The following is a 57671-nucleotide window of genomic DNA, read 5'->3' as shown; positions in this document are numbered from 1 at the left end:
CGTAGAGGTCGGCGGGTTGCAGCAGCAGCGGGACCTCGTTGGAGATCACGTCGCGCAGGACGCCGCCACCGATCGCGGTGAGGAGTCCGACGGTCGCGGCGGCGAAGGAACTGACGCCCACCTCGACGGCCAGACTCGCGCTCGACGCCGCGAACAGGCCCATGCCGAAGGCGTCGAGAACGAGGATCGAACGGCGCAGTTTGGTGAACGCCGGATGGAACTGGAAGACGAGCAGGCTCGCGATCGCCGCGGTCAGGGCGTTGCCGTAGCCCTGCACCGAGGTGGGCGGCGTGATCCCGAGCAGGACGTCGCGCAGCACACCGCCGCCGACGCCGGTCAGCACGCCGACGGTGATGATGCCCCACATGTCGAAGTCCTTGCGGACACCCACCATCGCGCCGGACGCGGCGAACACCGCGATGCCCGCGAAGTTCAGGACGTCGAGCAGCACGTCACAGCCTCCTCACGACGACCCGACCACAGCAATACGACAGACAAGCACATGCAGGGCACACGAACGGCCGCCCCCGGGTCATCCGAGGGCGGCCGTCGTAGAACGATCGCTGTGCCGTTTCCGGCAGCGAGAGAAGACTAGCGGCGATCCAGGTCGATGATGCCTGCGCGAGCAGCCTTCACGAGACGACGCGGGATCCGCACGGGGACGCCGTTGATCTTCTCTTCCTGCAGTGCGGGGTTGTCCGCCTTCCACTGCGAACGACGGCTACGGGTGTTCGCCCGCGACATCCGGCGCTTCGGTACAGCCATGGTTGAGCCCTTCTCCTACTGTGGTCTGCGTGGTCGTCGGCACGTTCGCGCGTCACCGGGTCGACCCGAGTCAGTGCGCCTGACAGCCACGCGGGCGCGGCACACAACCCGATCAGACTACCTGTTGGCGGCGCCCAACTCCAAAATGGAGGCCTGCGGGCCGCCCCGGGGTGGCCGTCGAGAGCCTACGAACTGGAGAAATCGACGTCCACGGCGCCGGTGCCGATCACCACCAGCCAGAACAGCGCCCAGACGACGACGATCGCGCCGATGATGATCGCGGCCAGCGCGAGCCCGCCGCCGGTCTCCCGACCGTTCGAGGCGTCGATCTGCCGGCGCGCGAAGATGCCCATGATCAGACCGGCCAGGCCGCCGACACCGCAGAAGAGCCCCAGCAACGACGCCACCAGCGCGAAGATGGCGAGCGAGTTGGTCTTCGGCGCCGACGCCCCGGCGTAGGGGTCGCCGAAGCCCGCCGGGTCGACGGGCGGCGCGGGCTGCACCCCCGCAGGGTAGGGCTGTCCGTACCCATGCTGGGCAGACCCGGGTCCGCCCTGACCGAACTGTCCTGGTCCTTGCGGAGAGCCCGCCTGGCCCGAGGCGTCCGGACCGGGCGCCCCCGCGTGGCCGTGGCCGGCGGCGCCGTACCCCTGCGGGCCGGCGCCCGGCGCGCCGTATCCCTGAGGTGCCCCGTACCCGGGTGCCCCCTGCGGCGGCTGCCCCTGAGACTGCGGCGCCCCACCCGGCCCCGCGGGCGGCGTGGAGATCACTCGCGTCGAGTCGTACCCGGAGGGGGCAGGCCCACCCGGGGCAGGAGGCTCTCCGGCGGCACCGAACGGCTCGGGCGAAGCCTCGCCCGACCCACCGACGGTGGGACCGGTCTTGATGATCCGGGTGGTCGCGTCGGCCGGACTGTGGGATTCGGCGACCTCGGTGCCCTCGGGCCCGGCGCCGGGCGTCGACGTCATCGGGGCCGGACGGGCCGCGTCACCGGCTTCGGCGGGAGACGACTGGCCGGAGGCGGATTCCGGCGGTGACTGAGGTGCGGAGGTCGGCTCGTGCGACTCCCCATCTCCGGGCGGGTTCGACATCTTCGGTGCCTTTCACGTGCTGGCGTCGTCGCGGCGCGACGACTGTGGGCGCGGCGTCATCGGCGGCGCTCGTCACAGACTAATGAGAACTGCCCCCGACCGGGCGGAGAATCTCCCGGTCAGGGGCAGGATCGGCGTGAAATCGTTCAGAAGGTGGAAGTGCTGCTGTCGTCGAGGATCGCCGCGCCGATACCCACCGCGTAGAGGACGATGAACACCAGCGACCAGACGATCGCGATCGTTCCCGTGATGATCCCGCCGAGCGCGAGGCCGTCCCCGGTCTCCCGACCGGACGAATCCCTCACCTCACGACGGGCCATCACACCGAGGACCACGGCGACGATCCCGGTGATCAACCCACAGCACACCAGGCCGGCGATCCCGCAGACCAACGACGCGATCGCCTTTCCGTTCGTGGAGGGCGGCGCGGCATAACCGGGGTAGGCGCCTGCCTGGTAGGGATTCGCGCCGCCGTACGCCGCCGATCCGTAGGCGGGTCCCGGCTGGTAGGGATCGCCGTAGGCCGAGCCCGGCGCCGCCCCGTACGGGCTCTGACCGTACGGATTCTGCGCGTAGGGATCCGGCGACGGCTGCCCATACGGATTCTGCTCGTAGGCGTTCTGTCCGTATGGACTCTGGCCGTACGGGTCCTGGCCCTGCGGATCGGCGTGCGGCTGGTACGCCTGGCCGAACTGGGTCGGGGCGTACTCCGGGGACGTGGGGTCCGGCGGGGTCTGGCCGCCCTTGCTCAGATTCACACCGTGATCGCCGCTCGAAGACCCCGAGCTCGGAACCGTGCCCCAATCGTCCTGGTCGTTGCCCGATCCCTGCTCCGGTGGTTGTGACACCCGTTACCCCTTCTTAGGTCCGACAATTCCGTGGTTCACCCTGATGAATAGACTCGAGCAGTGTCTGGCGTCATCTCCGGCTTCACGGTGATCTTCATAGTAGTCGGGGTGGGTTACGTCCTCGGCCGGACACGGGTCATCGGAGACCGCGCCCACGAGGTCCTCTCGCGTCTGGTGTTCTTCGTCTTCACCCCGGCGCTGTTGTTCCACTCCCTGGTGACGTCCGATCTCTCGGTCGTCTTCTCCTCGACGCTGGTCATCGCCGGCGGCGGCGCCCTGATCATCGCGACCGCCTATCTCGTCATCGCGAAACTGACGCTCCGACGCGGGATTCCCGAGCTGGTCATCGGCGCGTTGTCGTCGTCGTATGTCAACAGCGTCAACCTGGGGCTGCCGATCGCCATCTTCGTGCTCGACGACGCGTCGTTCGTGGCGCCGCTGCTGCTGTTCCAGATCCTGATCCTGTCGCCGATGGCGCTGCTGGCGCTCGACCTCACCGCCCTCGAACGGGAGTCCGGCCGCTCGGTCGTCAAGGACTCGCTGATTGCGCCGCTCACCAATCCGATCGTCGTCGGGGGCATCGCCGGACTCGTCGTATCGCTGCTCGGCCTGATGCCGCCGGCTGCCGTGATGTCACCGCTGAAGATGCTCGGCGACGCATCGGTGCCGACCGCGCTGCTCGCGTTCGGCATGTCGCTGACCGGTGTGCAGATCTTCAAGAAGGGCGAGAGCCCGCGCCGCGACATCCTCCTCGCCTCGGTGCTGAAGATGGTCGCGATGCCGCTGGCCGTGTACGCGATCGCGCGCTGGGGATTCGGTCAGACCGGCCACGATCTGTTCGCACAGGTGGTGATCGCGGCCCTGCCGACCGCCCAGAACGTGTTCGTCTACGCCACCCGCTACCGGCGGGGTCAGATCCTGGCCCGCGACACCGGGCTGATCACCACGATCGCGTCCATCCCGGTGATCGCGGCCATCGCCCTGTTGCTGGCCTGAGGCCGCCGGCTCTCGGCCCCGTCCGGCGCTCGTGGCGGCGAGGTCTCGGCCGTCGCAACCCTCAGTCGTGGTCGTCGAGGGCCTTGCGCTTGGGGATCTTCAGCTCGACGCCGCCCATGATCGCGAGGCCCGTCACCCGGATCACCGGCGCCCCCGGCCGGGTGGAGCGCTGCGACCTGCCGCCGAAACCGCCCATGATCCCGAGGCCCCCGATCTCCACGGTCACGTCCTCGGGCGCGAGGATCTCGACGCCGCCCATGATCGCGACGGCGCGGATGGTGAGCACCGGGCTGGCGAACTCGACCTCGCGCAGGTCGAGCTTCACCCCGCCCATGATCGCGGTCGCGGTCAACTCGTCGGCGACCACCGCCGTCCCCGTCAGATCGCTCTCGGACATGATCGCCAGCCGGTGGCGCACGGCATCCGCCCCGACGGCACCGGTGACCCGTGGCCCGGGCGCAAGCGACGGCGCCGGGATGGCGACACCCAGTTGCGCGATGGGCAGGTCGTCGGTGAGGGCGTCGAGATCGGCGAACGTCTTTGCCACGACGGCCTTTCCGGCCCGCTCTTCGTACTCGGCCGGCGTCAGGCTGCCGTGGGCCATGGCCGCGGAGAGGATTTCGTGTACCAGTTCCCGATCCACGTCGGCCGCACGCAACCGTGCTCGACGATCGTCGGGAGCGGGGAGATCGCCGGAGGTGTCCACGTACACCGACCCTAGTGGCGTATGCGCGGCGGGACCACCCTGATCTCGGCTGCCGAATCGCCGCGCCGACCCTGAGGAATCCCCCGGTCGCACCCCGAGATGCCCGCCGCGGAGGCATAATCCGACCTGTCGGGGAACGACGACCACGCACAGAGAACCGGAGGCGATCGTGGGCCAACCGTTTGATCCCGGACAGCCGTACCAGCCCGGACCCCCGTCCCCCGGCCGGTACCCGCAGGGCGCCTACCCGCAAGGCGCTTACCCCCAGGGCGGATATCCCCAGGGCGGGTATCCTCAGGGCGGGTATCCCCAGGGCGGCTACCCACCGGGCGGCCACCCACCTCCCCCGACCCAGCCGAAGGACCGCTCCGGGATGCGGCGCTGGGGCAAGGGCCTCACCTTCGTCGGCCTCGCGATCCTGGTGGTCTCGGTCGTCGTCGGCGGCATCCTGGCCGCGACCGGGGCCGGGAACATCGTGAACGACTCGTTCGTCGTCGAACCGACCGCCCGGCACGCCTACGACGCCGGCGACACCTTCACGCTCTTCACCGAAGACGGCCGCGCCCCGTCGTGCAACATCGACGGCCCGGCCGAGCCCGTCCGAAACGGCAGCCTGACCGCCGAATTCGACCATGACGGCAACCACGTGGAGTCGTTCGCGTCCTTCGAGGTGGTCCAGGGCGGCACGTACACGTTCGAATGCACCGACCGCGTCGTCGTCGCCTCGGTCGACGTCGGCGGGATCCTGAGTCTCGGCGGCGGAATCGCGCTCGCCTTCCTCGGCGGCGGCCTCGGTGGGCTGCTCTTCCTGATCGGCGTCGTGCTGTGGATCATCGCCGGCCGCAAGCCGCGCACCGCCTGAGGGTCGGCGCGGCGCCCGGCGCCGGTCACCCGCGTCGGCGCCGACCCCGCGATCGCAGGTAGTCCCCGACCACCGCGGCGCCGAGGCCGTCGAGGTCGGGCGCGACCACCCGACCGCCGATCCGCCGCGCGATCTGGTCCATGAAGTGGGCCAGGCCCGGGTCGTCGCCGAGCCGGAAGAACGTGACCTGCGCGCCGATCCGCGAGATGTGGTCGAGTTCGCGCACGGTCAGGGCGATGGTCTGCGGGTGCGGCGGATAGAAGAAGAACGGCTCGCCGCTCGGGTCCAGATGCGCGGTCGGCTCGCCGTCGGTGACGATGAGCACGACCGGTTGCGCGTTCGGGAACCGGCGAAGATGCCGCTGCGCCAGCAGGAGTGCGTGGTGCAGGTTGGTGCCCTGCTCCATGCGCGGCTGCAGCCCGGTCAGCTCGGCGATGTCGATCGACCGGGCGTACCGGCCGAAGGCGATCAGGTGCAGCTCGTCGGTGCGAAACCTCGTCGAGATCAGGTGGTTCAGCGCGATCGCGGTGCGCTTCATCGGCGTCCAGCGACCCTCCATCTCCATGGAGAACGACGTGTCGACGAGGAGCACGACCGCCGCCTGCGTGCGGCTCTCGGTCTCGGCGACCTCGACGTCGCGCACGTCGATCCGCACGCCCGACCGCGCCATCTCCGACGTCGCGAGCGCCGGCTCGGTGGTCTCGGAGACGGTGCGCAGCACCGCGTTCGACACCGTACGCGTCACGTCCCAGGGATCGGTGTCGCCGAACTGCCATTCGCGGCTCGCGCCGGTGGGTTCGCCGAGCAGCCCGCTCTGTCGCGTCTGCCGGTCGCCGCGACGCCCCGACAGCTGCTGGGCGATGTCGCGGAAGATGGACTGCCCGAGCTGACGCATCGCCTTCGGGCTCAACCGGAGCTGCCCGTCGGCGGTGCGATCGAAGAACCCCTGTTCGGAGAGCGCCTTCTCGAGCTCGGCGAGCATCCGCGCGTCGACGGCGGCCTCCTCCCCCAGCTGCCGGGCGAGCGCGTCGAGGTCGATGTCCTCCATCTGCGCGCCGGCGTACTGCTGCGACAGCTGCTCGCTCAGCGCCTCGAGTTCGGCGATGTCGCGCAGCGCCGCAGCGCCCTCGCCGAGCCCCATCGGCTGATCCCCGGAGAAGGACTGCGCGTTGTCCCAGTCCAGGCCGGGCCGCGCCATCCGCAGCTGCGAATCCATCTGTGCCAGTTGGTTCATCAGCTCGGGGGAGCCGAACGCCTGCTGCGCGAGCTGGTCGAGTTCGGCTCGCTGTTCGGGGGTGAGCGAGTTGTAGAACTGCTGGGCGGCCGCGGCCCGCTGCGCCAGCGAGTCGACGAGTTCGTCGGTGTTGCGGGGATTCTCCGGGAAGAACTCCCCGTGCTTGTCCATGAACTCCTCGAACTTCTCCGAGGTGTCCTCGCCGCGGTTGTGGGCCTCGAGAAGCTCGTTGAGGTCTGTGAGCATGTCCGAGATCCGTTGCCGGTCGGCCTCGGTCGCGCCCTCGAGGGCCTGCTTCATCCCGGCGAACCGCTGGTCGAGCAGTTCGCGGCCGAGGAGATCCTTGATCTTCTCGTAGTCGGCGCGGGCCTGCGGGCTGCGCCAGTCGTAGTTCGCCAGCTCCTCGACGGCCTGCGCGGTCGACGGCGGGAGGTTGCCGATCTGCATCTCCGCGAACCGCGCGTCGTCGTCGAGGTCGCGGGCGAGTTGCTTGCGCTCCTCGAGCACAGCCCGGTCGAGCAGCTCGCGGATCTCGGCGAAGGTGCCGTCGAGATTGCGATTCTTCAGCAGCTCCTGCCGCCGGCGGTTGACCTGCTCGCGCAGCTTGTCGAGCCCGCGCATGGTCGGCGTGCCGCGCCGGAGCAGCTCCCGCAGGGCACGCTGCGGCGACGCACCGGCCATGACGTCGTCGCCGATTCGCTCCAGCGCCTCGCGCAGGTCCACCGGTGGCGCCAACGGGTCCGGCCCGCCGGTGTACCGCTGATAGCGCGAGCGATGGAAGGTCTTGCGCGCCATGTGTTCTCCCCTGATCGGTGCCGGCTCAGCCGTAGATCGTCTGGCCGGACTCGTCGGCCTCCTTGCCGATCCGGCGGGCGAGGTACAGACCCTCGAGCGCCAGTTCGACGGCGCTGGCCCGCTCCCCCTCGGAGTCGGCCTCGAGTCGCTCGGCGATCTCGTCGAGGACCGCCGAGGTGGTCTCCGGCGACGGGATCGACGAGAGGAACTCCGCGGCGGTGACGCGGTCGCCGGTCACGACCGGTTCGCCGTTCTCCAGCGCGTGGACGAGCGGCGCCATGTCGATGCCGCCCAGATGGGCGCGCACGGTGTCGGCGATCGACTTGCGCATGAGGTGTTCGAGGATCTCCAGTTCGCGCCCTTCTTCTCCGGACTCGAACTCGACCTTGCCCCGCAACACCTCGACCACCGATTCGAGGTCGACGACGCGGGCCACCGGTTGCTCCTCCCCCGTCACCGCGGAACGGTGCAGCGCGGCGGCGGCGACGGTCTCGGCGGCGGCGATCGAGAACCGAGCGGACACGCCGGAGCGCTGGTCGATCGACGGGTGGTCGCGGGTGTAGCGGGTGAAGCGGGCCAGGATCTCGAGGATGAAAGACGGAACCGTCGCGGTGAGGTCGGCCTCCTGCTCGATGACGGCGACCTCGTCGTCGAGTTCGAGCGGGTAGTGCGTGCGGATCTCGGCGCCGAACCGGTCCTTGAGCGGGGTGATGATGCGGCCGCGGTTGGTGTAGTCCTCGGGGTTGGCGCTGGCCATCACCAGGACGTCGAGCGGCAGGCGCAGCGTGTAGCCGCGGACCTGGATGTCACGCTCCTCCATCACGTTGAGCATCGCGACCTGGATGCGCTCGGCGAGGTCGGGCAGCTCGTTGATCGCGACGATGCCGCGGTGCGCCCGCGGGATGAGACCGAAGTGGATGGTCTCCGGGTCGCCGAGGCTGCGGCCCTCGGCCACCTTCATCGGGTCGATGTCGCCGACGAGGTCGGCCACCGAGGTGTCGGGGGTGGCGAGTTTCTCGCTGTAGCGCTGCGAGCGGTGACGCCACTCGATGGGCAGGTCGTCGAGCAGGTTGGCGGCCTTGCGGATCGACGCCGGGGTGATCGGCTCGTACGGGTGCTCGCCGAGTTCGGACCCGGCGATGACCGGGGTCCACTCGTCGAGCAGGTTCACGAGGGTGCGCAGGATGCGGGTCTTGCCCTGGCCGCGCTCACCGAGCATCACGACGTCGTGGCCGGCGATGAGTGCGCGTTCGAGTTGGGGGATGACGGTGGACTCGAAACCGACGATCCCCGGCCAGGGGTCGCGCCCCTCCCGGAGCGCGGTCAGCAGGTTGTTGCGGATCTCGTCTCGCACACTGCGGAAGACGTGGCCGCTGGCACGCAGCTCACCCAGGGTGCGGGGCGAGGGATGGCGGGTTTCGGTCGTCTGAGAACCATGCGTGGTGAAGTTGTCCTCTGGCACGTGATCCACGCTACTCCGAAACGTGACCTGCGTGCGTGGCGTGGGGCTCATGCCCACCGCCCGAGACGACCCAGGAAGGACCTCGCCGCGGGGCCGGGTTCTGCCGGGGCCCATCGGCCGGCGCGGGTCCCGACGCTCAGACCCGCGGCGCCCACGCCGGATCACGTCCGATGAATCCCATGAGCCGGGTGACGGCGTCGGCGCCGGCGGGCACCTCGACCGCGGGTCCATACTGGCCGGACCGTCGCATCATGTCCTCGATCGGGACCATCCCGTCGAGCATCAGCTGCGCGTGGGCGGCGTCGAGTTCGGGTGTGATGCCCTGCGATCGGGCCAGGTCCCAGGTGTGCATGAACACGTCGGCGGTGTAGAACCGGTCGATCGCGTCGGCGAGCCGGTGTTCGCCGGTCATCGGGTGGGTGATCGTCTCGTCGGCCCTCGGCCCGCCCAGCAGGCCCTGGATCGATGCGGCGTGAGCCGACCACGCACCCGCCGGGTCGTCGGCGACGGACGGCCCGCCGGGCAGGGAGATCCCGACGGCCTCGAGGAAGCCGGTGGACCAGTCGACGAGGTGGGCGACGACGTCACGCGCCACCCATCCGTCGACCGGCGTCGGGGCCTCCCAATCGGCGACGACTGCGACGATGCCGGAGAAGCCCGTCGCGACCTCGCGGTGCCGGGCGGCGGCGTCGAGTTCCGACAGCGACATCGCTCTACAGCTCGCCGGCCTCGAGCAGGCGGTCGAGCGCCTTGTAGCCCTCGTTGACGCCGACCTCCATACCCGACGACAGCCAGGCGTCGCGATCGGCGAAGCTGTCGCACAGCGACTGCGCGTGGAGCCGGGTGGTGCCGTCGCCGAGGTCCTCGAACCACATCGTCTCCAACGAGACCTGGTCAGGCATGCCCATCCACGTGAAGGTCTGCACGATCTTGTCCTCGCCGACTGTGTGGAAGCAGCCGCGGAACTCGTGGTCCTGCCCCTCGTGGGTCGAGATGTAGCGCCAGCTGCCGCCGTCGCGGACGTCCCATTCGACGATGCGGCTGGAGACCGTCTCGGGCCCGTTCCAGCGGACGAACAGTTCCGGGTCGGTGTGCGCCTTCATCAGCTGGGCCGGCGTGGCGCGGAAGTCGCGGGTGATCCGGATGATCGGGACCTCCTTGTCGGCCTCGATCGCGGCTTCGAGGTAGCGGGTTGCGGTGGTGCTCATGACGCCTTTCCTTCCTGGGGTGTCTCGATGTCGTCCCCGGGCTCGGATGCCGCGGGTCCGTCGTTCATCTCGGCGAGCAGTGCGTCGAGGCGCTGGTAGCGCTCTTCCGCCCGCTTGCGGTACCGCTCGATCCACTTGGTCATGAGGTCGAACACCTCTGCTTCCAGATGGACCGGACGTTTCTGGGCCTCCCGGGTTCGGCTCACCAGGCCGGCGTCCTCGAGCACCTTCAGGTGCTTGGACACCGCCTGGATGCTGACGTCGTAGGGCGCGGCGAGCTCGCTCACCGTCGCATCGGAGACCGCCAGACGGGCGACAATGTCGCGCCGGGTGGGGTCCGCCAGTGCGGCGAAGACCTTCGAGAGCTCGTCTGCCATCCGATCTCCTCCTCAACCGTTCGGTTGAATATGAGCGTGCGCCGATCCGGGACCTTTGTCAACCCCTTGGTTGAATACAGGAGCAGAAATAATCCGTATGACGTTGCGCCCGGCTTCCGGGCACAACGTCATACGGATGTCGTGCGGACCCTCCCGATCGGCTCAGGGCCCGACGGGCACGTCTCCCCTGAGCGTGATGCGGTGCATGATCCGCCGGTTGTCGCCGTAGTCGCGGTTCGCGTAGTGCAGGGTGTTGCGGTTGTCCCACAGCACCAGGTCGCCGGCACGCCAGCGATGGCGGACGATGTGCTCGGGCTTGGTGATGTGCGCGTAGAGCATGTCGAGGATGGCGCGGCTCTCGAACTCGGAGACGCCCTCGATGTGCGAGGTGAAACCGGGATTGACGAACAGGGCCTTGCGGCCGGTCTCCGGGTGGACACGGACGACGGGGTGGCTCACCGGCACCAGTTCGGTGACCTCCCTGCCGTCCCAGGTGTTCCCCTGGCCCTTGCGCTTGTGCCGCAGGTAGTACCCGAACTCGCGATTGCCGTCGTGGACGGCGGTCAACCCGTCGACGAGGCGGCGGACCGGCTCCGACAACGACGAGTACGCGAGCTCGGCGTCGGCCCAGTTGGTGTCGCCGCCGTTGCGCGGCAACACCACCGGGCGCAGGATCGAACCCATCGGCGGGCGCGGCATGAACGTCACGTCGGTGTGCCACACGTCGGCGAATCCGTTGTCGGCGCTGTCGAGCTCGTACACCTCGTCGGGCACGTCGCCGCTGTCCCAGACCGGATGACCGGTGGTCAGCTCCCCCAGCCGGTTTCCGAACTCGATGTGCGAGGCGTCGTCGAGGTTCTGGTCGCGTAGGACGATGACCTTGTACTCGATGAGTGCCTGACGGATGGCGCGCACCTGGTCGTCGGTGGCCTGCGCGACGTCGATGCCGCGGATCTCGGCGCCGAAGTGCGGGCCGAACTCGTCGATGTCGAGTTCGACGCCCGAGGCGACGATGCCCGACGAGAGAGTGGCAGAAGCAGCGGTGCGGAGGTCAGGGGCGGGATGTGCGGTGGTCATGATGAGTCCCTCTCGATGAACGGCGGATGGGGTGGTCAACAGCCGCCGCCGGCGGAGACCCGTGATGGGAACCGTCGGAGAAGTTCATCGAATGGAGCGTCATCGAGGCGGACACAAGTCCTGTCTATTCCTCCGACGCGTCACGCGCACGGGTTGGATTCAGTCTGGGAAAAACCCCCGTTCGGTCCAGACGATCGACGTCGAGGTCCGCCGTCACCTCCGCAACGCCGTCGAGTTCACGGTGAACACGGGTGAACAACTCGCGTCCAGGTGCCGGCCCGGAAGCGTGGGTCCTCGCGCCACGGATGGACCGGCTCGTCATCGGTGTTCGCGTGAAGTCCTGTTCCCCCATGGTCGGGACCCTTCGCGTCTCAGCCCACCGCCAGCCACACCGCCAGGCCGAGGCCGCACAGTCCCACGACGACCCGCAACGGGCCCGCGGGCAGCCGTTTGACCACCGGCGGACCGCACCAGCCACCGAGCAGACAGCCGATGGCCATGGCGAGCGCGGCCCACCAGTGCACGGGACCGAAGATCATGAACCCGACGGCGGCGATGGCGTTGGCGATGCCGAGGAACAACGACTTGCTCAGCGCCGCACGCCACAACGGCTCGCTCGTCACCACGAGCATGAGGGCCAGGATCATGATGCCCGCGCCGGCACCGAAATAGCCGCCGTAGATGCAGATCAGGAACAGCCCGATGAGGAAGACCGCCGGATGCTCGGCGTGACTCGTCACCCAGCGGCGCAGGAGCGGTTGCACGAGAAGCGCGATGGCGGCGATGGCGACGAGGAACGGGACGATCGCCTCGAAGGCCTCCGGCGGCGTCACGAGAAGCAGTGCGGCGCCGACGGTTCCGCCGACGAGCGCCGCGATCACCCCGACGACGAGGCGCCTGCGGTCGCCGTCGAGCAGCGCCCTGCCCGACTGCGCGGTGCTGCCGACCCCGACCGCGACGAGCGCGACCGTGTTGGTCACGTTCGCCGCGATCGGGGGAAGTCCGACCGCGAGGAGCGCGGGATAGCTCACCACCGACGCCAGTCCGGTGATGTAGCCGATCAGACCCGCGCCGAACCCCGCGAGGAGGAGTAGTGCGAGATCAGTGAGCGAAATGGCGTGCCCCGGTGAGGTAGAGCGTCACGCCCGCCTCCTCGGCAGCCTCGATGACCTCGTTGTCGCGGATCGATCCGCCCGGCTGCACGACGGCCTTCACACCGGCGTTCAGCAGGACCTGCAGGCCGTCCGGGAACGGGAAGAAGGCGTCCGACGCCCCGACGCTGCCCGCGGCCCGGTCACCGGCGCGCTGCACGGCCAGGTGCGCGGAGTCGACGCGGTTGACCTGCCCCATGCCCACACCGACCGACGCGCCGTCGGAGGCCAGCAGGATCGCGTTCGACTTGACCGAACGGCAAGCGCGCCAGGCGAACTCGAGGTCGGCCAGGGTCTGCTTGTCGGCCGGCGGGCCGGCGACCAGGGTCCAGTTCTCCGGGTTGTCGCCCTCGGCGTCGAGGACGTCGCGCTCCTGCATCAGCAGACCGCCCGAAACCGGCTTGGTCTCGATGCTGCTCGACGGCGGCGTGGCCACCAGGACGCGGATGTTCTTCTTGCGGGTCAGCACCGAGAGCGCGCCGTCGGCGAAGCCGGGGGCGATGATGACCTCGGTGAAGATCTCGGCGACCTGCTCGGCCATTTCCACGGTGATCTCGCGATTCGCGGCGATCACGCCGCCGTAGGCCGACACCGGGTCGCAGGCGTGCGCCTTGCGGTGGGCCTCGGCGATGTCGGCGCCGACGGCGATGCCGCACGGGTTGGCGTGCTTGATGATCGCGACCGCCGGGGCGTCGAAGTCGTGGGCTGCGCGCCAGGCGGCGTCGGCGTCGGTGTAGTTGTTGTAGCTCATCTCCTTGCCGTGCAGCTGCTCGGCGGTGGCGACACCGCCGACGCTCGCGTCGCCGACGTAGAGAGCGGCGGCCTGGTGCGGGTTCTCGCCGTAACGCAGCACCGCCGACCGGGTCCAGGTGGCGCCGGTCCAGGCCGGGAACAGCGAATCGTCCTCGGGCGCCACGACGCTCGACATCCACGAGGCGACCGCGACGTCGTAATCGGCGGTGTGGCGGAAGGCCTTGGCGGCCAGCTTCTTGCGCTCGGCGAGGGTGAAGCCGCCGGACTGCAGGGCCTCGGTCACCTGGCCGTAGTCGGCCGGGCTGGTCACGACCGCGACCGACGGGTGGTTCTTGGCGGCGCCGCGCACCATCGACGGGCCGCCGATGTCGATCTGCTCGATGCATTCGTCGGGGGTGGCCCCCGAGGCGACCGTCTCGCTGAACGGGTAGAGGTTCACGACGACGAGGTCGAAGGCGGCGACGCCGAGTTCGGCGAGCTGCGCGACGTGGTCGTCCTTGCGGGTGTCGGCGAGGATGCCGGCATGCACCTTCGGGTGAAGGGTCTTGACGCGGCCGTCGAGGCACTCGGGGAACCCGGTCAGCGTCGAGACCTCGATCACCGGGGCACCCGCGTCGGCGATGGTCTTGGCGGTCGATCCCGTCGAGACGATCTCCACGCCTGCGTCCTTCAGCGCGGTCGCGAGTTCGGCCAGGCCGCTCTTGTCGTAGACACTCACCAGTGCACGCCGGATGGGTCGGCGGGCGCTGTCAGCGGGCTGTGCGTTCACGGGATGCGGGCCTTTCGTCCATCGATGACTACTCCTCGGGTAACCAGGGCGGTCACCACGTCGGCGAGCAACACTCGCTCGACAGTCTTGATCCGTTCGTGCAGGGTTTCGACGGTGTCGTCGTCGGCGACCGTGACCACCTGTTGCGCCAGGATGGGGCCGGTGTCCACGCCCTCGTCGACGAGGTGCACGGTCGCGCCGGTCACCTTGACGCCGTACTCGAGCGCGTCGGGCACGCCGTGTGCGCCGGGGAAGGCCGGCAGCAGGGCCGGATGCGAGTTGACGATGCGCCCGCCGAACCGGCCGAGGAACGCGGGACCGAGGATCTTCATGAACCCCGCGGTGACGATCCAGCCGGGGTCGACAGCGGCGACCGCGTCGGTGAGCGCGCGATCCCAGGCGGCGCGATCCGGATGGTCGCCGAGCCGGCAGGTGATCAGCGGGATGTCGTTGCGCTGCGCGATGTCCTGGGCGCGGCACGTGCGGTCGACGACGATCGCGGCGATCCGGAACGGGGCGTCGGCGGCGTCGGCGCGGGCGATCAGCGACTCGAGCAGAGAACCGGTACCGGACGCCATCACCACGAGGGGCGTGCGTTCTGACGCGGTCTCCGATGTCACGGCTTCGAGCCTAATAGCAGCACGTCGAGCCGCGATCGGCGGGTCTGTGCACGGTTGCGTCCCCGCGGGACGGCGCCGTGGGCACCGGTGCCGAGAGACCCGGTGCTCGGGTTTCCCGCGCCGTGGGGCTCAGCGCCGACGCGCACCCGGCGTCCCCGGATACAGGTCGTAGTCGGCGTCGTCGGAGAGGTCGGCGTCCGCCGGTGCCTCCGCACGCACGACGGGTTCGGAGTCGAGGGCCTCGTCGGCGTCGTCTGCCGCGTCGGGCTCGGCCAAGTCATAGGGATCTGCCTCGAAGGCCTCCGCGTCCTCGGAGTCCTCGTACTCGTACTCGGCGTCATCGGAGAGGTCGTGTTCCGGGCCCGGCGCGTCCTCGTCGACGAACTCGAGGTACTCGTCCTCCTCGTCGAGATCGGCGACGATCACGTACTCGTCCTCGAATCCCAGATCGTCCGGGTCGTCGAAGTAGTCGTCCCCGACCGCGTCGCGTGCGGCGCGGGTCGACGGGAGGAAGGCGTACACGAGAGCCACCACGATGCCGGTCACGGCGAACCAGCCGAGCGTGTAGACGCCGGCCGCGGACACCGTGATCGCGGCGTCGCCGAACTCGCCGAGCTCGCCGCCGGCGGTGGTCGACAGGACCACCATCGCCGACGCCGCCACGGCTGCGGCGACCCCGACCGAGCGGACGTGGGCGATCGGATTGAGGTCGCGGCAGCGCCATCCGACGAACACCGCGATGGCCGCGGGGACGAGGAGCCCGATCAGCCCCCACTGCCCCGCACCCGCTCCGTCCGGCAGCACGGCGAGCGCGGGCACCGGCGGCACCGCCCCGCCGCGGACCGTGAACAGGTCGACGGTCATCGCGCCGATCTGGACGTCAGAGCCGACGAGCACCGCGGTCGCCCCGACCATGAGGTTCGGCAGGTACAGCACCGACAGCACGCTGAGGCCCAGGTAGCCGTCGAAGTCGTAGCCGGTCTCGATGAGTTCGCCGATCTCGGTGTGCGCCATGATCATGCGCAGGCACACGAGGAGCCCCCCGGCCACCATGAGGGAGAGCACGGCGACGACGCCATACTTGAATCCGCGGCGGTCGGCGTAGGACATCCCCCACCGCGCGGCGAAATCGTGCCGCCGGGTCCAGACGACGCCCGCCAGCGCGGCGCCGGCGTGGATGCCGATCGTGTAGGCGAAGGCCACCAATGCGTTCGGCGTGTGCACCGGCAGGACCGACCCGCCGTCCATCACGATCGCCAGCGACATCGCGGTGATGAGCACCGGACCGACGACCGCAGAGGCCACCACCGCCCCGACGTCGAAGACGTCGTGCGCCGAGCGCGCGGCCGGTGCGGTGGTCCCGCCGATCGCACGCGCCGTCAGGCGTGCGGTGCCCACCGCGACGACCAGGGTCGGCAGCAGCGGCAGCACACCGATGGTGACGCCGCTGATGGTCACCGGCACCTGGTGGATCGCCAGCCAGCTCGACGCGATGGCGCTCGGCAGACCGGTGAGACCGCTGCCGGCCATCAGCAGCACCGTGAGCATGACGACGATGAGGGTGACCAGCGCGAGCGCGGGCACGGTGAACGCCACGACGGCCAGTTGCCGTGCCGAGCCCTCGACCGCGGTGCGCTGGGCACGACGGGATCGCCGCAGTGCTCGCAGCTGCGACGCCAGGTTCTCCGCGGTCGACTCGGGCCTGAAAGTGGGCATCGACTTGAGACTGACACGATCGGCGCCCGGGTCGTCGTAGACGCGCCGGGCCCGGTCCGGAAAGCGGTTCAGGTCACCGGGCGTCTGCCCGGTCATCCCGGGCCGGGGCTCCGGCGGCAACGCCCGCCGGCGGGCGACGACCGGCAGATACGACGGTGCCCCGCCGACCGGAGGGGTCGGCGGGGCACGGTGCAGATCAGCTGCCGCTGGACTGTGTCGACTCTCAGCTTCCGCTGGACTGCGTCGACTCTCAGCTTCCGCTGGACTGCGGCGGCTCGGGCTTCTGGAACATGGTGGTCGTCTTGTCGGCGTCCGAACCGGCATCGCCCGCACCGGAAGCACCCGACTCGGAAGCCGAGGCGCCGCCGGACGCCGAGCTCTCGGACCCGGCCGAGTACTGGCCCGGGGTGTAGCTGCCGTAGCCGTACGACGTCGCCTGGCCGGCCTGCGCCTGGCCCGACTGGGCGGAACCCGACTGGGCAGAACCCGTGCCGTGCTGGCCGTAGCCGGCCTGGCCGCTCGTGCTCTGGGTGTAGGCCGACGGGTCGTAGCCCGCCGAGGACTGCTGTCCGTACTGCGCCTGGCCACCGGTGGTGCCGGTACCGGTGCCGTACGAACCGGCCGGTGCGGTGCCCTGACCGGTCGAGTGCTGGCCGGCGGTCGCGTCGGCGCCCGCGGTCGGCGTGACGGCCGATGCCGCGCCGGCGGCGGGGGCGACCTTGAGGATGTTCGCGTCGACGAGCAGCCACGCGATCGCGAGGAGCGCCTGCAGCAGCGAGAAGATGAGCAGCACGATCGCACCGGAGCCGGTGTCGTAGTCGATCTCGATGAGCAGGAACAGCGAGATGAAGAACGACGGGACGCTCAGCGCCGCGACGACCGCCGACGGCGACTTGACGTTGGGCACCAACGAGAACAGCGCCAGGAAGCCGGCGACCGCCACGAGCGCGTACGGGGCGACGTACTCGGTGCCGAAGATCTTCACCGAGTCGTCGTAGGCCTTCGCGGCGGGCAGGTAGCCGCAGAACAGCATCACGACGCCGAGGAGGCCGATTGCGCCCGCGATCGCCGTGGGGGTGATCGCCGGGAGACCCTGGCTCGGCGGCTTCGCCGGCTGGCCGTAGCCGTACTGCCCGTAGCCCTGCTGACCGTAACCCTGCTGCTGGCCGTAGTTCTGCTGGCCGTAATCCTGCTGACCGTAGCCCTGCTGGCCGTAGTTCTGCTGGGGGCTCTGGCCGTAGCCCTGTTGGTACTGCTGGCCGTAGCCCTGCTGGCCGTACTGGCCGTAGGACTGGCCGGACTCGGGCTGCTGCCCGTAGCCCCCCGATGGGTAGCTCATCGCGATCTCCTGGTCAGGTCGTCGTGTTCATGTCAACTGGCTCGGGTCGGTGACGCGGTCACGCCCACGGCAACCGGCATGCGGCCGCCCGCACCTCCCCGATGCGTGACTCCCGGCCCACGGTAGTACATCTGACCGACGTGTCATCTGCACGATTCGTCACCGCTGAATCCTCAGCGGTGCCCACCGTACATATCCGACACGGGGTGCGCGTGGACTCCGTTCACAACGCGCCGCGCGACGCGTCCGCGCGGATCCGGTGGTGACAGCGGCCTACCAGCGATGAGAGCGGCCCTGCTCGGCGTACCACTCGATCAGCGAGTAGTCGTCGACCGACCTCGGGTCGACGTTGACCTCCGAGCGCCCGGCCAGGATCGCCGTGACCGGAACCTCGAGCTTCTTGCCGGTACGCGTGTGCGGGATGCCGGGCGCCTCGATGACCTCGTCGGGCACGTGGCGTCTGGACAACCGCTCGGCGACGGCCGACGCGATGCGCTTCTCGAGGGCGTCGTCGAGCACGGCACCGGGGACCAGCGTGACGAACAGCGGCATCCAGTACTTCCCGTCGGGGCCGTCGACGCCGAGGACGAATGCCTCGGCGACCTCGTCGAGCGATTCCACGACCTCGTAGATGTCCGCCGAGCCCATGCGTATCCCGTGCCGGTTCAGCGTGGCGTCGCTGCGGCCGTGGATGACGAGCGACCCGCGATCGGTGACCGTCACCCAGTCGCCGTGGCGCCACACCGGCCCGTCGGGATGAGAGGTCGGCCCCTGCCACTCGTGCTCGAAATACGCTGCGCGGTAGCGCGCTCCGTCGGGGTCGTCCCAGAAGGAGACCGGCATCGACGGCATCGGTTCGGTGACGACGAGTTCGCCGACCTCGCCCACCTGCGGTCGTCCATCGGGTGACCAGCTCTCCAGCGAGACGCCCAGGTAACGCACCGACAACTCGCCCGGCACGACCGGCACGCCCGTCGACCCGCCGGCGAACGCGGACACGATGTCGGTGCCGCCGCTGATCGACGAGATCGGCAGCCCCTTCTTCACGTGTTCGTCGACCCAGACGAACAGGTCCGGCGCGAGGGCGGAACCGGTGCTGCCGAGGGTGCGCAGCGCGGACAGGTCGTGCTGATCCCCCGGTTCCAGGCCGGCCTTGCGCGACGCCTGCAGCTGACCGGGCGAGGTGCCGAAGTAGGTGACCTTCTCGTCGGCGACGATCTGCCACAGCCGATCGGCGTCCGGATACAGCGGCGATCCGCTGTAGCAGACGATCCGCGCGCCGCACAGCAGACCGGCGACCTGATAGTTCCACATCATCCAGCTGAGCGCGGTCTGCCAGAAGAACACGTCGTCGGACGACAGATCACCATGGAGCGCAGTGGCTTTCAGGTGTTCGACGACCACCCCGCCGTGACCGTGGACGATGCCCTTGGGCCGGCCGGTGGTGCCGGAGCTGAACAGGACCCACAGCGGGTGGTCGACATCGACCGCCAGCGGGGAGAACTCGGCGGTGGGGGTCGACAGCGCCTCGCCGAAGTCGATCGCACCCGGCGCACCGGCGGGTGCGTCGCCGATCGTGATGTGGGCGACCAGCCCGTCGAGCAGTCCGGCGAGCTCGGCGGAGTCGGCCCGCTTGTCGATGTCCTTGCCGCCCCATCGGTAACCGGCCGCGCTGAACAGGACCTTCGGCCGCAGCTGCCCGAGGCGGCCGGCGGCGCCCTGCGGCGCGTAGTCCTGGCCGCACCCCGACCAGATGGCGCCGAGGCTCGCGGTCGCCAGGAAGGCGACGACGGCCTCGGGGATGTCCGGCAGGTAGGCGGCCACCACGTCCCCCGGCCCGACGCCGAGGTTGCGCAGCGTCGCCGCGAGCGAGGCCACCATCCCGGGCAGCTCCGACCACGCGATCTCCGTGCGCGCGCCGGTCTCGTCGAGGCCGACGATCGCGGCGCCCGGGAGACCGGCGTGCCGCAGGACCTGCGCGACGTAGTTGAGCTTCACGCCGGGGAACCAGCGGGCACCGGGCATCCGGGCGTCGGCCAGGACGGCCTCGTCGCCCTCGCCGAGGGGTTCGGCGGCCAGTTCGTCGAGGTCGAAGAACTCCCAGACGGCGCGCCAGAAGCGGGCGGGCTCCCGCACCGACCACGACCAGAGCGCGTCGTAATCGGTTGCGGTGACGCCGAATCGCTCCTCGACGTGGCGGCGGAACCGCTCGATCGCGGCGTCGGGGGTCGGCGCCGGGTCACCCGGCGGGACCACACCGGTCATCCCAGCTCCTCGATGAGATGGATGGCCTCTTCGCGCATCGCGACCTTGCGCACCTTGCCGGTCACGGTCATCGGGAACTCCTTGACCACGTGGACGTACCTCGGGATCTTGTGGCGCGCGATCTTGCCCTCGGCGAAGGCGCGGACGTCCTCGGCGGTGAGGTCGTCGGCGTGGTCGCGCAGGCGCACCCATGCCATGAGCTCCTCGCCGTACTTCTCGTCGGGCACGCCGATCACCTGCGCGTCGAGGATGTCGGGATGGGTGTAGAGGAATTCCTCGATCTCACGCGGGTAGATGTTCTCGCCGCCGCGGATCACCATGTCCTTGATCCGGCCGGTGATGCGCACATAGCCAGCGTCGTCCATCTCGGCGAGGTCCCCGGTGTGCATCCAGCCGTCGGCGTCGATCGCCTCGGCGGTCTTCTCCGGGTCGTTCCAGTAGCCCTTCATCACCGAGTAGCCGCGGGTGCACAGCTCTCCGGTCTCGTTGCGCCCCAGCGTCTCCCCCGTGGTGGGATCGATGATCTTGATCTCCAGGTGCGGTCCCACGCGTCCGACCGTGCCCACGCGCAGCTCCAGCGGGTCGTCGACCCGGGTCTGCGTGGACACCGGCGAGGTCTCGGTCATGCCGTAGCAGATCGACACCTCGCTCATGTGCATGCGATCGACCACCTGCCGCATCACGTGCTCGGGACACGGCGAACCGGCCATGATGCCGGTGCGCAGCGACGACAGGTCGGGGCGGTAGCCGTCCGGGGCCGAATCCAGCAGGGCCAGTTCGGCGATGAACATCGTCGGCACCCCGTAGAGACTGGTGCACCGGTACTTCTCGACCGCGTCGAGCGCGGCCCGCGGATCGAAGGCCGGGCCCGGGATCACCATGGCCGCACCGTGGCTCGTGGCGGCGAGGTTGCCCATGACCATGCCGAAGCAGTGGTAGAAGGGCACCGGGATGCAGATGCGGTCGTCGGCGGTGTAGCCGAGGAGCTCGCCCACCAGGTAGCCGTTGTTCCCGATGTTGCGGTGCGACAGCGTCGCCCCCTTCGGGAAACCCGTTGTGCCCGAGGTGTACTGGATGTTGACCGCGTCGTCCGGCGACAGCGAGGCGGCGACCTCGGCGACGCGGGCGAGTTCCTCCTCCGACGGCCTTGCGGTGAGTTCGGCCCACTCCGGGGACTCGAACAGCACGACGTCTCGCAGGTCCGGGCACTTGGGCCGGGCCTCCTCCAGCATCATCGCGTACCCGGAGTCCTTGAACCGCTCGGCCGCGAGGACGAGGCCGGTCCCCGACTGGGTCAGCGCGTACTCGAGTTCGTTCTGGCGGTAGGCGGGGTTGACGTTGACCAGGATCGCGCCGATCTCCGCGGTCGCGTACTGGGCGAGAACCCACTCGAACCGGTTCGGAGCCCACAGGCCGACCCGGTCACCCGGTGCGACGCCGAGGCGCAGGAGCCCGGCCGCCAGTGCGCGGACGTCACGGAGGAACTCGGTGTAGGTCCACTGCCGGCCGGCCGCGGCGTCGATGAGGGCGATCCGGTCACCGTACTGCTCGACGGTGCGCGCGAGAGTCGCCCCGATCGTCTCCTCGAGGAGGGGCGGGGTGTCGGGGCCGCGGGTGTGTGCGAGGTTCTGGGCGGGAGCGTCTGTGCTCATCTCGTGCTCCGGTCTGTCGGGGATTCTGAGAGTGGGGGATTCTGAGAAGTCGGGGAAGTCTGGATACGTTGGGGGAACGGAGGACTCAGGAGTCCTCGGTGGATTCGCCGGAGGCCACGCGGGAGAGGACGACCTCCGCCTGCCGCAACACCGGGCCGTCGATCATCTGGCCGTCGAGGCTGAAGACCCCGCCGTTGTGTTCGGCGGCGCCCTCGAGCACCCGGCGCGCCCACTCGACCGCCTCGTCCGAGGGTCGGTAGCCGGCGCGGATGTGCTCGACCTGCGACGGGTGGATGCAGGCGGTCGCGGTGTACCCCAGGGCCACGGCGTCGCGGACCTCGGCGATCAGCCCGTCGACGTCGTCGATGTCGAGATGCACCGAGTCGATGGCGAACTTGCCGTGCGCGGCGGCTGCGATGCGCACCATGGAGCGCACCCAGGAGGCCACGTCGCGATACTCGCCGGAACGCGGCTCGTCGGGGCCGAACCGGCTCGACGACCCGCCGAGACCGGCGACGAGATCCTCGGCGCCCCACATCAGGCCGATGCAGTTGGAGGTCGCGGCGATCTCGTTGGCGCGGGTCGCCCCGAGCGGGGTCTCGATGAGCGCGATGGTCTGCAGCGCGGTGTCGAGGATCGACGCCACGTCCTCGGACTTCGCCTGCATCACGACGCGGTAGTTGGTCTCCGCGACCGCGGCCAGGTCGCGGCGATAGTCGCCGGTGCCCGCCGGGTTGATCCGGACGATGGTGCGATCGGGGTCGATCGGGTTGGCGACCAACGCCTCCCGGGCCGCGGCCCGGTTGTCCGGCGACACCGCGTCCTCGAGGTCGAGGATCACCACGTCGGCGCGGTCGAGTGCCTTCTGGTAGCGCTCGGGCCGGTCCGCGGGACAGAACAGCAGCGCCGGGCCCGACGGGAGCCAGGCGTTCAGCAGTTGGGGGTCTTTGCGATCCGTCCCGCCCACCAGCGAATTGTCCGCGCTTGCATCGAAGACCATCGTCGTCTCACTCCGTAGGTTGTCTGCGCACCAACGTGGCCCGCGCGGCTCGCGCGACGACCTCGCCGTGCTGGTTGCGTCCGATGTGGGTCAAGTTCACCACGCCCTCCCCCGGACGCGACCTCGATTCGCGCTTACCCGTGCACACGGTCTCGGCGTAGAGCGTGTCGCCGGCGAACAACGGTGACGGGAAGGCGACCTCGGAGAAGCCGAGATTGGCCACCAGGGTGCCCTGAGTCAGCTGGCTCACCGACAACCCGACGATGGTCGAGAGCGTGAACATCGAGTTGACGAGACGCTGACCGCCGAACCCGGGCTGCTGCGCCGACCACGCGGCGTCGAGGTGCAGCGCCTGCGTGTTCATCGTCAGCGTCGTGAAGAGCACGTTGTCGGCCTCGGTCACGGTGCGTCCGGGGCGATGCTCGTAGATCGTGCCCTCCTCGAACTCCTCGAACCACAGGCCGCGCTGGATCACCCGGCGCGGGCTGTCGGCGGCGTTCCCGGCGCCGCTCGCGGTGCTCATGCGAACCCCAGCTCTCGCGCGATGAGCATGAGCTGGACCTCGGTGGTGCCCTCGCCGATCTCGAGGATCTTGGAGTCCCGGTAGTGGCGCGCGACGGGATATTCGTTCATGAAGCCGTAGCCGCCGTGGATCTGGGTCGCCGTCCGCGCGTTGTCCATGGCGGCCTCGCTGGCGATCATCTTCGCGATCGAGGCCTCCTTCTTGAACGGCTTGCCGGCCAGCATCTTCGCCGCCGCGTCGTAGTAGGCGGTGCGCGCCACGTGCGCGCGGGCCTCCATCCGCGCGATGGCGAACGACACCGACTGGTACTCGCCGATCGGCTTGCCGAAGGACTGGCGTTCCTTGGCGTACTTCACGCTCTCGTCGACACAGCCCTGCGCGGCACCGGTGGCGAGCGCCGCGATCGCGATGCGCCCCTCGTCGAGGATGGACAGGAAGTTGGCGTAGCCCCGGCCGCGCTCGCCGAGCAGGTTCTCCTTTGGCACCCGCACGTCGCTGAAGGTGAGCGGGTGGGTGTCCGAGGCGTTCCAGCCGACCTTGTTGTAGGCGGGTTCGGCGGTGAATCCCGGTGTGCCCGAGGGCACGATGATCGTCGAGATCTCCTTCTTGCCGTTCTCCTTCACCCCGCTGACCGCGGTGACGGTGACCAGCGAGGTGATGTCGGTGCCGGAGTTGGTGATGAACTGCTTGTTGCCGTTGATGATCCACGAGTCGCCGTCGTCGCGGGCGGTGGTCGCGGTGGCCCCGGCGTCCGATCCCGCACCCGGTTCGGTGAGGCCGAACCCTGCGAGCGCCTTGCCGGCGGTGAGGTCGGGCAGGTACCTCTGCTTCTGCTCCTCGGTGCCGAACTTGTAGATCGGCATGGCGCCGAGACTCACACCGGCCTCGAGGGTGATGGCGACCGACTGGTCGACCTTGCCGAGCTCCTCGAGCGCGAGGGCGAGGGCGAAGTAGTCGCCGCCCATGCCGCCGTACTCCTCGGGGAAGGGCAGGCCGAACAGTCCCATCTTGCCCATCTGGTCGACGACCTCGTACGGGAAGCTGTGCTCCTCGTCGTGCTTTGCGGCCACGGGGGCCACGACCGACTGCGCGAAGTCGCGCACCGTCTCGATGAGGTCGGTGTATTCCTGGGTGAGTTCCATGTCCTGCAGTCCTTTACGTCTCGTCGGTGGGTTCGGGGTGCCCGCGCATCACCGCGCGGGCGCGGGCTCGGCGGCCTCTGCGGGTGTGATGACCGCGAGGACCTGCCCGGCGTCGACCTTGTCCCCGACCTTCACCGACACCTCTGCGGTCCCGTCGATCGGCGCGGAGAGCGTGTGTTCCATCTTCATGGCCTCGACGACCACCACCGCCGCGCCGGAGGCGACCTCGTCGCCGGAACCGGCGGCCACGGCGACGACGGTCCCGGGCATCGGGCTGGTGATCTCGCCGGCGCGCTCGTCGGCGGCCTCGTCGAGGACGGGGCGGGCGAGGTCGAGGATCCAGGTGCCCGAAGGCCCGGAGACCCACCAGGATTCGCCGACGAGAACCGACGACCACGACTGGCTGACGCCGTCGACGATGAGCCGGGCCGACCCCTGCCCGTCGCCCGCGGGCAGGTAGACGACATCCGCCTCCCACGGCTCGGCGTCGTCGACGCCCTCGACGGCGACCGTCGCCCGGCCGGAGACGGCCTGCGCGTCGGCGTGGTCGACCCGGATCGAGACGGTGGAGTGGTGCCCGCCGCTGACGAGTCGGGTGATCACCGGTGCGGTGTCGCCGATGCGCCACCCGACGGCCGACGACCACACGTCCCCGCTGTCCCGGACCCCGATCCGGGCCAGGCCGACGAGGACCTGGGCCTCCGGCGAGGGTTCGGCGACCTCGTAGTCGGCGACGAGCCGGTCGAGCAGTTCGGTGTCGAGGTCTGCGTCGACCACGGCCGGCTGCCTCAGCACGAACCGGCAGAAGTCGATGTTGGTGACCACGCCGAGCACCCGCGTGTGCGCCAGCGCCTGGTCGAGGCGCTCGAGGGCCTCCTCCCGATCGGTCCCGTGGGCGATGACCTTGGCGAGCATCGGGTCGTAGTCGCTCCCGACGCGCAGCCCTTCGAGCATGGCGGAGTCGACGCGGACGCCGCTGCCCGGCGAGGTGTCCGGGTGCACCAGGTGCTCGATGGTGCCGCCGGTGGGCAGGAAGCCGCGCGCCGGGTCCTCGGCGTAGACGCGGGCCTCGATGGCGTGCCCGGTCAGCGTGATGTCGTCCTGGGCGAACCCGAGCTCCTCGCCGCGGGCGACGCGGATCTGCTGCTCCACCAGGTCGATACCGGTCACGAGTTCGGTGACGGGGTGCTCGACCTGCAGCCGGGTGTTCATCTCCATGAAGAAGAACTCGTCGGGCCTGTGCGCGGAGACGATGAACTCGACCGTCCCGGCGCCGGTGTAGCCGACCGAGCGCGCCGCGTCGCAGGCGGCCGCGCCGATCCGGGCGCGGGTGTCGGCATCGAGCAGCGCCGACGGCGCCTCCTCGATGACCTTCTGGTGCCGGCGCTGCAGCGAGCACTCGCGCTCGCCGAGGTGCACGACGTTGCCGTGCCGGTCGGCGAGGACCTGGACCTCGATGTGTCGCGGGGTGTCCACGAAATGCTCGATGAACAGCGCGTCGTCGCCGAAGGCGGCACCGGCCTCGCGACGTGCGCGCTGCAGCGCCGCCGGCAGTTCGGCGGGCTCGGCGACGCGGTGCATGCCCTTGCCGCCACCGCCCGCGCTCGGTTTGATGAGCACCGGGAATCCGATGTCGGGCGCCGCGGCGATCAGGTCCTCGTCGGTCAGGCCGGGACGCGACAGACCGGGGACGACCGGGACGTCGCGGGCCGTCACGGCCGCGCGTGCGGTGATCTTGTCGCCCATGGTCGCGATGGCCTCGGCGGGCGGTCCGATGAAGACGATGCCCACCTCGGCGAGCGCCGCGGCGAATCTCTGGTTCTCCGAGAGGAATCCGTAGCCCGGGTGGACGGCGTCCGCTCCGGTCTTGCGCGCGGCGTCCACCACCGCCTCGATGTCGAGGTAGCTCCGGGCCGCCTCGGCGGGCCCGATGCGCACCGCGACGTCGGCCTCGCGGACGTGGCGCGCCTGCGCGTCGGCGTCGGAATAGACGGCGATGCTGCGGATTCCCATGCGGCGCAGCGTGTCGATCACCCGGCAGGCGATCTCACCACGGTTCGCCACCAGGACACTGCGGATGGGTCTGGTGCTCACGGTCGGGGTCCTTCGTGCATCGGTTGCGGCATCGGGGGATTCGGTGTGATCGCGGGATTCGGCGACCTGCTGCTGTACCTCCACCATCGCGATCACATCCGGAAGACGCCGTAGCGCGGGTCGGCGAGGGGTGCGTGGCGCGCCGCCTCGAGGGCGAGCCCGAGCAGCGTGCGGGTCTGGGCCGGGTCGACGATGCCGTCGTCCCACAGCCGCGCGGTCGAGTAGTAGGCGTCGGACTGGCGCTCGAACTGCTCGCGGATCGGGGCCTTGAAGGCCTCCTCGTCCTCGGCCGGCCAGGTGTCGCCCGACCGCTCGATCTGGTTGCGGCGCACCGTGGCCAGGGTGTCGGCGGCCTGCGGGCCGCCCATCACCGAGATGCGGGCGTTGGGCCACATCCACAGGAAGCGGGGCGAGTACGCGCGGCCGCACATCGAGTAGTTGCCGGCACCGAAGGAGCCGCCGATCATCACGGTGAACTTCGGGACGCGCGCGCAGGCGACGGCGTTGACCATCTTGGCGCCGTGCTTGGCGATGCCGCCCTGCTCGTAGGCCTTGCCGACCATGAAGCCGGTGATGTTCTGCAGGAAGACCAGGGGGATGCGACGCTGATCGCACAGTTCGATGAAATGCGCGCCCTTGAGGGCGGATTCGCTGAACAGGACGCCGTTGTTGGCGATGATGCCGACCGGGTGCCCGTGGATGTGGGCGAAGGCGGTGACGAGGCTGGTGCCGTAGTTCGCCTTGAACTCGGTGTATTCACCGGCGTCGCACATGATCTCGATGACCTCGCGCACGTCGTAGGGAGTGCGCGGATCGGTGGGGACCACGTCGTAGATGTCGGTCTGCGGGCGCAGCGGGTCGCGCGAGGGGACGGTCTCCCACTGCGGCGCCTCGCGCGGGCCGAGGGTCGCGACGATCTCGCGCACCTTGGCCAGCGCCTGCTGGTCGTTGTCGACGAGGTGGTCGGTGACGCCGGAGACCGACGAGTGCATCGCGCCGCCGCCGAGGTCCTCGGCCGAGACGTCCTCGCCGGTGGCCGCCTTCACCAGGGGCGGGCCGGCCAGGAAGATGGTGCCCTGGTTGCGGACGATGACGGTCTCGTCGCTCATCGCCGGGACATAGGCGCCGCCCGCGGTCGAGGAGCCGAGCACGGCCGCGATCTGCGGGATTCCGGCGGCGCTCATGGTCGCCTGGTTGTAGAAGATCCGGCCGAAGTGGTCGCGGTCGGGGAAGACCTCGTCCTGCTGCAGCAGCATCGCGCCGCCGGAGTCGACGAGATAGATGCAGGGCAGCCGGTTGGCCGCGGCGATCTCCTGCGCCCGCAGGTGCTTCTTGACGGTGATCGGGTAGTACGTGCCGCCCGACACGGTGGCGTCGTTGGCGACGATCATGCATTCCCGCCCGGCCACGCGGCCGACGCCGGCGATCACGCCCGCGGCCGGCGCCTTGTCGTCGTACATGCCGAAGGCGGCGAGCGGCGCGACCTCGATGAACGGGGAGCCGACATCGAGGAGACCGTCGACGCGGTCGCGCGGGAGGAGCTTGCCGCGTGAGACGTGGCGTTCCCGCGCCTTGGCGCCGCCCCCTTCTGCCACCTTCGCGAGGCGCTGGCGGAGCAGATCGAGATTCTGCTGGTGCACGGCACGGAAGCCGTCGAGCGTGCTGGTCACCATCGACCCTTCAGTTAGTTGGAATTAACTGAATGGTGATCGTAGAGCATCCAGTGGCCCGTGTCACGCGGGTCGTGCCGAAGTTGCGCTCCCGACACCGATCGGTGCGGTCGACGTGACGCGGATCACCTTCATCTCGTAGTGTGGTGGGAGGCCCACCACCCTCGGGCCGCGACAACCGATGCGTCCACCCCGGCACCACCGGGACGACCACCGCACATAGAAGGCCAGGTGACCCCATGACCCTCGCAGACGACCGCGCCCGCCCCCAGCAGGTGCCCACCCCGCAAAGCCGCAGGCCAGAGCCCATCTCCGAAGGGTTCTCCCTCGAGGACCGATACACCCGCGAATCGGGCACCGTCTACCTCACCGGCATCCAGGCCCTGGTGCGCATGGTCCGCGACCGCGCTCGCGTCGACCGCCGCCAGAACCTCGAGACCGCATCGTTCATCTCCGGGTACGAGGGCTCCCCCCTCGCCGGCTACGACCTCGAACTGGCCCGCCGCCGCGACCTTCTGACGCCCTACGACATCGTCCACCGCCCCGGCCTGAACGAAGAGCTCGCCGCGACCTCGGTCATGGGCTCCCAGGTCGCCGCGCAGGTCGCCGACCTGGCCCCGGGACCCGACGGCAGGCCCCGCGACGGCGTGGTCGGCTACTGGTACGGCAAGGCGCCCGGCCTCGACCGCGCCACCGACGCGCTGCGGCACGCCAACCTCGTCGGCACCCACCCGGACGGCGGAGCGGTGGCGATCGTCGGCGACGACCCCGGCGCCAAGTCCTCGACCGTGCCCTGCGCCTCCGAGATGGCGCTGGCCGACCTCTACATCCCGATCCTCTACCCCGCCGATTCGCAGGACATCCTCGACCTCGGCGTCCACGCCGCCGTCATGAGCCGCGTCAGCGGCCTGTGGACGTCGCTGAAGATCTCGGCGCATGTGGCCGACGGCGCGTCCACCGCCCAGGTCGACCCCGACCGCACCGTCCCCACCTACAGCGATCTCGGCCGCAGCCCGCACGTCCCGAGCGGACGACTGCTCGGCGCCAACCTGATGGAGCTCGAACAGAACCAGCTGACCACCCGGATCCCACGGGCCCTCGAGTACGCGCGGCTCAACGGCATCAACCGGATCGTCGTGTCCACCCCCGACGACCGCATCGGCATCGTCGCGGCGGGCAAGACCTATCTCGACCTCCGCGAGGCGCTGCGCCTCATTGGAATCGACGACGCCGACCTGCGCCGGCTCGGCATCCGCATCCTGAAGCTGGGCATGGTCTACCCGCTCGAGCGCGACATCCTGAACCGCTTCATGTTCGACACCGCGCGCGGCGATCTCGACGAGGTCATCGTCATCGAGGAGAAGCGCGACTTCATCGAGACGATGATGCGCGACATCCTCTTCCGCCACCCGCGGGCGCCGCGGATCGTGGGCAAGGTCAACGAGGACGGCTCCACGCTCTTCTCGCGCTTCGGCGAGCTCGACGTCGACGCGGTCACCCGCGGCCTCGCCGCCCGCCTCGCGCGGCATCACGTCGAAGCGGCGCAGGCCTGGATCGACCGGAAGTCGCAGCGCCGCACCAGGATCGAACTCCCCCTCGCGGTGCGCACGCCGTACTTCTGCTCCGGGTGCCCGCACAACAGCTCGACCAAGGTCTCCGAGAACACCCTCGTCGGCGCGGGGATCGGTTGCCACGCAATGGTGTTGCTGATGGACCCGCGCCAGGTCGGCGACATCGCCGGCGTCACCCAGATGGGCGGCGAGGGCGCGCAGTGGATCGGCATGGCGCCGTTCGTGTCCGCCGACCACTTCGTCCAGAACATCGGCGACGGCACGTTCGCCCACTCGGGCTCGCTCGCCCTGCGTGCGGCGGTGGCCTCCGGGGAGAACATCACTTACAAGCTGCTCTACAACGGCACGGTCGCGATGACCGGCGGCCAGGACCCGGTCGGTGAGATGGACCTGCCGCGCCTGACGTCGCTCCTCCTCGACGAGGGGGTCGCGAAGGTCGTGGTGACCTCCGACGACCCGAAGCGCACCAGGGGCCTGGGCCTGCCGAAGCGCGTCGAGGTCCGCCACCGCGACGACCTGCTCGACGTGCAAACCGAGCTCGCCGCGGTTCCGGGCGTCACGGTGCTCGTCCACGACCAGCACTGCGCCGCCGAGAAGCGCCGCAAGCGCAAGCGCGGCCTGATGCCGACCCCGACCACGCGCGTGATGATCAACGAGCGCATCTGCGAGGGCTGCGGCGACTGCGGAGAGAAGTCGAACTGCCTGTCGGTCCACCCGGTGCAGACCGAGTTCGGCCGCAAGACCCAGATCGACCAGAGTTCGTGCAACCTCGACTTCTCGTGCCTGAAGGGCGACTGCCCGTCGTTCGTCACCGTCACCCCGGGAACGGCGCGCACCCGCAAACGGGCCGCCGACATCGCCGACGCCGACCTGCCGCAACCGCCGATCCCGGCGGTGCGCGACACGTTCACGCTGCGCGTCACCGGCATCGGCGGCACCGGCGTGGTGACCGTCTCGCAGGTGCTGGCCACCGCCGCGGTGCTCGACGGCCACGCCGCACGCACCGTCGACATGACCGGCCTCGCGCAGAAGGGCGGCGCGGTCGTCAGCGACATCAAGATCGCGCCACACGCCGTCGAGCAGGCCGCGAAGGTCGCGAGCGACGACTGCGACCTGTATCTCGCCTGCGATCCGCTGGTCGCCACCGATCCGGTGAACCTCAAGGTCGCGGCACCGGAGAAGACCGTCGCCGTGGTCTCCACGACAAAGGTCCCCACCGGCCTGATGGTCATCGACACCTCGGTGGGCTTCCCCGCCGAGACCGCCATCCACTCGGCGATCGACGCCAAGGTGGCCCGCGGGCTCTACCTCGACCCGGGCGCCCTGTCGACGTCGTTGTTCGGCGACGAGCAGTACGCGAACATGCTCATGGTCGGCGCCGCCTACCAGGCGGGCGCACTCGCGGTGACGGCGCAGTCGATCGAGCGCGCGATCGGCCTCAACGGCGTCGCGGTGGACGCCAACATCCAGGCGTTCCGCCGTGGCCGCCAGGCCGTGGCGGAGCCGGACGCGGTGTCGGCGACCATCGCCGACCTGCACGGGGCCGCACGCACCGAGGTCGAGCCGAGCGCACACGCGACGCGCATGGTCGACGGGCTCGGACTCGACGCGGACCTGACCCGCGCCGTCGCCGTCCGCTACGACGAGTTGATCGCCTACGCCGACGAACGGTACGCGCGCGAGTACCTCGGCGTCGTCGAGCGGGTGCACCGCGAGGTCGGCGACCCGGCGTTCACCGACGCCGTGGCCCGCAACCTGTACAAGCTGATGGCGTACAAGGACGAATACGAGGTGGCCCGGCTGACGCAGGATCCGACGTTCGCGGCGCAGGTCGCCGATCAGTTCGGCGAGGACGCCGAGGTCGCCGTCCGACTGCATCCGCCGACGCTGCGCCGGCTGGGCATGCGGGAGAAGATGTCCCTCGGCGCCTGGGCCGACCGCCCGCTCGGCACGCTCGCGAAGCTGAAGAAGCTCCGCGGCACCCCGCTGGACCCGTTCGGGCGCAACGAGATCCGCCGCACCGAGCGGGCACTGATCGCCGAGTACCGCGAGCTTCTCGACGCCGTGCTCGCGGGCCTCGCCGACGGTCGGATCGGCGAGGCCGAAAGGCCCGCCGTGGTGGAACTCGCCGGACTTCCCGACATGGTGCGGGGCTACGAGAGCGTCAAGATGCGCAACGTCGAGAAGTACCGGGCGGAGGTCGCTCGTCTACGGGAATCGATGGGGATCTGACGAGCCGGGGATGATCCGGCGAAACCCGGGAGTCCCACCACGACGGGGGTCTATGCCTGTCGGACCGACAGGACCGAGCGGGCCTCCTCGCGCACGACGCGCTCCTCGGCGGGCAGGGTGAACAGGGTCAGCTGCTCGCCCTCCGAGGTGCTCATGCGCAGGCAGTTCTGCTCCCACGGGGTCGTGGTGACCTCGCCGTCGCGCGAGACGCCGACGTCGGCGAGCACCTTCGCGAGGGCCTCGATCTCGTCGACGTCGCGGACCTCGACGCGCAGGGCGTGGTCGCCGGCCACCTGGCGGCCGAGCTCTGCGTCGTCGACGAGTTCCCACTGCGCCTCGTCGAACAGCTCGACCGCGGCGGGCACGACGCCGAAGAGGACGCCGCGCTGGCCGGCCGGGTGCGTCCACTCGTCGACGATCTCCATGCCGAGACCCTCGCGATAGACCTTCACCGCCTCGTCGAGGTCCTTGACCTTCAGGCAGATGCGCAGCTCGTCGAAACGCCGAGTGGTCTCGACCGGCTTCTTCGGCTCGGTGAGCGCGGGACGGCTGATGAGGACGTAGACGTGGCCGTCGGGTGCGCGCAGGTGCGACCATGCGGTGCCCCACGAGTCCTCGACCCCGTCGTGGACCTCGCCGATGAACTCGACGCCCTTGGCCTCAAGCTCGGCGCGTGCCTCGCGCGCGTCGTCCACGATGAGGCCCGCGACGGGGTGCTCGAAGAACGAGTGGTCGTCGTCGGTCGGCTGGAACACCTCGAGCGCCGAGCCGTCCGGGAATCCGAACACGACTGCGTTCTGCTGCTCGCGCTCGACCTCCAGGCCGAGCGTCTCGGCGGCGAAGTCGCGCATCGCCTGGTAGTTCGACGTGTGCGAACCAACCCAGCTGATCCCGTGGATCTTCATCTTGTTCCTCTCCTGATGACCATCGTCACCGTTTCGCCCGGTATGGGAATTCTGTTGTGTGCGAACCGATACCCGTACAGATTCGGGGTATCGGGTCAGAGTGACCGCGCGGTGAAGAACGCCGTGTGGATGGCGTCGAACACGCGCCCCGGCTCGCGGGCGGAGCCGATGACCCGGACGTCGACGCCGGCGGCCTCGAGTTCGTCGGCGAGCGCGGAGTCGGCACGACGCCGGCCGAGCGCGAGCACGACGGCGTCGGCCGGAACGGTCTCCACTCCTCCGGCCGTCTCGACGCGGACGCCCTCGTCGTCGATCCCGACGACGGTGTGACCGCACCGGACCGAGACACCGGCCGCGTCCAGGAACAGCGGCAGCCGCTCGGCGTCGGTGAAGACCTCCTCGCCGGCGAGCAGTCCGTCGTTGGACTCGACGATCGTCACCGTGGTCGCCTCGCCTGTCGCCGCGGCCGCCGACACCCGAAGCGCGACCTCGCACCCCTGGAATCCACCGCCCACGATGACAACGCGGCCACGCGGCGCATCGGTCACCCGAACCTGCGCGGCCGTGCGAACCGGGAGTCTCCCCTCGATCGGGAACCGCGGCGACTCGTCTGGGGCGCCGGTGGCCACCACGGCGGCGTCGAATCCGCCCTCGGCGATCGTCTGCGCGTCCGCGGCCCGGGCGACGACCCGGATGTCGCGCCGCGACACCTCGTGGATCAGGTGCCGGGCCAGTGCCGCGAGGTCCTGCTTGACCGTCGATCCCTGCGCGTGGTTCAGCAGGCCGCCGAGTTCACCGGGTTCATAGAGCGTGACGTCGTGGCCGCGGTCGTGCAGGACGGCGGCGGCGTGGAGCCCGGCCGGACCGCCGCCGATCACGGCGATCCTCCTGGACTCCTCGGCCGCCGTCACCGGGAACCGGCCTTCCTCGGCGACACTCGGATTGACGCTGCAGCCGACACTCCGCCCCCTGTTCAGCCCGCGATGGAGGCAGCCGTCGTTGCATCGGATGCACGGCGTGATCTCCAGCACGCGACCGGCTTTCGCCTTGCGCGCCCAGTCCGGGTCGGCGAGCAGCGGGCGTCCGAGGGAGACGAAGTCGGCCGAGCCGGAGGCCAGGATCTCCTCGGCCGTCTCGGGCGAGACGATCGACCCCGACGCGATGACCGGGATGGAGACCGCGTCCTTGATCTTCTCCCAACCCCACCGGTGGGGAGTCCGCACCTGGTACCAGGGGCTGACCTCCCATTCCATGCCGGCGTGGTGCCCGCCCGAGCAGTGCAGCACGTCGACGCCGTGTGCCTCGAGACGACGGCACAGCTCGACGGTCTCCTCGATGGGGATGCCGTCCGGCTCGTAGTCGGTGACCGACAACCGGATGCTCAGCGGGAAGTCGCGGGGGACCTTCGCCCGGATGTCGTCGACGATCCGCAGCAGCAGCCGCGCGCGGTTGTCGAAGCTGCCGCCGTACTCGTCCGTGCGCCAGTTTGTATGCGGCGACAGGAAATTCGTGATCAGGTAGCCATGCCCCGCATGCACCTCGACGATATCGAAGCGTGCTGCATGGACACGTGCGGCGGCGTCGCCGAACGCGCTGACCACCGCATCGATCTCGTCGACGGTCATCGGGGTCGGCACCACGCCGTACTGACCCTCGACATCCGACCACGACGAGTCGGTGGCCGACTCGATGGGAGCGGTGCCGAGGAACTTCTGCCGGCCGCCGTGCGCGACCTGCAGGCCGACGCGGGCTCCGGTGGCGTGCACCTCGTCGACGACCCAGCCCAGGCCCGGGGTGTGCTCGCGGTGGGCGTTGCCGAGCTGGTTGTGGATCGCCTTGCTCGCGTCGGAGTCGATGAAGCTGTACTCCATCATGACCAGGCCGACGCCGCCCTGCCCGAGTCGCTTGTAGTGCTCGACCGTCCGCGCGGTGACGGTACCGTCCGCGTTGGAGGTCGCTGTGCTCTGCGGCGACTTGAGTATCCGGTTGTCGATCTCGAGGGTTCCGATCCGACCCGGCGTGAACAGGTGCGGATAGTGGGCGGCGGTTCTCGGCATGTGGCCTCCAGGGGCTGTGCGCCTTCGGCGCGAGGAGGCTTCGCGGCTCGGGAACCTCACCGATCCGCTAAGTGAATACATTTTTGTGTGCAATTAGTCTGCACCACCGCCCATGGGCGTGCAAGAGATCCGAGCAGATCGTTTACACATACGAAACGCGCCGAGGGCGCACAGTGGCGACCGGAACGCGCCGAGGGCGCACAGTGGCGACCGGAACGCGCCGAGGGCGCTCAGTGGCGACTGGACTGCGAGGAAGCCGTGCGTCGACGCAGCCTCGCGACGACGGTCTGCCCGTCATCGCCCGCTATCGCATCGATGTCGAGATCTCGTCCTCGTTCCCGGCGGGCGATCGCCCCGAACTGGGCGACGTTCATCTCGACGAGCAGCACGCCTGAGCCCGACAGCCACTCGCGTGCGTCGTCGACGAGTGCGGTGACGTGGTCGAGACCGTCGGCGCCGCCGGTCAGGGCCCGCCGCGGTTCGTGATCACGGGCCTCGTGTGCGAGAAGGTCGAAGGCCGGGTCCGGCACGTAGGGCGGCACCGCCGCGATCACGTCGAAACGTCCGCGGAGCCCGGTCGGCACCCCCTCGAGGCCCGGACCGTGGTGGACCCGCGCGTGGTCGGGCAGATTCCGTCTCGCGTGCACGAGCGCGGTGTCATCGATGTCGGCGACGTGCAGTCGCGTGCCGCGCACCGCAGCCGCCACCGTCGCGGCTATCGGCGCGACGCCGCAGAATGCCTCGAGCACGATCGGATTCGCGCGCTCCCTCACCGCCCGCACCGCATGCTCGGCCAGCAGCAGCGAGCGTTGCCGCGGCACGAAGACACCGGACCCGACGCTCAAGCACAGGTCTCCGAACCGCACCCGGCCCACGATGTGCTCGAGCGGCTCGCCGGCCACACGGCGTGCACGCCACTCGTCGAGTTCGTCCGGCCCCGAGGCGTTCTCGTGCAGGAGGGAGGCCTCCGCCTCGGCGAACACACAGCCGGCGCGCCGGAGCGCGACAACCAGCGGCTCGTCGTCGCGAACCGCGGCCGGGAGCTCGATTCCCGGCCGCTGCGGGTCAGGCAGGTGGGACGTCATCCTTCCTGAGACCGTACAAGAACGACGCCGTCAGAAGCAGTGTCACCTGCAGGAACCCGAGTATCAGGCCGACGATGGCCCCGGCGCCGAGATCGAGGAACGGCGGCACGACGAGGGCGGCGGCGAACAGGGCGAGCCAGCCGGCCACGGCGGCCACCGCCAGGAACGGCAGCGCCTTCCGATATCTCGGGACGAGCGTGAAGGTCGTCGCGACGCCGATCGCCCCCAGCAGGATGAAGAACTTGCCGGGGTTGAGCACGACCTCGTAGGAGAAGAAGCCCGGGATGCCGCCGCTCCCCTCCTCGAAGTCACGCCCCCACCGGTCGATGTCCTCCTCGGCCGCGGCCGACACCGAGACCCAGCTGACGAAACCCATGAAGTAGGTGACGACCCCGGCGACCGCGGCGCCGAGCGCGGCGAGGACCGCGGGCTCGGGACGGGGCCTCGCCGGCGGCGCCATCGGCGGCGTCGGCCCCCAACCGCCGGTCGGGTACCCGCCCGGGCCGGACGGGCCCCATTGGGGGCCGGGTCCACCTGCGGGTCCACCGGGGACCCCGCCCGGTGGCGCCCCCGGCGGGGTCGGCGACCACTGTCCGCCCTGCTGGCTGGGATCGGCTTGGTTCACGGCGCGCTCCTCTGATGTCTCCCCCGTACGGCCACGCAGTCGATGTCGTGACCTGCGGCCCAGCGTAAGCCGACCGGCAATCCGCCGCAGGCGGGCGAGAGGAGATTCATCCGGGCGGCCGGATGCGGAGACCGCACCCGGCCGTCACGGTCAGCGCCGCAGCTCGCGCTTGGCGATGGTGCGCAGGTGCACCTCGTCCGGACCGTCGAAGATGCGCATCGCCCGATGCCAGCCGTACAGCGCGGCCAGCGGGACGTCGTCGCTGACGCCGGCGCCGCCGTGGACCTGGATCGCGCGGTCGATCACCTCGAGCGCCACCCGGGGCACCGAGACCTTTGCGGCCGAGACGTACGGCGCCGCAGCCTTGTTGCCGAGCTCGTCGATCGTCTTGGCGGCAAGCTGGCACAGGAGGCGGGCCTGGTCGATGGCGATGCGCGACTCGGCGATCTGCTGCTGGACGACGCCGTGCTCGGCGAGCGGCTTGCCGAACGCGACGCGCGCCTTGGCCCGCCCCACCATGTGGTGCAGGGCCCGCTCGGCGGCGCCGAGCGCACGCATGCAGTGATGGATGCGCCCCGGCCCGAGACGCGCCTGCGCCATCGCGAATCCGGCGCCCTCCTCCCCGAGGAGGTTGGTGACCGGGACACGCACGTTCTCGTAGACGATCTCGACGTGGCCGTGCTGGTCGTGACGGCCGAACACCGGCACGTCGCGCACGACGGTGACGCCGGGGGTGTCGATCGGCACGAGGACCATCGACTGCTGGCGATGGGTGTCGGCCGACGGGTCGGTCTTGCCCATCACGATGAGGATCTTGCAGCGCGGGTCGGCGGCGCCGCTGGTCCACCACTTGCGACCGTTGATGACGTACTCGTCGCCGTCGCGGACGATGCTCGTCTCGATGTTCGTGGCGTCCGAACTGGCAACGTCCTTCTCGGTCATCGAGAAGGCGGAGCGGATGGTGCCGCCGAGCAGCGGTTCGAGCCAGGTCTTCTTCTGCTCGTCGGTGCCGAACAGGTGCAGCAACTCCATATTGCCGGTGTCGGGCGCCTGGCCGTTGATCGCTTCCGGTGCCAGGTGCAGGCTCCAGCCGGAGATCTCGGCGAGACCGGCGTAGTCGAGCTGGCTGATCCCGGATTCCGACGGCAGGAACAGATTCCACAGTCCGCGTGCGCGCGCCTGCGCCTTGAGTTCTTCGACGACGGGCGGGACATCGTGGTCGTCGGGGCCGGCCGCGCCGCGTTCGTGTTCGTATCGCGCCTCGGCCGGGAAGACCTCCTCGTGCATGAACGCGATGAGCTTCTCGCGCAGCTCGAGGGCCTTCGGCGACGGGCGGAGGTCGAGGGTCTCGGCGGGCGCACGGAAGGTGAGGTCCGGATGGATCGCGGCGTCGGCCGCGGGTGTTGAGCTCATGATCTCTCTCCTGCAAGAAGACGTCGTCCTCCCCACCGCCGATGCCGGCGGTGGGGAGGACGACGAATCACTGTCCTACCGTGCGCAGTTCGCGCCGCAGCAGCTTTCCGGTCGCGGTCTTGGGGATGTCGGTCATCACCACGACCTCACGCGGGTACTTGTAGGCCGCCATGCGCTGCTTGCAGTGCTCGATGAGCTCCTGCGGCTCGGCGGTGGTGCCGGGACGCAGGCTCACGAACGCCTTCACGGTCTCGCCGCGATAGGAGTCGGGCACGCCGATGACGGCCGCCTCGCGCACCGCAGGGTGCTCGTAGAGCACGTCCTCGACCTCGCGTGGCCAGACCTTGAAACCGCTGGTGTTGATCTGGTCCTTCTTGCGGTCGACGATGTAGAACCACCCGTCGGCGTCCATGTAGCCGACGTCGCCGGTGTGCAGGATGCCGTTCGGGATGCCCTTGGCGGTCGCCTCCGGCTTGTTCCAGTAGCCGGCGACCACCTGCGGACCGGCTGTGACCAGCTCGCCGATCTCACCCGCGGGCAGGTCGTTGCCCTTCTCGTCGACGATGCGGACGATCGTGTCGTAGATCGGCACGCCCACCGAGGTGGCACCGGTCTCCTCGTCGGCCGGGGCGGACACCCCGAACGGAACCGCATGCGACGGCGAGGTCGTCTCGGTCAGGCCGTACACGTTGTGGATGTAGTGGCCGAACCGGTCCTTGAACTCCGCGATCGTGCTCGGCGGGATGGGTGCTCCGCCGGAGTAGATCTTGGAGAGGCTGGCCAGCGCCTTCGGATCGACGTCCGGCACGTTCATCAGTGCGATGAACACCGTGATCGAACCGACCGTGAACGTCGCCTTCTCCCGCTCGATGGTCGCGATGGTGTCCTTGGGATCCATGCGGTACATCAGGACCAGCGGGGCACCGGTGAGCTCGGCGAGCGCGATGTGGGCGATGAGACCCGTGATGTGGAAGAGCGGTGCCACACCGAGGATCACGTCGTTCGAGTCGATGCCGACCCAGTCGCGGTAGGTCTGCGCGTTGAAGACCACGTTGCGATGGGTGGTCATCGCGCCCTTCGGCGGGCCGGTGGTCCCCGAGGTGTAGGTGAGGAACGCGACGCTGTCGCCGTTCAGGTCGGCCTTCGGCGGCCGCTGGCCGCGGTACTTGGCCAGCATCGTCGCCATGTCGACCGTGTCGGGGCACTCGACGACCTCGACACCGGCCAGCGTGCCGGTGTTCGCGGTCTGGTACTCCAGCTCCGACGTGGTGATGACCGTGCGCACCGAGGTCTCGTTGTCGCGCAACGACTCCTGCGCGACGTCACGGTACAGCGACTGCATCGCGACCAGCACGGTGGCGCCGGAGTCGACGAGGATCTCGGCGAGCTCGCGGCTGCGGTACATGGGGTTGGCCGAGACGGCGATGCCGCCGGCCTTCCAGATGCCGAGCTGGGCGATGACGAACTGCGGGATGTTCTGGGCGTAGACCACGGCGCGGTCGCCCGGGGTGAAGCCGAGATCCAGGATGCCGACCGCGAACGCGTCGCTGAGCTCGTCGAGTTCGCGCGCCGAGATCGTGCCGTCGAAGTACCGGATGATGTCGGCATCGGGATTCCGGGCCACGGTGGCCGCGAACATGTCGACGGCCGAGTCGAATTCGATCGTGCGCGGCGCGAGATCCTGCTCCCGGTAATGCTTGCGCCACACCATGTCGTCGTAGACGCTCATGTCTGCTCTTCTCACCCTTCTCAGCGAATGACGACGGGGTTCACCGGCGCGCCGGTGCCGCTGACGACCTTCAGCGGGGCCGCGACGTACAGGAAGCTCCAGCGGTTGTCGGCCGCACATGCCTTGGCCAGTTCCTCGAGCCACACGATCTCGGTGAACACCACGCCGAGGTTGCGCATGAGGGCGTTGTGCAGCGGCAGCGCGACACCCGAGACCGGATCGGTGGTGACCTCGTTGGCGATGGTGTCGGTGACCAGGTTCGGGATCTCCTTGTCCTGGAACCACTCCACCAACTCGCGCGAGTAGGTCAGACCCGGCTCACAGAAGCCGTCGTAGAAGGTCTCGGGATCGTTCAGGTCGTACCAGTACTTCAGCCAGCCGGTCCGGATGATGAGGACGTCGTGCGGCTCGATGGTTACACCCTGTGCGGCAGCGGCCTCTTCGAGGTCCTTGTGGTCGAAGGTCTCACCCTTCTCCAGGTACTCCTTGCCGCGGTGGCGCGCCATGTCGATGAGCACGCCGCGGCCCACCACGCCCTTCTCGGCGATCGGCAGGACCGAGGCCTTCTCCAGGGCGTCGACGGTGCTGCGGGCGTCGTAGCCGTTCCAGAGCTTGCCGTCGTACCAGACGTGGCCCAGCGCGTCGTACTGCGTGGAGCCCTGGAGGAAGATCTTCGCGGTGTCGTCGGCGTAGTGCAGGCCGCCCGGGAACTGCGGAGCGCCGTCGCCGTCCCACGAGGCCTCGTCGAGGATGTTGGTGCGCGAGATGCCCTCGCGGCCCGGCCACAGCGGATCGCCGGGGCTCTCCTTGCGACCCATCTCGATCTGCAGGGTGAAGGTCTCGCCCGACTTGATGTGCTGCACGCCGCGCAGCACCTCGCTCGCGTCGAGGTAGTTCAGGGCGCCCACCTCGTCGTCGGGACCCCACTTGCCCCAGTTCGACGGGGCGTCGGCACCGAGCAGCTCGGCCATGGACGGTGCGGTGTTCTCGGTCATCTCATCTCCTTTGATTCATCCCACGACCGGCGGCGGACGACCGGGCCGAGGACTCGACCTGATGGACTGAACATCTCACTGAACTGTCCGAGCGCTCGCTCGGTGAGTTCATTGTGACGAGCATCGCACCCCGACGCGAAGTCGTCAAGTGCCGAAATCGGCGATGTCCCAATGTTTGTCGGGAAGGCGCAAGAATCCGCAGGCCATCGACGATGTTCAGGATGGCTGAACACTACTGAACGGCGTGCTCACGACCCGCCGCAGATACCGAAATGCAGCGCTACCGCTGCGCGGCGGCACCCACCATGTCGAGCGCCAGGCCCGCGTACTCCCGCGCGAGCCGGCGGCCCTCCGCACGGTCGACGTCGTCGAGCCAGGTGGGCACCGCCAGGCACATCGTGACGATGGCGCGCGTCGCCGTCGACAGGTCGCCGTCGCGGAAGGCGCCCTGCTCGGCGGCCTTTCGCGCGGTGTCGAGCAGGCGCTGTTCGATCTGGGCCATCGACGCCTTGAGGAGCGACCGGTTCGGTTCCTCGAGGCGACGCAACTCGGTCGCGAGCACCAGCGCGAGCGGCCGGCGTTCGACGTGGAAGAGCGTCAGCGCCTCGACCATGTTCGCGAAGGCGGTCACCGGTTCCGCGCCGGCCGCGGCAGCGTCCAGGCGTCCGACCAGATCGCTGTGCGCGAGGTTGACCAGCGCGACCAGCAGATGCTGTTTGCTCGGGTAGTGGTGGTAGATCCCGGCCACGCTGATGTCGGCGCCGGCGGCGATCAGTCGCATCGTCGCGCCGTGATAGCCCAGCTCCTCGAAGACCTCGATGGCCGACTGCAGCACCGGATCGAGCGTGAGCGGCGGGAACTCCCGCCAGTCGGTGGGCTCGGGATCCTTCGGCGGCGGGGCCTCCGGACGCGGCTCGAGCAGCCGCGAGACCGGGACGTCGAGGCAGCGCGCGATGTCCCGGAGCCGGTCGACGGTCAGCCCGACCTTGCCGTTCTCGATCGCGCTCATCGTCCCGACGCTCACCCCGATGCCGGCGGCCAACCCACGCAGCGTCACGCCCGCCTGCTTGCGCAGTTCGCGGACGGCGGCTCCACTGTCGGTCATCGGCTGTTCGGCCACGCTGAACACCTTATGGGTAGCGCTCGGTTTTCGTAGACTCTTCGGCGTGGACAACGATCAGTCGCAGCATCGCGCCGAGGGCACCCGGCGCGTGGGCGTCGCCGGATGAGCATCGACGCATGAACGCCTACGACTCCCGTCCATGGCTGGCACACTACCCCGGCCGGCTGTCCGAGCATCTCGAGCCCGAGTTCACCTCGCCGCTGACGATGTTCGCCGCGGCCGTCGCCGCCGGGCCGGACGAGCCGGCGATCCACTACTTCGGGGCGACCCTCTCCCGGGCGGACCTCGACGCCGCATCCGATGCGCTCGCCCGGCTGCTGCGGGAACGCGGGCTACGCCCCGGAGACCGCGTCGGGATCGCCGTCCAGAACGAGCCGGCCATCGTCCTCGGAATGCTCGCGGCCTGGAAGGCCGGGTGCATCGCGGCACTGATCAGCCCGATCTACCGGCGCACCGAATTTCGCAGGGCGCTCGACGATTTCACGCCGCGTGCGCTCCTGCTGCTCGAGGAGGTGCACGCGGAGGTCGCCGACGAGGTCGAGGCGACCCCGTCGGTCGAGCTGGTCGTCACCTGCTCCCCGCTCGACTTCGCCGGGAACGAGGACCCGCAGCGGGTGTTCGGCGTGCGGCGCGCCCGGCCCGCGGGAACGGTCGACCTGCTCGAGGTCATCGGCAGCGGGTCGCGCGAGGTGGTCCGCCACGATCCCGCCCCCGACGACGTGGCCGTGCTCGCCCCGACCGCCGGGACGACCGGCCCGCCGAAGGGCGCCATGCTGACGCACCGCAACCTGGCGTTCAATGCCCAGGTGTATCGCGACTGGACGGGCCTGCAGCCAGGCGAGCCGATCCTGTGCATGTCCCCGATCTTCCACGTCACCGGCCTCGTCGGCTCCGTGCTGCTCGCGTTCTCGGCGCGATCGCCGGTCATCCTGACCCACCGGTTCGACGCCGGTCTCGTCCTCGACGCCGTCCGCACCTGGCGTCCGGCATTCTCGGTGGCGGCCATCACCGCATACATCGCGCTCGCCGACCACCCCGACGCGACACCGGCGGCGCTCGAGTCGTTGCGTCTGCGGTACTCCGGCGGCGCACCGGTGCTCCCGGATGTCGCCGACCGGTTGGAGGCGCAGCTCGGCGGCATGATCCACAACGTCTACGGACAGACCGAGTCCTCCTCGCCCACCCACATGGTGCCTCCCGGCGTCCGGGCCCCGGTCGATCCCGAGACCGGCGCCCTGTCGGTGGGCCTGCCCGTCTCCGACACCATGGCCGAGGTCGTGGACGAATCCGGAAACCCGGTTCCCCCGGGGGTTTTCGGAGAGATCGTCACCAGCGGTCCGCAGATCGCCGCCGGGTACTGGGGCAGGGAGGACGATCCCGACTCGGCGTTGCGCGACGGCCGGATGCGCACCGGCGACGTCGGGTTCATGGACTCCGACGGCTGGTTCTACGTGATCGACCGCAGCAACGACCTCATCAACGCGTCCGGGTACAAGATCTGGCCGTTCGAGATCGAGCAGGTCCTGCACTCCCATCCGGACGTCGTCGAGGCGGCGGTGATCGGGATCCCCGACGACTATCGCGGCGAGTCGACGCGGGCCTATGTCGCCCTGCGCCCCGGCGCCCACGTCACCCCGACCGCGCTCATCGAGTACTGCCGCGAACGCATGGCCGCCTACAAGTACCCGCGGGAGATCGAGCTCGTGAACGCACTGCCGCGGACGGCCACCGGCAAACTGCTCCGCCGCAAGCTGCGCTGAACCGCGTCGGGCTCAGGCCTCGCACCGCAGCGCGGCCAGCGCCATCGCGGTCAGCAGACGACGCAGTTCCGCCTCGTCGTACTCCGGCAGGCGCGGCGAGGAGTTGAGCAGGCCGAACATGGCGTGCACCCGCACCCGCGCCTCGGCGCGGTCGAGGGCACGGCCGTCCTGCTCGTACACGGCGATCAGCACGTCCACCCAGCGCTCGACGTAGCGTCGCTGCAGCGAGCGCACCCGGTGGTTGGCCTCGGGAGAGGTCGATGACAGGTCACGGTCCTGCACGACGATCAGGTCCGGTTTGGTGACCAGCACGTCGATGTGGAATCCGATGAGCGCCAACAGGGTCTCGGCCGGCGGCGCGCCCCGTCCGACGACCTCGACGCCCCCGTCGTGCAGCCGCTGGCTGATGTCGACGAGCATCTCGTCGAGCAGTTCGGACTTCGACGAGAAGTGCCGGTACATCGCGGGTCCGCTGATCCCGACCGCGCGCCCGATGTCCTCCAGCCGCACCCCGGAGAACCCGCGCTCGGCCATCTGGCGGGCGGCGGCGGTCAGCAGCTCGGCGCGGCGCGCGGCCTTCGCCTGGGTTCGGCGCGTCGGCGGGCGCGGCGCGTCGGCCGCCTCCACCTCGGGGGTGTCACTCGTCGCGGACATGGTGATCCGCACTCTACCGACCGGTGGTCGCGACCGGCGGCTCACCGCCCGCGCATCCCCGCCCGCCGAACCTCACCAGCCGTTGACGTGGAGCACCGAGTCGAGGGGCTTGCGCGGCGCCGGCTTGAAGTCGGTGCCCTTGGTGTAGGCCACCGGCAACAGGACGCCCTGGTGGATGCCCTTGTCCCGGGGGATGCCCAGGAGCTCGGCGACCTCTTTCTCGTAGGCCAGGTGCAGCGTCGTCCACGCGGACCCGAGCCCGCGGGCGCGCAGGGCGAGCTGGAGACTCCACGCCGCGGGCAACAGCGACCCCCACACTCCGGCCTGATTGCCCGCGGGCAGCTCGCCGCCGGTGAAGATGGCCCCGATGACCAGCACCGGGACCTGCCCCATCGTGTCGGCGAGGTACTGGGCGCTCGACGCGACGCGGCGTCCGGTCTCGTCGCGGAACTTCTGGCCGGCATAGTACTTGGCGAAGGACTGCGCGTAGTAGTCGGCGATCTTCTGCTTGAGTTCGGGTTCGGTGACGACGATCCAATGCCAGGTTTGGCTGTTGCTGCCGGTGGGCGCCTGGAGGGCGACCTCGAGGGCCTCCTTCACGACCTCGAGCGGAACCGGGCGGTCGTAGTCGAGGCGCTTGCGCACCGATCGTGTGGTCGTGAGGAGTTGGTCGGGGTCCAGCGGCAGCAGATCGGTCATGTCCCCATCATCCACACGTCGCGCCCGCCGCACCACCACCCGCCCGGCCGCGGCGCGGTCACTCGGCCTGCCCGTGTGCGCGCAGGTACTCCGGCAGCCCTTTGGTGACCGGCAGCCCGGCCATCTCGTCGATCCCGAACCAGCCTGCGTCGGCGGCGTCGTCACCGGCGCGCAGCGTCCCGGAGCGGACGCGCGCGGCGAAGTCGTGCACCTCGAACACCGCGTCGTCGGCCGCAGCGTCGTTCGCGGCGCCGACGCCGGTCACGGGAATGTCGACGCTCCACAGCAATTCACCGACCTCGACGTGGAGTCCGGTCTCCTCGAGGATCTCCCGCTCGACCGCGGCCTCGAGCGACTCCCCCGGTTCGACCTTGCCGCCCGGAATCGACCACTTTCCCGCCGCCGGCGGATTCCGCCGCTGGACCAACAGGATTCGTCCATGCTCATCGGTGATCACGGCGCCGACGGCGACGATCCGCCGCGTCATCGCTCCTCCGCCACCGGAACGCGGACGCGGGCCGGGATGTCCGGCTCCGGCGACGTGGCGAGGAAACGGGCGACCGCGGCGCGCAGGCCGGCCAGCGCCTGCCGGTCGGTCTCGGCGTCGACCACGACGTCCACCACCTGCTGCGCGGCGAGGCGCCGCGCGAGAATCCCCTGGCGCGCGGCCATCTCGGCGGCGTGGTCGAGGTCGCGGTACACGATCAGGCTCGCACCCTCCGGCGGGAGCGGCGACAGCCACGCGTCGGCCCGGGCCACCCGCAGGTCCGCCGGGAAGAGCGCCAGTGCCGCGCCGCCGGCACCCTGGCCGAGCAGGATCGACACCGTCGGGACCGGCACCTTGATCAATTCGACGGTGCAGCGGGCGATCTGGGCGGCCAGGCCGCCTTCCTCGGCCACCACGGACAGCTCCGCGCCCGGCGTGTCGATCACCGTGACGACGGGCAGACCGAGGTCGCCGGCCGCCATGATCGCCCGGCGCGCCTCGCGGAGGTGCCGCGGACCGAGCAGTTCTCCCCGCTCCTGGGAGACGCGGTCGTATCCGACCACCAGCGCGACGCGGCCGCCGAAACTGCTCAGCGAGAACCGGAGCGGACCGGCGTCGGACAGCGCGGCGGACTCCTCCAGGGCGAGGAACTCGACCAGCCCTGCACGTCCCGGTTCGCGGGTGGCGAGAACGCTCGCCCAGGCCTCGGCGTCGCCGGTGACCGGTACCGACGCGGGTCCGCAGTCCGCTTCCCCGCCGGACATCTCGTGCCGCCGAGCGAGCAGGCGCAGCACGGCGGCGAGCCGGCCGGGGAGTTCCGCGGGTTCCACCACGTCGTCGACAACCGTTGTGCGCACGAGGTTCTCGGCGGTCTGGATGCCGTCCGGGAAGGGCTCGCCGTGCAGGCCCTCGTACACCCGGGGACCGAGGAACCCGACCAGCGCCCCGGGCTGCGCCCAGGTCACGTGGCCCAGCGATCCCCACGACGCGAACACCCCGCCGGTGGTCGGGTGACGCAGGTAGACGATGTAGGGCAGCCCCGCGGCCTTGTGCGCGGTGACGGCACCGGTGATCGCGACCATCTGCAGGAACGCGGCCGTGCCCTCCTGCATCCTGGTCCCGCCGGATGCCGGCAGGGCGACCAGCGGCAGCCGCTCGGCGGTCGCGCGCACGACGGCGTCGACGATGCGCTTGCCGGCGTCCCGGCCGATCGACCCGCCGAGGAACCCGAACTCGCTCAGCACGATCGCGGCCCGGTTCCCGCCGATCATCCCGGCACCGGTGATCACCGCCTCGTCGGTGCCGGCCCGCTGCCTGGCCCGTGCGAGGTCGTCGGCATAGGCCCGGTCCTCGCCGTCGGAGGTCTCGGCCGGACGGGCGATGACGGTGTCCCAGGACTCCCAGGTCCCGTCGTCGACGAGCATGTCCCGCAACCGCACCGCCGTCAGTCGCTCCCGTTGACCCATTCCCCCACCGTATCGCCCGCCGGCGCGGTGGTCGCCGAAGCGGGCCGGGCGGTCAGCGGGAGTAGACGACGCGGGTGCGCAGGAGGATGTCGGCGACCGAACGGCGTCGGCGGTCGACCACGACCCAGACCAGCCCGATCGCGAAGACCGTGCAGAGCACCGCCCGCAGCACCGCGACCAGCGGACGGACTCGACCGCCCGTGGAATCGACCACCCGCAGGCCCATGACCACCGAGCCCGGCGTGCGACCGGACACGCCCCAGCACGCAGCCAGGTAGAGCACCGAGGTGACCACGAAACCCGTTGTGGTGAACAGGATGTCGACATGAAGGAAATGGAACTCGCTGACCGTCAGGGCGAACTTCAGCAGTGACAGACCCGCGTAGCAGGCACCGAGGATCATCCACACGATCAGCAGGTCGAGAAAGGCCGCGATGCCGCGGCTCACGATGCCGGCGGTCTTGTCGCGATCCTGCACGGCATGCGCGCGGTGAACCGCATGCGGCTCGGCGGGTCTCGGCTTCGGCTCGGCGGTCATCCGTCGACCCCGTCCCGCGTGGACACGTCGGCGCCGGCACCGCGTCGGCGCAGGAACCGGTTGACCGCGTTGGCGACCGCGTCGTCGGCCCGCTCACTGCTGCTGCGCACGTCGGTCATCACGTCGGCGGTGACCGAGGTGCTCGCCTCCCGGATGATGTCGGGCAGGTCGACGCCGTCGATGATCTCCTCGGCGAGCCCGACCAGGTCCACCCGGCCGAGGATCGCGTCGATGTCGATGCGCGCGGCGATCGCATCGAGGTCGATGCGTTTGGCGACCTCGTCGAGGTCGACCTTGCCGATCACCTCGTGCAGGTCGACGAGGTCGATGGCCCGCATCAGGTCCACCTGTGCGACAGCGCGATCGAGATCGACCGTCTCGATCACCGCATCGAGGTCGATGACCTCGAGAACCGCGGCGATCAACCGCTCGAGATCGACGTTCTGCAGGACGAGATCGGTGAGATCGACCTCCTCGGTGAGGACGTCGACGACCTCCCGGATGACCGCTCCGAGAACGGTTCGCACCTTGGCCCCGGCCCACAGGCGGGCCGCGTCGGCCGCCTCGACGGTGCGGACGCGGACCGCCCGGATCGCCGGTCCGAGAAGCGGAGCGGCCTCGGCGACCTCGAGGATCACCCCTGCGAAACGGAGCGATTCCCCCGCCAATCGGGACATCGCGCCCGGCTGCGCAGTGGAGTACATCGCCGGATTATCGCACGCGGCATCTCGTTGCACGGGCGCGGAAATGGGCCGTGATCGTTCCGCGACATGGCGTCGGATGTCGTGTGATCCGGTGGCGCGACGTCCGGGGTCACGGCCGGATGCTCGCCGCTGTCCGCCGGTCGGTTCACGAGACGCGAGGTCGCGTACGCGGCGCCGAAGAGCATCACCGGGATGACCATGTATCCGAACCGCCCGGTGGGGGCCAGCAGGAAGAAGGCGACGAAACCGATGCCGGCGTACACATAGGCCCGCCCGGTGGTGCGCGGCGGACGCCGGATCACCAGCACCGCGATCGCCGTCGCGGCCACGGCCAGCAGCACGAGCGCGCAGGCGCGTCCCGCGCTGCCGGTCGACGCGAGCAGGACGCCGGGCATCGGGCTACGGGCGGGCGTCGCCACCACCCCCACACCGGCCGGGAACCGCACGACCTGGGCGAGCATGTCGACCACCGACACCAGCGCCGGGACGAGCAGGACCCCGAACGCCGCCGTGCAGACCGCGAGGAACACCGCCGCGCGGCGTCGGCCCTCCTGCCGGAGGACGAGCAGCGCGACCACCGGCACGGCGATCACGGCCACCCACTTGAGCGCGAGCGCCCCGGCGAGGGCCAGTGCCGCCGACTTCACCCGTCCGGCCCCGGCGAGCGCGATGCCCAGGACCAGCAGGCCGGCCAGCGGCAGATCGACACCGCTGGTGGACATCTCGAGCGCGACGGTCGGCGACAGGAGGGACAGGAACATCGCCGCCCGCGCCCACCGGGACCGCACCCGGTGCAGACGCAGCGCCGCGCCCGCGCTCACGAGCGCGACGAGAAGACACCAGATCCGCGGATCGGTCAGCGCGGCGACCCAGACCTGCCCGAGTCCGTCCCCGACCATGCCGGCCACGACTGCGGGCACGCCGAACAGTGCCATTCCGGGCAGGTACGGATTGATCTGATCGAGAGTCGACGCATCGTGCACATAGGGTGTCCCGGTGGACAACAGGACAGCGGCGGACTGCTCGATGATGGTCACCTCGTTCTGCACGCCGTACCGCCCGGTGAGCAGCAGTGCCAGCGGCACCAGCAGCGCTCCGGCCGTCGCGGCGCCGAACGCGACCCGGGCGCGTCGTCGACCGGACAGCACCGGCAGGGATACCAGGCTCACGGCCAGGGCGACGCCGTACCCGACGATCGCACAGTCGGCCCACAACCGATGGGTGGACAGGTCCGAAACGCTCCGCATGACCAGCGCGGTGACGAAGAAGCAGGCGTACGCGAGTGTCTGTCCCCTCCGCCCTCGCAGGAGCATCAGGACCCACGCGGGCCATCCTGCACGCCCCCGGCCGAGGGTCGAGATCCCGACCCTGAGCATGTATGTACGGTACACACATGACTGAGGTTGCCTCGCGAGGGCCCGTCGAGGACCGGCGCGCCGTTTCCGCGACCGTCCGGCCGGCCCGCGACGACGTCGCCGGGGCGTCGGACCAGCCGTCCCCGGGGTCGCGCCGCCCGTGGATGCCCTCGCCCACTGCGGTCATGCGACTGCTGATGGAGATCGCGATCGTCCTCGGCGTCTACAGCGCCTACTCGGCCGTCCGCAACGCCGGCGGCAAGGACGTCGCGCCGGCCTTCGAACACGGTTCGGAGATCATGCGCCTCGAGGCGTTCCTGCGCATCGACATCGAGCAGCGGGTCAACCAGTGGGTCGCCGGTGACGACCTGCTGTCGGCGGTGTCTGCGCTGGAGTACCACACGCTGCACTGGTGGGTGACCATCGGCGTGGCCGTCTGGCTCTACGTCCGGCACCAGACGGAGTACCGGAAGGCGTCGCTGTTGCTGGCCGCGACCACCCTCCTCGCCCTGGTCGGCTTCTACACCTACCCGACCGCACCGCCGCGGATGTACGACGGATTCGTCGACGTCATGAGCGTCACCTCGTCGTGGGGATGGTGGGAGGAATCGGGCTCGCCGGGCCCGCAGTCGATGACCAACGAGTTCGCCGCGATGCCGTCGCTGCACTGCGGATGGGCGATCTGGTCGGGGCTGATGATCTTCCTGATCGCGAAGAAGCCGCTCGTCCGGGCGCTCGGGGTGATCTACCCGCTGGTGACCTCGTTCGTCGTCGTGGGCACGGCCAATCACTACATCCTCGACATCGTCGCGGTCGCCGGCATCATCGCCCTGGCCGCGGTCGTCATCTACGGGACGCCGCGCCTGCGGGAGATGGCGGGCGCAGCCGATCGACGGGTGACGACCGACTCCTGACCGACGCGGCCGCACGGCTCCTTGTCGGCACCCACGGGCATGATGTGACCCGAGACGCTTCATGAGGAGTTCGGTCAACGATGCTCGGATCTGTACACGCATGTCTGCCGTCGGCGGCCCGATGGCTGTCGGCCGGTGCCGCCGTCGTCGCGCTCGTCATCGGAGGCACCGGTTGCGGTCTCGCCAATCCCGCCACCACGACGCCCACGGCGGTCGGGACAGGCAGCGCCGCCGGACACACGTCCGCCCGGGGCGAGCCCTCGACGCCCTCTGCGATCACCACCGCCACCTCGACACCCGCCGCCTCGCCGTCCGTCGCCGCCACGCTGGCCAAGCTCGACGCCCTTCCGGTCAAGGGACGCGCACCGAAGACCGGCTACGACCGGGCCCTGTTCGGCCAGCAGTGGTCCGACGACGTGAACGTCGAGGGCGGACACAACGGCTGCGACACCCGCAACGACATCCTTCGCCGAGATCTGACCGACATCACCGTCAAACCCGGCACCAGGGGCTGCGTCGTCCTCTCGGGGACGCTGCACGACGCCTACACGGGCAAGACGATCCCGTTCGTCCGCGGCCAGGGCACGTCGTCGGCGGTGCAGATCGACCACGTCGTCGCACTGTCGGATGCGTGGCAGAAGGGAGCGCAGCAACTCTCCCCCGAACGCCGTGCCGACCTCGCGAACGACCCCCGCAACCTGCAGGCGGTCGACGGCCCGACCAACCAGAAGAAGGGCGCGGGTGACGCCGCCACCTGGCTGCCGCCGAACAAGGCCTACCGCTGCGCGTACGTGAGCCGTCAGGTCGACGTGAAGGCCGAATACGGCCTGTGGGTCACCCAGGCGGAGAAGGACGCCATCATCCGCGTCCTGTCGTCCTGCGACGACACCGGGGCCCCGGCCACCACGCCGGCCGAGCAGCGCGACACCGCAACGTCCACCGCGGCCCCCGCACACCGGACGCCGACGTCCGAGCCCGCCTACACCCCGCCGCGGCTCTACGCCCCGACGACCGAAGCCCCTGCCTGGACGCCTGGCGTCCAGGCGCCGTCGGCGTACTACCCCAACTGCGCAGCGGCCCGCGCCGCCGGCGCCGCACCGCTGTACGAGGGTCAACCCGGGTACCGCGCGAAGCTCGACCGGGACGGCGACGGCGTCGCCTGCGAATGACCGCACGCCTGGACCCGGCACGGCGGGACCGGGTCCAGGACACGAGAAAGCCCGAGCGGGCGGACCCGCTCGGGCTTTCTCGTGTGCGAATGACCTGTGTCGGTACGACCTACAGGGCCTCGTAGAGCTGACGTGCCAGCGCGGCGGTCTCCGAGGGGGTCTTGCCGACCTTGACGCCGGCGGCCTCGAGGGCCTCCTTCTTGGCCTGCGCGGTGCCGGAGCTGCCGGACACGATCGCGCCGGCGTGACCCATGGTCTTGCCCTCCGGCGCGGTGAAGCCTGCGACGTAGCCGACGACCGGCTTGGTCACGTTGGCCTTGATGTAGTCGGCCGCACGCTCCTCGGCGTCGCCGCCGATCTCACCGATCATGACGATCAGCTTGGTCTCCGGGTCCTTCTCGAACGCCTCGATGGCGTCGATGTGGGTGGTGCCGATGACCGGGTCGCCGCCGATGCCGATGGCGGTCGAGAAGCCGAGGTCGCGGAGCTCGTACATCATCTGGTAGGTCAGGGTGCCCGACTTCGAGACCAGACCGATCGGGCCCTTGCCGGTGATGTTGTTCGGCGTGATGCCGACCAGCGACTCGCCCGGGGTGATGATGCCGGGGCAGTTCGGACCGATGATGCGGGTCTTGCCACCCTTCTTGAGGTTGTAGGCCCACGCGTAGGCGGTGTCCTGCACCGGGATGCCCTCGGTGATGACGACCAGCAGCGGGATCTCCGCGTCGATCGCCTCGATGATGGCGTCCTTCGAGAACTTCGGCGGCACGAAGGCGATCGAGGTGTCGGCCCCGGTCTCCTTCATCGCCTCGGCGACCGATGCGAACACCGGCAGCTCGACGGTGTTGCCGTCGGCGTCCACATGCGACACGGTGGTGCCGGCCTTGCGGGCGTTGACGCCGCCGACGATGTTGGTGCCCGCCTTGAGCATCAGGGCGGTGTGCTTGGTGCCCTCACCGCCGGTGATGCCCTGGACGATGACCTTGTTGTCCTTGTTCAGAAAGATCGACATTTGGCGTGGCTCCCTTACTTGCTCGCCAGCTCGGCGGCCTTGTCGGCGCCCGAGTCCATGGTTTCGGCGAGCGTGACCAGCGGGTGGTTCGCATCGGCCAGGATCTTGCGACCTTCGTCGACCTTGTTGCCGTCGAGGCGGACGACGAGCGGCTTGTTGGCCTCCGAGCCCAGCTTCTCCAGGGCGCCGACGATGCCGTTGGCGACCGCGTCACAGGCGGTGATGCCGCCGAAGACGTTGACGAAGACGCTCTTGACCTGCTCGTCGCCGAGGATGACGTCGAGACCGGCGGCCATGACCTCGGCCGAGGCGCCACCGCCGATGTCGAGGAAGTTGGCCGGCTTCACACCGCCGTGCTTCTCGCCGGCGTACGCGACGACGTCGAGGGTCGACATGACCAGGCCCGCGCCGTTGCCGATGACACCGACCTCGCCGTCGAGCTTGACGTAGTTGAGGTCGTGCTCCTTGGCCTTGAGCTCCAGGGGATCGGTGGCGTCACGATCCTCGAACTCGGCGTGGCCGGGCTGACGGAAGTCGGCATTGCCGTCCAGGGTGACCTTGCCGTCGAGGGCGAGGATCTGGTTGTCCGGGGTGCGGACGAGCGGGTTGACCTCGACCAGGAGGGCGTCTTCGGCGACGAAGACCTCCCACAGCTTCTGAATGGTCACCGCTGCGGCGTCGAGAACCTCTTCGGGGAGGTGGCCCTTCTGGGCGATCTCACGCGCGAAGGCCAGGTCGACACCGTCCACGGCGTCCACCGGGACCTTGGCCAGGCGATCCGGCTTGGTCGCGGCGACCTCTTCGATCTCCATGCCGCCCTCGACCGAGCACATGGCAAGGTAGGTGCGGTTGGCGCGATCGAGGAGGAAGGAGATGTAGTACTCCTCCGCGATGTCGCTGGCCTCGGCGACCAGCAACTTCTTGACGATGTGGCCCTTGATGTCGAGACCAAGGATGTTGGAGGCGTGGGACTGCGCGTCGTCCGGGGTGGCGGCGTACTTCACGCCACCGGCCTTGCCACGTCCACCGGTCTTGACCTGAGCCTTGATCATGACGGGCTTGCCGATTTCCTCGGCGATCGCCCGCGCATCGGCGGCATCATCGGTCACCCGACCGGGTGTGGTGGGAACCCCGTGCTTGGCGAACAGTTCCTTCGCCTGGTATTCGAAGAGATCCATTCAGCTCACCATCTCGTAGATTTGCCCGCCCAAGGGTGTAACGCGGGCCATAACGGACTTTAAACCCGTGCCCTATCTCGCCCTCGCACGCACCCTGCCCTTGTGCAACAGATCACTCGCTCGGTCCGAACCTACTCACGAGTACGTCGTACTACGCCCCACCTGCGACGTTCCTCTCGTCCCGCACCCCGCCCGAGCGCGCCGCCCGCGCGGGCTGGACAATACTCTCCGGCGATGACCCGAACCCGGCAGTGCATCCAGACTGCCGAACCGGGAATTCGACACCGTGGCGAAACCTCGCGGAGTGTGTGACCTGCCTCACAAACTTCCGATTCGCGGCATTCCACCGTTGGACTTGCCGCAATCATTTCGTTACCGTCGGCTCCCAGGGATTGGTCACAAAAGGATTACAGACGACAACGTCGAATCCGCGGCAACGAAGAGATGAGGTGGACGATTTGGCGGGACCGGGTGTCTCAGGCGGATCGAGCCGCGTCCGATCGGGCGGGTTGGTCGATGACGTCAGGTCCGAGGAGATGACCACGATCATCCCGGTCGTCCACGCCGACGCCGATCTCGACGACTACGACTTCGACTCCGCCGAGCAGACCACCTGGACTCCGTCCACCTGGAAGGGCTACTACCGCCCCACCCATTCGGAGATCACCCAGGACATCCTGATCCCCGAGCACGAGTTCGACCAGTACCGGCACGACGAGCCGTTCGACGTCGAGGGCGCCGACGCCGACGTCCTCGAGATGATTCCCGAGGACGAGGCCGGCGATGCCGATGCCGAGCCCCTCCCGTTCCGCACCAATCCCGCCGGCCGTCGCGCCCGACGCGGCGGCAAGCACCGCGTCGCGGCTCCGCCGAATGCCCTCAAGGGCGGTCGCGCCGCCCTCATCGCGATGGCCGCAGGCGCAGCCGTGGCCGCCGTCTCGCAGGTGAGCAGCAGCGGTGACGACGCCCCCGCCACGGCTCCCGTGAACGCCGCAGCCGTCAACGACGCGACCGCACCGGCCGACCTCGGTCCGGGTGTCGCGGCGGCCGCGCCTGCCGGCGACCAGATGGACGTGTTCGACCAGCAGCTGGCCGTCGGCGCGAAGATGGCCGCCGACGAGGCCCGCCGCGAGGCCCTCGCCCGCCGCCCGCTGTTCGTCTCGCCGATCCCGCTCGGCGCCTACTCCTTCACCTCCGCATTCGAGATGCGCTGGGGCTCCATGCACGGCGGCATCGACATGGCCGCCCCGCTGGGCACCCCGATCCACGCCGTGACCGACGGCGTCGTCATCAAGGCCGAGCCGGCCTCCGGCTACGGCCATTGGGTCCAGGTCCGCGCCGACGACGGCACCGTCACCATGTACGGCCACATGTCGGGTTCGGGCGTCCTGGTCCGCGAGGGCCAGAAGGTCACCGCCGGCGACGTCATCGCCCTGGTCGGCAACGAGGGCTTCTCCTTCGGCCCGCACCTGCACTTCGAGGTGTGGAAAAACGGCACCACCAAGATCGATCCGGTGCCGTGGCTGGCGTCCAAGGGCGTCCGCATGACCGGTTACACCGGCTAGAAGCATCCGTATCGCGCTCCCTGCCGGGGGCGATCGCAACGGCCCCCTCGCGAGCGCCGCCTCTTCCCGCTCTGCGTCGGCAAGGCACAACCCATATCGCCCCACATCGCCGCCGTCATCATTCCGCAGCGGCGACCTCGATCGAGGTCGCCGGCCCGAAGCGAGGTCGCGCGCGACTTCGCTTCTCCGACAGCGCAGGTGCGGCCTAGAGCTTCTCGCCCGGAATCCCGCCCGCCGTCAGCAGCGTGACGCGTCCCGCGCTGCCGCCGTAGTCGATGACGACCCGCTCGGTGGCGCCGCTCCCCTCCTTCGCGACGACCTTGCCCAGCCCGTACTTCGGATGGTTGTGGCGGTCGCCGATCTCCAACTGCACCTTCTTGTTCCGCCCGCGCGCCGGGTCCGGCGAGTACGACGAACGGCCGCGACCGAACGACGAGCCAGAGTCGGAGAACGCGCCGTCCCGGCCGAAGACGCCACCGGTCGAACCGCCGAAACCGCGCATGCCGCGGCGGGGTTCCAGGCGCCGCCAGTCGATCAGATGCTGCGGGATCTCCTGCAGAAAGCGGGATTCCGGATTCGACACCGGCTGCCCCCACGACGCGCGGGTGACCGCCCGCGTCAGGTACAGACGCTGCTTGGCGCGGGTGATGCCGACGTAGGCCAGGCGACGCTCCTCGCTCAGCTCGTTCGGGTCGCCCAGCGCGCGCATGTGCGGGAAATGCCCGTCCTCCCAACCGGTCACGAAGACCACCGGGAACTCCAGGCCCTTGGCGGTGTGCAGCGTCATCATCGTGACCACGCCCTCGCCCTCGTCGGGCACCTGATCGGCGTCGGCGACGAGCGAGACGCGCTCGAGGAACGCCGCGAGCGAACCGGGTTCGGGTTCGCCCTCGCGATCGACCTCGGGATCGTCGGACTCGTCGAGTTGTGCCGCGTCGGCGCTGAATTCCCGTGCGACGGCGACGAGTTCGTTGATGTTGTCCAGCCGCGCGCCATCCTGGGGGTCGTTCGACGCCTCGAGCTCGGCGCGGTAGCCGGTCCGCTCCACGATGGCGTCGACGAGCTCGCCGATGTCGGCCGCCTCCTCCGTAGCGTCGAGCACGACGGTGTCGGCGTCGGCGGTGTCGGAATCGCCGAAGTGCGTGAGGAAGTCGGTGCGCAGGCCCTCGATGAGTTCGACGAACATGCCGATCTGCTTGACCGCGCGCGTGTTCAGCAGTGCGACCTTGCCCTCGGACGCGTCGATCAGGGACTCGTAGAAACTGCGGCCGGTGTTCTCCGCGTGCACGGCGACGCACGCCTCGGCCCGGTCGCCGATGCCGCGGCGCGGGGTGTTGAGGATGCGGCGCAGGCTCACCGAGTCGTCGGGGTTGGCGACCACGCGCAGGTACGCGACGATGTCGCGCACCTCCTTGCGCTCGTAGAACTTGGTGCCGCCGACGACCTTGTACGGGATGCCGTGGCGCACGAAGACCTCTTCGATCGCGCGCGAACCCGTGTTGGTGCGATAGAAGACCGCGACGTCGGAGTACTTGAAGCTCGACGACCCGCCGATCGAGTAGTCGGTGAGCTCCTCGATCTCCTTGGCGATGAAGGTGGCCTCGTCGCGATCGGAGTCGGCGACGTAGCCGACGATCGGATCGCCGTCGCCCGAGTCGGTCCACAGCTTCTTCTCGCGGCGGTTGGGGTTGCGGGCGATGACCGCGTTCGCCGCCGACAGGATCGTCTGCGTCGACCGGTAGTTCTGTTCCAGCAGAACGGTTTCCGCGTCCGGGAAGTCGCGCTCGAACTCCTCGATGTTGCGGATCGTCGCACCGCGGAACGCGTAGATCGACTGGTCGGCGTCACCGACCACGCACAGCTCCGACGGCTCGAGGCCGCTCGCGGTGGTCTGCTCCCCCACCAACTCGCGGATGAGGACGTACTGCGCGTGGTTGGTGTCCTGGTACTCGTCGACGAGCACGTGACGGAACCGGCGCCGGTAGTACTCGGCCACCTGCGGATGGTTGTGCAGCAGCGCGACGGTCTCGCCGATCAGATCGTCGAAATCGAAGGCGTTCGCCGCGCGCAGGCGCCGCTGATACTCGGCGAAGATGCGGGCGATGGTCTTGGCCGCGAGGTCGTCCTCGCCGGAGGCAGCGGCCGCGCCCTCCGGCGTGACCAACTCGTTCTTGAAGTTGGAGATCGCCACCGCGACTCCGCGCGGGCTGAACTTCTTGGGGTCGAGGTCCAGATCGCGGATGATCATGCCCAGCAACCGCTTGGAGTCGTCGGCGTCGTAGATGGAGAAGTTGGAGTTCATCCCCTCCAGCAGCCCCGA

General features: G+C 69.7%; 48 protein-coding genes (2 of these 48 only partly in view). 7 read left to right on the top strand and 41 right to left on the bottom strand.

Annotated features, from left to right (window positions below; all coding sequences use genetic code 11):
- The 4 genes from E1P53_RS18000 to E1P53_RS17985 form a co-directional block, all read right to left on the bottom strand.
- Positions 1-451 carry the 5' portion of a trimeric intracellular cation channel family protein gene (locus tag E1P53_RS18000; RefSeq protein ID WP_131735077.1) on the bottom strand. It extends 158 nt beyond the left edge of the window, so 451 of the gene's 609 nt are visible here — the first part of the coding sequence; it begins with the start codon at positions 449-451; its stop codon lies beyond the left edge, outside the window.
- Positions 452-591: 140 nt separating this feature from the next.
- Positions 592-765, bottom strand: coding sequence for a 50S ribosomal protein L32 (gene rpmF, locus E1P53_RS17995; protein WP_006898886.1), 174 nt, complete (start codon positions 763-765; stop codon positions 592-594).
- 185 nt (positions 766-950) lie between these two features.
- Complete coding sequence (locus tag E1P53_RS17990; RefSeq protein ID WP_131735076.1) at positions 951-1856, bottom strand: DUF4190 domain-containing protein; 906 nt, start codon at positions 1854-1856, stop codon at positions 951-953.
- 146 nt (positions 1857-2002) lie between these two features.
- A complete protein-coding gene (locus tag E1P53_RS17985; protein WP_131735075.1) occupies positions 2003-2704 on the bottom strand; it encodes a DUF4190 domain-containing protein in 702 nt (233 codons plus the stop codon).
- A gap of 60 nt (positions 2705-2764) precedes the next feature.
- On the opposite strand from E1P53_RS17985, the gene E1P53_RS17980 reads away from it, so the two are divergent.
- Positions 2765-3700 (top strand): AEC family transporter, encoded by a 936-nt coding sequence (locus tag E1P53_RS17980; RefSeq protein ID WP_006898883.1) that lies wholly within the window; start codon positions 2765-2767, stop codon positions 3698-3700.
- Positions 3701-3761: 61 nt separating this feature from the next.
- Here E1P53_RS17980 and E1P53_RS17975 read toward each other — a convergent pair whose 3' ends face one another.
- Positions 3762-4406, bottom strand: a complete 645-nt coding sequence (locus tag E1P53_RS17975; RefSeq protein ID WP_131735074.1) for a DUF1707 SHOCT-like domain-containing protein — start codon at positions 4404-4406, stop codon at positions 3762-3764.
- 373 nt (positions 4407-4779) lie between these two features.
- On the opposite strand from E1P53_RS17975, the gene E1P53_RS17970 reads away from it, so the two are divergent.
- Positions 4780-5268 carry a hypothetical protein gene (locus E1P53_RS17970; RefSeq protein ID WP_165484445.1) on the top strand — a complete coding sequence of 163 codons (489 nt, stop codon included), beginning with the start codon at positions 4780-4782 and terminating at the stop codon, positions 5266-5268.
- A 25-nt stretch (positions 5269-5293) separates the two neighbouring features.
- On the opposite strand, the gene E1P53_RS17965 is transcribed toward E1P53_RS17970, so the two are convergent.
- The 18 genes from E1P53_RS17965 to E1P53_RS17880 form a co-directional block, all read right to left on the bottom strand.
- A complete protein-coding gene (locus tag E1P53_RS17965) occupies positions 5294-7297 on the bottom strand; it encodes a vWA domain-containing protein (RefSeq protein WP_006898880.1) in 2004 nt (667 codons plus the stop codon).
- A 25-nt stretch (positions 7298-7322) separates the two neighbouring features.
- Positions 7323-8768, bottom strand: a complete 1446-nt coding sequence (locus tag E1P53_RS17960) for a sigma 54-interacting transcriptional regulator (protein ID WP_131735072.1) — start codon at positions 8766-8768, stop codon at positions 7323-7325.
- Between the two features lie 127 nt (positions 8769-8895).
- A complete protein-coding gene (locus E1P53_RS17955; protein ID WP_131735071.1) occupies positions 8896-9468 on the bottom strand; it encodes a DinB family protein in 573 nt (190 codons plus the stop codon).
- 4 nt (positions 9469-9472) lie between these two features.
- A complete protein-coding gene (locus tag E1P53_RS17950; protein WP_131735070.1) occupies positions 9473-9967 on the bottom strand; it encodes an SRPBCC domain-containing protein in 495 nt (164 codons plus the stop codon).
- On the bottom strand, positions 9964-10344 hold the full coding sequence (locus E1P53_RS17945) for an ArsR/SmtB family transcription factor (RefSeq protein WP_109237190.1): 381 nt from the start codon (positions 10342-10344) through the stop codon (positions 9964-9966). Before E1P53_RS17945 ends, E1P53_RS17950 begins: the two co-directional genes overlap by 4 nt.
- Positions 10345-10506: 162 nt before the next feature.
- Positions 10507-11421 carry a TauD/TfdA dioxygenase family protein gene (locus E1P53_RS17940; protein WP_131735069.1) on the bottom strand — a complete coding sequence of 305 codons (915 nt, stop codon included), beginning with the start codon at positions 11419-11421 and terminating at the stop codon, positions 10507-10509.
- 371 nt (positions 11422-11792) lie between these two features.
- Positions 11793-12536, bottom strand: coding sequence for a sulfite exporter TauE/SafE family protein (locus E1P53_RS17935; RefSeq protein WP_131735068.1), 744 nt, complete (start codon positions 12534-12536; stop codon positions 11793-11795).
- Positions 12523-14094: a bifunctional phosphoribosylaminoimidazolecarboxamide formyltransferase/IMP cyclohydrolase gene (gene purH, locus E1P53_RS17930; RefSeq protein WP_006898873.1), complete on the bottom strand. Its 1572-nt coding sequence runs from the start codon at positions 14092-14094 to the stop codon at positions 12523-12525. The genes E1P53_RS17935 and purH overlap by 14 nt, the downstream gene beginning before the upstream one ends.
- Positions 14091-14714 carry a phosphoribosylglycinamide formyltransferase gene (gene purN, locus E1P53_RS17925; RefSeq protein ID WP_006898872.1) on the bottom strand — a complete coding sequence of 208 codons (624 nt, stop codon included), beginning with the start codon at positions 14712-14714 and terminating at the stop codon, positions 14091-14093. Before purN ends, purH begins: the two co-directional genes overlap by 4 nt.
- A 129-nt stretch (positions 14715-14843) precedes the next feature.
- Positions 14844-16430, bottom strand: coding sequence for a cell division protein PerM (locus E1P53_RS17920; protein ID WP_131735067.1), 1587 nt, complete (start codon positions 16428-16430; stop codon positions 14844-14846).
- 250 nt (positions 16431-16680) lie between these two features.
- Positions 16681-17769, bottom strand: a complete 1089-nt coding sequence (locus tag E1P53_RS17915; protein ID WP_131735066.1) for a DUF5336 domain-containing protein — start codon at positions 17767-17769, stop codon at positions 16681-16683.
- Between the two features lie 273 nt (positions 17770-18042).
- A complete protein-coding gene (locus E1P53_RS17910) occupies positions 18043-20034 on the bottom strand; it encodes an acetoacetate--CoA ligase (RefSeq protein ID WP_131735065.1) in 1992 nt (663 codons plus the stop codon).
- Positions 20031-21686, bottom strand: coding sequence for an AMP-binding protein (locus tag E1P53_RS17905; RefSeq protein WP_131735064.1), 1656 nt, complete (start codon positions 21684-21686; stop codon positions 20031-20033). The genes E1P53_RS17910 and E1P53_RS17905 overlap by 4 nt, the downstream gene beginning before the upstream one ends.
- Before the next feature lie 85 nt (positions 21687-21771).
- Positions 21772-22686 (bottom strand): HpcH/HpaI aldolase/citrate lyase family protein, encoded by a 915-nt coding sequence (locus tag E1P53_RS17900; RefSeq protein WP_006898867.1) that lies wholly within the window; start codon positions 22684-22686, stop codon positions 21772-21774.
- Between the two features lie 7 nt (positions 22687-22693).
- A complete protein-coding gene (locus E1P53_RS17895; protein ID WP_109237198.1) occupies positions 22694-23209 on the bottom strand; it encodes a MaoC family dehydratase in 516 nt (171 codons plus the stop codon).
- Complete coding sequence (locus E1P53_RS17890) at positions 23206-24351, bottom strand: acyl-CoA dehydrogenase family protein (protein WP_006898865.1); 1146 nt, start codon at positions 24349-24351, stop codon at positions 23206-23208. Before E1P53_RS17890 ends, E1P53_RS17895 begins: the two co-directional genes overlap by 4 nt.
- Before the next feature lie 48 nt (positions 24352-24399).
- On the bottom strand, positions 24400-26445 hold the full coding sequence (locus E1P53_RS17885) for an acetyl/propionyl/methylcrotonyl-CoA carboxylase subunit alpha (protein ID WP_131735063.1): 2046 nt from the start codon (positions 26443-26445) through the stop codon (positions 24400-24402).
- Between the two features lie 92 nt (positions 26446-26537).
- Positions 26538-28118, bottom strand: coding sequence for a carboxyl transferase domain-containing protein (locus E1P53_RS17880; protein WP_131735062.1), 1581 nt, complete (start codon positions 28116-28118; stop codon positions 26538-26540).
- Between the two features lie 236 nt (positions 28119-28354).
- Between E1P53_RS17880 and E1P53_RS17875 the strand changes: the two genes are divergently transcribed.
- Complete coding sequence (locus E1P53_RS17875; protein WP_131735061.1) at positions 28355-31918, top strand: indolepyruvate ferredoxin oxidoreductase family protein; 3564 nt, start codon at positions 28355-28357, stop codon at positions 31916-31918.
- Positions 31919-31968: 50 nt separating this feature from the next.
- Here the strand turns inward: E1P53_RS17875 and E1P53_RS17870 are convergent, their stop codons facing one another.
- From E1P53_RS17870 to E1P53_RS17835, 8 genes are all read right to left on the bottom strand, one after another.
- Positions 31969-32823 (bottom strand): VOC family protein, encoded by an 855-nt coding sequence (locus tag E1P53_RS17870; RefSeq protein ID WP_131735060.1) that lies wholly within the window; start codon positions 32821-32823, stop codon positions 31969-31971.
- A gap of 95 nt (positions 32824-32918) precedes the next feature.
- Positions 32919-34880 (bottom strand): oxidoreductase, encoded by a 1962-nt coding sequence (locus E1P53_RS17865; protein ID WP_131735059.1) that lies wholly within the window; start codon positions 34878-34880, stop codon positions 32919-32921.
- A gap of 230 nt (positions 34881-35110) precedes the next feature.
- A complete protein-coding gene (locus tag E1P53_RS17860) occupies positions 35111-35965 on the bottom strand; it encodes a class I SAM-dependent methyltransferase (protein WP_131735058.1) in 855 nt (284 codons plus the stop codon).
- Positions 35946-36590: a DUF5336 domain-containing protein gene (locus E1P53_RS17855; protein WP_131735057.1), complete on the bottom strand. Its 645-nt coding sequence runs from the start codon at positions 36588-36590 to the stop codon at positions 35946-35948. The genes E1P53_RS17860 and E1P53_RS17855 overlap by 20 nt, the downstream gene beginning before the upstream one ends.
- Positions 36591-36740: 150 nt before the next feature.
- Positions 36741-38003: an acyl-CoA dehydrogenase family protein gene (locus E1P53_RS17850; RefSeq protein WP_131735056.1), complete on the bottom strand. Its 1263-nt coding sequence runs from the start codon at positions 38001-38003 to the stop codon at positions 36741-36743.
- Positions 38004-38070: 67 nt separating this feature from the next.
- The gene (locus E1P53_RS17845) at positions 38071-39732 is read right to left on the bottom strand and encodes a class I adenylate-forming enzyme family protein (protein ID WP_131735055.1); all 1662 of its coding nucleotides are present in this window, start codon (positions 39730-39732) and stop codon (positions 38071-38073) included.
- A gap of 20 nt (positions 39733-39752) precedes the next feature.
- The gene (locus E1P53_RS17840) at positions 39753-40727 is read right to left on the bottom strand and encodes a cyclase family protein (RefSeq protein WP_006898854.1); all 975 of its coding nucleotides are present in this window, start codon (positions 40725-40727) and stop codon (positions 39753-39755) included.
- 280 nt (positions 40728-41007) lie between these two features.
- Entirely contained in the window at positions 41008-41832 is an 825-nt protein-coding gene (locus E1P53_RS17835) for a TetR-type transcription factor C-terminal domain-containing protein (RefSeq protein WP_131735373.1), read from the bottom strand.
- A 134-nt stretch (positions 41833-41966) separates the two neighbouring features.
- Between E1P53_RS17835 and E1P53_RS17830 the strand changes: the two genes are divergently transcribed.
- Positions 41967-43610 (top strand): class I adenylate-forming enzyme family protein, encoded by a 1644-nt coding sequence (locus E1P53_RS17830; RefSeq protein WP_131735054.1) that lies wholly within the window; start codon positions 41967-41969, stop codon positions 43608-43610.
- 12 nt (positions 43611-43622) lie between these two features.
- On the opposite strand, the gene E1P53_RS17825 is transcribed toward E1P53_RS17830, so the two are convergent.
- The 7 genes from E1P53_RS17825 to E1P53_RS17795 all read right to left on the bottom strand — a co-directional run bounded on the left by E1P53_RS17825 (position 43623) and on the right by E1P53_RS17795 (position 49534).
- The gene (locus E1P53_RS17825; RefSeq protein WP_109237280.1) at positions 43623-44264 is read right to left on the bottom strand and encodes a TetR/AcrR family transcriptional regulator; all 642 of its coding nucleotides are present in this window, start codon (positions 44262-44264) and stop codon (positions 43623-43625) included.
- Positions 44265-44336: 72 nt separating this feature from the next.
- Positions 44337-44963 (bottom strand): nitroreductase family protein, encoded by a 627-nt coding sequence (locus E1P53_RS17820; RefSeq protein ID WP_006898850.1) that lies wholly within the window; start codon positions 44961-44963, stop codon positions 44337-44339.
- A 58-nt stretch (positions 44964-45021) separates the two neighbouring features.
- Positions 45022-45450, bottom strand: a complete 429-nt coding sequence (locus E1P53_RS17815) for an NUDIX hydrolase (protein ID WP_006898849.1) — start codon at positions 45448-45450, stop codon at positions 45022-45024.
- Entirely contained in the window at positions 45447-46916 is a 1470-nt protein-coding gene (locus tag E1P53_RS17810) for a carboxyl transferase domain-containing protein (protein ID WP_131735053.1), read from the bottom strand. The genes E1P53_RS17815 and E1P53_RS17810 overlap by 4 nt, the downstream gene beginning before the upstream one ends.
- Before the next feature lie 52 nt (positions 46917-46968).
- The gene (locus E1P53_RS17805; protein ID WP_006898847.1) at positions 46969-47454 is read right to left on the bottom strand and encodes an RDD family protein; all 486 of its coding nucleotides are present in this window, start codon (positions 47452-47454) and stop codon (positions 46969-46971) included.
- Positions 47451-48158 carry a hypothetical protein gene (locus tag E1P53_RS17800; RefSeq protein WP_244941221.1) on the bottom strand — a complete coding sequence of 236 codons (708 nt, stop codon included), beginning with the start codon at positions 48156-48158 and terminating at the stop codon, positions 47451-47453. The genes E1P53_RS17805 and E1P53_RS17800 overlap by 4 nt, the downstream gene beginning before the upstream one ends.
- Positions 48089-49534 (bottom strand): hypothetical protein, encoded by a 1446-nt coding sequence (locus E1P53_RS17795; RefSeq protein ID WP_131735052.1) that lies wholly within the window; start codon positions 49532-49534, stop codon positions 48089-48091. The genes E1P53_RS17800 and E1P53_RS17795 overlap by 70 nt, the downstream gene beginning before the upstream one ends.
- Positions 49535-49551: 17 nt before the next feature.
- On the opposite strand from E1P53_RS17795, the gene E1P53_RS17790 reads away from it, so the two are divergent.
- Together E1P53_RS17790 and E1P53_RS17785 are read left to right on the top strand one after the other, a co-directional pair.
- Positions 49552-50427 carry a phosphatase PAP2 family protein gene (locus tag E1P53_RS17790; protein ID WP_244941220.1) on the top strand — a complete coding sequence of 292 codons (876 nt, stop codon included), beginning with the start codon at positions 49552-49554 and terminating at the stop codon, positions 50425-50427.
- 80 nt (positions 50428-50507) lie between these two features.
- On the top strand, positions 50508-51596 hold the full coding sequence (locus E1P53_RS17785) for a GmrSD restriction endonuclease domain-containing protein (protein WP_131735051.1): 1089 nt from the start codon (positions 50508-50510) through the stop codon (positions 51594-51596).
- 109 nt (positions 51597-51705) lie between these two features.
- Here the strand turns inward: E1P53_RS17785 and sucD are convergent, their stop codons facing one another.
- Positions 51706-52608, bottom strand: a complete 903-nt coding sequence (gene sucD, locus E1P53_RS17780) for a succinate--CoA ligase subunit alpha (RefSeq protein ID WP_006898842.1) — start codon at positions 52606-52608, stop codon at positions 51706-51708.
- A 14-nt stretch (positions 52609-52622) separates the two neighbouring features.
- Positions 52623-53786 carry an ADP-forming succinate--CoA ligase subunit beta gene (sucC, locus tag E1P53_RS17775; protein ID WP_006898841.1) on the bottom strand — a complete coding sequence of 388 codons (1164 nt, stop codon included), beginning with the start codon at positions 53784-53786 and terminating at the stop codon, positions 52623-52625.
- 449 nt (positions 53787-54235) lie between these two features.
- Here sucC and E1P53_RS17770 point away from each other — a divergent pair, with 449 nt between their 5' ends.
- Positions 54236-55351 carry a M23 family metallopeptidase gene (locus tag E1P53_RS17770; protein WP_131735050.1) on the top strand — a complete coding sequence of 372 codons (1116 nt, stop codon included), beginning with the start codon at positions 54236-54238 and terminating at the stop codon, positions 55349-55351.
- Between the two features lie 205 nt (positions 55352-55556).
- Here E1P53_RS17770 and E1P53_RS17765 read toward each other — a convergent pair whose 3' ends face one another.
- Positions 55557-57671, bottom strand: the 3' portion of a protein-coding gene (locus E1P53_RS17765) for a UvrD-helicase domain-containing protein (RefSeq protein WP_131735049.1). The gene runs 378 nt beyond the window's last position; only the last 2115 of its 2493 coding nucleotides appear in the window; the start codon falls outside the window, past its right edge — the gene reads right to left on this strand; it ends in the stop codon at positions 55557-55559.

It is taken from the genome of Gordonia paraffinivorans (assembly GCF_900683595.1).
In the GTDB taxonomy this organism is placed as follows: domain Bacteria; phylum Actinomycetota; class Actinomycetes; order Mycobacteriales; family Mycobacteriaceae; genus Gordonia; species Gordonia paraffinivorans.
Note: the sequence above shows the minus strand (reverse complement) of the source record. Positions and strands in the feature narration are given on the sequence as shown.

Excerpts from the sequence above, each read along its gene's own strand:
- E1P53_RS17810 (WP_131735053.1), bottom strand. The coding sequence starts at position 46,916 with ATGGGTCAACGGGAGCGACTGACGGCGGTGCGGTTGCGGGACATGCTC.
- E1P53_RS17820 (WP_006898850.1), bottom strand. The coding sequence starts at position 44,963 with ATGACCGATCTGCTGCCGCTGGACCCCGACCAACTCCTCACGACCACA.
- E1P53_RS17955 (WP_131735071.1), bottom strand. The coding sequence starts at position 9,468 with ATGTCGCTGTCGGAACTCGACGCCGCCGCCCGGCACCGCGAGGTCGCG.
- E1P53_RS17815 (WP_006898849.1), bottom strand. The coding sequence starts at position 45,450 with ATGACGCGGCGGATCGTCGCCGTCGGCGCCGTGATCACCGATGAGCAT.
- E1P53_RS17965 (WP_006898880.1), bottom strand. The coding sequence starts at position 7,297 with ATGGCGCGCAAGACCTTCCATCGCTCGCGCTATCAGCGGTACACCGGC.
- E1P53_RS17870 (WP_131735060.1), bottom strand. The coding sequence starts at position 32,823 with ATGAAGATCCACGGGATCAGCTGGGTTGGTTCGCACACGTCGAACTAC.
- E1P53_RS17940 (WP_131735069.1), bottom strand. The coding sequence starts at position 11,421 with ATGACCACCGCACATCCCGCCCCTGACCTCCGCACCGCTGCTTCTGCC.
- sucD (WP_006898842.1), bottom strand. The coding sequence starts at position 52,608 with ATGTCGATCTTTCTGAACAAGGACAACAAGGTCATCGTCCAGGGCATC.
- E1P53_RS17840 (WP_006898854.1), bottom strand. The coding sequence starts at position 40,727 with ATGACCGAGAACACCGCACCGTCCATGGCCGAGCTGCTCGGTGCCGAC.
- sucC (WP_006898841.1), bottom strand. The coding sequence starts at position 53,786 with ATGGATCTCTTCGAATACCAGGCGAAGGAACTGTTCGCCAAGCACGGG.
- E1P53_RS17835 (WP_131735373.1), bottom strand. The coding sequence starts at position 41,832 with ATGACCGACAGTGGAGCCGCCGTCCGCGAACTGCGCAAGCAGGCGGGC.
- E1P53_RS17800 (WP_244941221.1), bottom strand. The coding sequence starts at position 48,158 with ATGTACTCCACTGCGCAGCCGGGCGCGATGTCCCGATTGGCGGGGGAA.
- E1P53_RS17850 (WP_131735056.1), bottom strand. The coding sequence starts at position 38,003 with ATGAGCTCAACACCCGCGGCCGACGCCGCGATCCATCCGGACCTCACC.
- E1P53_RS17860 (WP_131735058.1), bottom strand. The coding sequence starts at position 35,965 with ATGACGTCCCACCTGCCTGACCCGCAGCGGCCGGGAATCGAGCTCCCG.
- E1P53_RS17790 (WP_244941220.1), top strand. The coding sequence starts at position 49,552 with ATGACTGAGGTTGCCTCGCGAGGGCCCGTCGAGGACCGGCGCGCCGTT.
- E1P53_RS17895 (WP_109237198.1), bottom strand. The coding sequence starts at position 23,209 with ATGAGCACCGCGAGCGGCGCCGGGAACGCCGCCGACAGCCCGCGCCGG.
- E1P53_RS17825 (WP_109237280.1), bottom strand. The coding sequence starts at position 44,264 with ATGTCCGCGACGAGTGACACCCCCGAGGTGGAGGCGGCCGACGCGCCG.
- E1P53_RS17785 (WP_131735051.1), top strand. The coding sequence starts at position 50,508 with ATGCTCGGATCTGTACACGCATGTCTGCCGTCGGCGGCCCGATGGCTG.
- E1P53_RS17880 (WP_131735062.1), bottom strand. The coding sequence starts at position 28,118 with ATGGTGACCAGCACGCTCGACGGCTTCCGTGCCGTGCACCAGCAGAAT.
- E1P53_RS17950 (WP_131735070.1), bottom strand. The coding sequence starts at position 9,967 with ATGAGCACCACCGCAACCCGCTACCTCGAAGCCGCGATCGAGGCCGAC.
- rpmF (WP_006898886.1), bottom strand. The coding sequence starts at position 765 with ATGGCTGTACCGAAGCGCCGGATGTCGCGGGCGAACACCCGTAGCCGT.
- E1P53_RS17920 (WP_131735067.1), bottom strand. The coding sequence starts at position 16,430 with ATGCCCACTTTCAGGCCCGAGTCGACCGCGGAGAACCTGGCGTCGCAG.
- E1P53_RS17875 (WP_131735061.1), top strand. The coding sequence starts at position 28,355 with ATGACCCTCGCAGACGACCGCGCCCGCCCCCAGCAGGTGCCCACCCCG.
- E1P53_RS17845 (WP_131735055.1), bottom strand. The coding sequence starts at position 39,732 with ATGAGCGTCTACGACGACATGGTGTGGCGCAAGCATTACCGGGAGCAG.
- E1P53_RS17805 (WP_006898847.1), bottom strand. The coding sequence starts at position 47,454 with ATGACCGCCGAGCCGAAGCCGAGACCCGCCGAGCCGCATGCGGTTCAC.
- E1P53_RS17830 (WP_131735054.1), top strand. The coding sequence starts at position 41,967 with ATGAACGCCTACGACTCCCGTCCATGGCTGGCACACTACCCCGGCCGG.
- E1P53_RS17865 (WP_131735059.1), bottom strand. The coding sequence starts at position 34,880 with ATGCCGAGAACCGCCGCCCACTATCCGCACCTGTTCACGCCGGGTCGG.
- E1P53_RS17900 (WP_006898867.1), bottom strand. The coding sequence starts at position 22,686 with ATGGTCTTCGATGCAAGCGCGGACAATTCGCTGGTGGGCGGGACGGAT.
- E1P53_RS17970 (WP_165484445.1), top strand. The coding sequence starts at position 4,780 with ATGCGGCGCTGGGGCAAGGGCCTCACCTTCGTCGGCCTCGCGATCCTG.
- E1P53_RS17905 (WP_131735064.1), bottom strand. The coding sequence starts at position 21,686 with ATGAGCACAGACGCTCCCGCCCAGAACCTCGCACACACCCGCGGCCCC.
- E1P53_RS17890 (WP_006898865.1), bottom strand. The coding sequence starts at position 24,351 with ATGGAACTCACCCAGGAATACACCGACCTCATCGAGACGGTGCGCGAC.
- E1P53_RS17990 (WP_131735076.1), bottom strand. The coding sequence starts at position 1,856 with ATGTCGAACCCGCCCGGAGATGGGGAGTCGCACGAGCCGACCTCCGCA.
- E1P53_RS17915 (WP_131735066.1), bottom strand. The coding sequence starts at position 17,769 with ATGAGCTACCCATCGGGGGGCTACGGGCAGCAGCCCGAGTCCGGCCAG.
- E1P53_RS17795 (WP_131735052.1), bottom strand. The coding sequence starts at position 49,534 with ATGCTCAGGGTCGGGATCTCGACCCTCGGCCGGGGGCGTGCAGGATGG.
- E1P53_RS17945 (WP_109237190.1), bottom strand. The coding sequence starts at position 10,344 with ATGGCAGACGAGCTCTCGAAGGTCTTCGCCGCACTGGCGGACCCCACC.
- E1P53_RS17910 (WP_131735065.1), bottom strand. The coding sequence starts at position 20,034 with ATGACCGGTGTGGTCCCGCCGGGTGACCCGGCGCCGACCCCCGACGCC.